We start from the raw sequence: 57,671 nt of genomic DNA, 5'->3' as shown, positions 1-57,671 counted from the left end.
TTTGCGTGTTGGATTCACACAAAACTGCACACCACCTGTTTCTCGATACAAGAAGTTGTATTCAAGTAAAACTTGAAGTTTATCTAGCGTAATATCATCTTGTTCTATAAGCAGGTTTTTGGAAATCAATAACTCGCCTTTTTCCTCTACGAGCAGAACATCGACACTGTTGTTTTCAGCAAAATGCAGTGACCACATTTGATCGTCATACGCTGTCACGCGCTCAAGGTTCAGCACTTCTCCTAGCTCAGAGAGAAGCATATTAATCTTTCCTGTATCCATGTTGTGTCCTGTCTAATTTATTATAACTAAGTGACATCGATATATTTATTTCAGCGAAGCCACTTGGGTATAACGGCTCATTTAAATAAGCGAATAAGGATAAAAGAGATTTTATGGCGAGATAGAAACCGACACTTTATTTCAACGTCTCATTTTTATTGCTATTAGCCGTTTTATTGAGAAGAAAAATTAAGGTTAAGCTGGAAAATAAAAGAGCGGCAATCGCCGCTCCAAAAATTAAATAGAAGTAGAAAATCACTTAATACCGTGAAGGCTATTTTCTGCATCCATAGCTAAAGGATTGAACGAGTCGTTACGAAGTTCTGCTATCGCGTATAGCATGCGCCCCATGCGACCATTTCCATCGGTAAAGCCATGGTACCCGATAACTCCGGCGAACAAATGTTTACCTAAGTCTTTATCTTCTACAGGGTTCTCTTTCAAAAAGCCTTCAATGTGCTGCTTTAACATGCCCTCACCGCCAATACTTGACGGCAAAGTGCCACCCGAAATATTTGGCCCTCGGTAATCACGCTCAACATTAGGCACCAATCGAGCGTGTAGCTCTTTTAGGTTTTCCATATTCAATAAATCTTTACCATTAGACGCGTATTCTTTCAGTAAAGACGTAATATTTTCGGCATCGTTTCCTTTAGAGTTAGAAGCATTAATGATCCACGCCGCAGCTCTTTCAACATTATTGGTTACGCCACTTTTGTTAAACGCACCCTCCGCCAGTCCTTCAGCGTATACACCTTGGCTTAGATCGGTGCTTGCTAGACCTTCGATATGACGTTGCGCCGATTTAAGATGCATCACCTCCATATCAAACACCGCTTGCATTTGATTAATGCTACCTGCCGGGTTTTTCTGCGCTGCAGATACACCACCGCCGTAGTCTTTTACTACACGTCCAGCAAGCGACTTCGCTGCACTTTCGCCAATCAGTGATGTGAGGTTTTTACCAGAATCGGTTTCTAACATTGCCTCTGTCATCGCTCGCTCTGCTAACTGGTTTAGCTCAGCAGAGTTCGACTGAACTGATTTACTGTCTAACTTCGCAAAGGCATTTAAGACATCTGATGCGGTTTTTATGCTTCCATCTTTGAAGAACATTTGTCCATGCTCAACAGAAGAAGCAGCTTGTAAACGCTGAGCTTGTCCTTGCTCATTATCAAATACGGCTTTTGTAAGGGCTTTCGCTACCGATTGTGGGCTACCTTCGCGAAACAGTTTTCCTGTCGCTTCAAAAAATCGCGCTACTGCACCATTCGTAGGATTGGCGCGAGTAAATTCTTGGGTCGCTGCGTTGATTTGGTATTCTTTGCCACCAATACTCAGCTTACCTTGGTTAAGTATCTCGTTACGAGCTTGCGGCATGGCAGCCTGCAACGCGCTAACACTTCCAAAACTGATCATGTTTTAAACCCTTAATGTGGAAAAATGAGTGGTATTCGTTTCCGGTACTTCGGTTGTTTTATTGGTTACTTCTTGTGTATTCGCACTTTTTAACCACTCGATGAAATTCGCAAATGACTCATCGAAAAAAGATGCAGTTAGCAGTTGCTGAGGCAGGTGTATGAAACCGATATATCCGGTCTCTTCCTCCCAGCATACCGCTGGAGAGCCTTGCGTTAAGGCATCTTTCATATGTTGATGCAAAATATCAGCACTCGGTTTATTACCTGAAATCAGCCCGATAAGCGTCACACGATCTTCTTGTGCACGAATTGTGATTGCTGTGTTTTGCTCAACGAGTAGATGGCAACAATCATCCTCATCAAAAACCAACGGCTCCAATTGGCAGCGGCTGGCAAAATCTGTCAGTAAAGAAGTTATAAATCCATTAGCCATTCGACTAAATAATCCTATTTTTGTTGTTTTAGATGCGCTGCTTAGTTGCAAGACTTATCAACTAAGCAGCTTTCTTAGGTGTATTCTTAAGGATTTATGGCAGTGAATATTTTAGAAATGGTCGGATTTTTTTTGTTTAAAGGCATTAAAATGAAAAAACTCAGCAAGTGCTGAGTTTTTGAGGTTCATTCATGAATCGTAATTTTACGCTCGCTGAGCTGCTTCACCATGGCTTGCTTTAATGCATGCAGCTGTCCATCAATACTAGCGTCGATGACCCCAACTTCTGTTTCCAAAATGCAACCTCCATTTTTCAAGCGCGCATCTGCTACCACGTCAACGTAACCGACTTCAGGGAAATCACTTAATACACCAGCCACCTTTTCCCTCACCTCAACAACCTGCTCTGGGTGGACATGTAAAATGACCTGCTTTTGGTTGCTCACCAGTTGCAACGCTTCTCGAACTACACTCACCGTGGTATCGACATCATCGAAGGTATCGATGATCTTACGTACTGCTTCTAACACCACACCTGTCATTTTTTCTTCGACTTGCTGATAGTAGTCATTACAACGTGCTAAGGTTTCAACCATCGTTTGCGCATTTTCAATCTTGGCTTGTGCAAGGCCATCTTGATAACCACGTTGTTTTTCGGTTTCGTAGGCTTGCTGGGCATTAGCAATGATGCTCTCAGCTTTGGAGTTCGCGGCTTCAACTAAGTGTTGCGAATCCAGATAACTGGCATAATCTTTCGCTTTCAGCACCTTTAAGCCAGGTGCCAGCTGCAAATTGTCTGTTTTTATTTCAACAAATGAAACCATTGAGGAATAACCTGTTTTGCGATTTTTTTTGTGAGTCGATACGCCAGATCTCGTTGATCCGCTTCCAACCAGTTAGCTGTTTCCGCGTTTTCGCTAAGTTGCTTTTCTAATTTGAATTGCCAACGAAGAACAACATCTTCCGGTGAGTTAATCAAAATAAACCTCATCCAAAAATATCCTAGCGCCCTCATGCTTGCTTCAACAGACCTTTCATCCAATAGTTCTGGTAACGAACGCTGCCAGCCTTGCGGCCAGCTGGATAACAGCATAGGCCCGTTTTGAATTAAGAACCGAGCGCCTTCCAAACCAAAAACGTTGTTCAGAACCTGTTTCGGGCGTTTTAAAACAACGCCTCGCATTGCCACACAGTGTAAAGCTCCGCCCACCATCAATACGAGTTGGTTCAACGCATCCGCTGGGAGCAACGCCAAGCTATGGCAAGGTTTGTTAAAAGCCGTCTCAGGAACGGGAGATAACGCCCACTCATTTATGCACCATTGGTTAAACATGGGGTTATCTCTCCAGCCTTCGATATTTAGTAACCAAGGCTGCTTTTGCTCTATCCAACTTCTATGGATGTACTGGCAAGGCGCATAGTTAAACTGGTGTTGTACCTGCGCGAGTGGTGTTTCTGGTTTAACCACGCTTCGTGTTCCTACGACACCATGTAAAAGTAGCGATATTTGAGCCGATGAGTGCCGCTACCAAGAACACCAAAATGGCGATAAGATTATTCGCCGTCTCTTTGGTGACCTGAACCGACAAAATGCTTTTAAATTGATTGTTTTGAGTAGCAACTCGAACCTCTGATGAGGGTACCATCACTACGCTGATTCGATCGTAGTTCAGCCCCTCAATGCTATTGTTCACTAATAATTTGATCTGCGGAACATATGAATCAAGCGCAATATCTGCTGCGTGTTTAATAAATACGGAGGCAGAAGCTGGAGTTGGGCGCTCTCCTGGACGCAGATCTTGATCTTCCAAAACAACATGAACACGTGCCACCAGCACGCCATCAATCTGAGATAAGGTTGACGAGAGCTCTTGAGATTTCGCGTACACCAAACGGGCTCGTTCTGCTAATGGTGACGAGATCAAATCGTCTTTAGGAAACACCTCTTTCAGTGTAGAAAACTGCTCTCTTGGATAACCTTTTCGCTTTAGCGCATCTACCGCGAAGGCGATTTGAGAACTGTCTACCATTAACTTGACGGTGTTGTCTTTGTCAGGTTCTTTTGTTGCAACGACACCTTCGGATAGTAAGATCGACAACATCTCATTCCCCTCTTTCTGAGTTACGTTGGTGTACAGCTCGGTCTGACACCCCACCAGAAACAACGTGAGCATGATGAAAACCGCTCTCATTTTATTCATCATCACTATTGTGCCTTCAATAAGGTTTCTACGTTTTGTGTGGTTTTACCCACGGTTTTCGCGATCAGCTCTTCTTGAAAAGTAATGCGTGTCAGCGCCCACTGCATTTGCAGTAATTGCGCCGGATCATCACCCACCATCTTCATGTTGTCTTGCAGGTTACTTTTCGCGTTATCGATAGTGTTTTTCAACTCGCTGATGTTTTCTAGCAAACCTCCCTCCAGGCCATTACTTGCCTCGGGAACCGACATGGCTTGCTCAAAACGTTCGCTTAAACCGTCTTCGACTTGCGCATCCTGCAACTTATCAATGTTGGTTTGCATCACCTCGGTGTACTGCGTGTTTATCATATGTACTCCTAAGATAAATCTAACTTGTGACTGTGAGTCATAATGTTTTTCACCATCGCATTTTTTTGGATCATGAAGCTAAGTTCATCACGAACCATGTCCAGTGTTGATGCCATACCAGGTAACGACTTCAACTCTGCCCAGCAATGCCATAAGGCTTGTTCTTTCTGGGCACCCAGTGGAAAATGCTGCGCTAGCATTGCTTTTAGTGCTGTTTTATCAGCAGGTGGTTCGGTAATAAGCTGTCCCGAAAAACTCCCTAGTAACTCCTGCTTCAACACCTTTAACAAATCAGATTGTGGCTGCTCGTTGCCTTTTGCACTCTTCGCCTCATGAAAGGCGTACCACATTGCCTCTCGTTTAACTTGAGGGTCGGAAAACGCTTCATTTAACGATGATAAGACACTTTGTTTACTGACAACCTCTGCGTCTTTTAATGATTCGTACCACGCTTTAATCTCCGCCAGTTTCGCTTCTGTTTTCTCTAGCGTCTCTTTTGGAGAAACATGTGAAACTTGCTCTTGCTTGTCACTTCGCTCCATGAGTGCTTTCATCTTGTCTTCATCGCTCCGCTCATAATGGCGCGACTCCGACTGACGCAAAGATTGGTGTTGAAGACTTAGGTTGCTTGAATCAATGATCATCCAAGATTCCTAATGTCCTGAGAAAAGCTCGCAGCAAATGCTTGGCTTTCTTCGCTTCCTTGTGACGCAAGTTCTACCCAGCTTTCCGCTTTGCTCAGTAAACCGGCTTTGGCCGAAGCAAGAGCCGCTAAGCTGATCAGATCTGGATAGGCATTACAAAGTGGTTCGAGTAATTGATGAGCCTCTTCATACAAGCCTTTATTCATGAGGCTCATTGCACGAATCATCGCAACGGTCTCTTCAGAACCTGAGCTTGCTTCAAGGCCATCTGCAATCGTGTTGGCTTCTTGATGACGATGCATACCTGTTGCCATCAGCGCGATTTCAGCCAGCAGTTGGCGCGTTTCTCGTTCCATGCTTTACACCTTCTGGAGAATCGACTGCATCACATCTTTAATCGCACGAGTCGTGGTCGCATTGATATTGTAAACAACAGACCATTTGTTGATCGCGTGCTGAAGCTCGGCAAGCTTTGATGGATCATCGGCATTGGTTTCTAGATTCTTGATGGCTGCCGTCACTTCTGTGTTGGCATCTTTCGCTTGTTGTTCTAACTTAGCTTTAACATCATCAAGGTTTACACTGTTACTAGCATCGTAAAATGACATAAGACTTCCTCGTATTTTTTAGTTAGCTTCGTATGATTCAACGACCGCATGGGCGGCAGTGTAAGCTTCATACTGTTTGAGTAGTAATTGGTACTGCTGTGGTGAGCACCCTAAATCCAACTGACGTTTCACCACCGCTTGTGCTTCTAAGAGCTTGCTCTTAATCTTGTGCACTTCCGCACCGTTTGTGTCGTTATTTAAAATTTGTTCAAGATTTGTCATTGTTCGTCTCGCCTTCATATCCAAGTTCTATTGTTATCACCCGCCCGCCTTTAACCAACTCAATACCAGCAGGTGTAACACTGGATATTCGGTAGCCCTGAGGCGTTCTTGCACCGACCATATAGCGAACGTTATCGGTTAGAATCACATATGGAACCTGGCCAAAGTTAACGCTACGAAACGGGAAATCGATGTTGGTGCCTTTACTCACCTTAGGTATGGATTTCAAAACTAAGTACGGTTTCTCACCATATTGTTCCCGGAAGTCTCGGGTCACACCGTAAAATCGAGTCGTTTCGATATCATCAAGCTCACCACGAACTTCAATGCGATCACCGCTGGTGACCAACTGGACTTTTTTCAGTAGCTCCGCATCCGTCAATAACGCTTTTAGCGTATCCATGTAGGCACCAGCTCGCTGCAGTTCAACCTTCCACGCAATAAGACCCGGCACGTCTCGCTCCAAAATTTGTTCAACTTGGTTCCAGCGGCTGGCATCATCGATATAGCCCGTCAGCAGCAGTGTGCCGGTCTCATCGCCATTTTCGACTTTCACTTGGTGATAGCCGAGGTTGCGCAAAATAAATCGAACCCCGCGACGGATTTCTTCCATCGTTCTTAAGTCACTTTTGTAATTGATGCCCAATACATCAATTCGACCAAGCAGATCGAGTTTCTGTGTTCGGTCTTCAACATAGCCCTCTAAGACTGCTTGGCGTGCGGCGGCATTCCATTCCACGCGAACGTCGCTAAGTTTGAGCTCGCCTAAGATGTTACGTACCAAAACAATGGGTTCTGCTTCTGTAACAATTTCATTGTTGTTTCCGTTAGCTTGGCTGTACCACATACCGGCAAAAATGACACTCGGGACAAAACTACAAAGCAAAGCGATGAGCGTTGTTTTTTTCCAGCTAGAGCGTTGCACAGCAACCACAGGTGTATTCTGTTGGCTAGATTCGTCGCTGACGTTACTCACAATTAACGCATCTTCCGCGTATCCCAGAGCGAACTTCACAACGCCGACCGAGACAACAGCATGGCGTGACAACTCGATACCATCACCTGCAACAGCGATGTCTTCACTGTTAATATTTGCCTCTTCGCAGCCTCGTAAAATGACCGAGTCTTGCTGGCAAACGAGGGTGAAATGGTTCGCTTCGACCCCAGCATCAGACAGTACAAGATCAGCAATAAAGTCGTCACTGCCAAGCACGAGAGCACCTTCAGGTAAGGTGACTTCTACTCCGGTATGCACGCCTGATAAAATACGAATTTTCCATTGCTGCATCGCGGTTAAGACTCCTCTGAAGGGCGCACACACTCACTTTGTGAGTCATCACATTCCAATACTTTCACCCGCCAACCCTTTTGCCCTGTTGGTAATCGGCACTGCGTTAATTGAGACGACTTTTGCTGTGACAATAAGTCTTGTTGATAGCGCTCGGCTTGAACCCTCGATGTGCAGCTATATACTTCCACTACCGATTTAAATTCAGCGCTATTGTTGGAGATGTTGTTAAGCTTGCCGATACTTGGTCGCAAGTCATATTCGTTGCCAATCAACACACTATCGCCAATACCATCCACAACAATTCGAGGTTCTAAAATAAACATTCGTACTGTGCGGCGCTTAGTATTGGTATTACTTCTAAACAGCGCGCCTAAATATGGGATGTCTCCTAGCAATGGCACTTTACGTAACTGATGGCTCACTTCATCTCGGTACACACCACCGATAAGTAAGCTTTGCCCTTGTTTAACCGTCGCTAAGGTGCTGATTTCAGTTTTACGAACGGAAGGAAGGTCATCGACGCCACCATCAGCGATCTTTGCACCGTCTTCGAGATGAAGGCTCAGGTTAATTTCAGGTCGTGCAGCAAATCTATCACCAACGATACGTGGGACAATTCTCAGTAACGTGCCATACGTGACCTCTTCCAGCGCTGCGGTTTCTTTACCAACCAGCTTGACGTAAAACGTGCTGCTGTTGTTCAGTACCGCTTCGACATTTTCCTGAGTTAACAATGTTGGTCTTGAAACCACTTGAGCACTGCCTTTGGATTCCAATAAACGAATTTGAGCCAGCAAGTAATTTAGGTTGGTTGAATCAAGCAAGGACTTAAAGTTCTGTCCACTGCCGAGCGTCACATCCCCCGAATTCACATCACCTGTTGTTTTGATATCGACAATGCGGTTGTTTCCGACAGACACTCCCGCTCGCCAATCCACGCCTAACTGACTTAAATCGTTGGCACTGATATCGACAATCGATAGCGCGACTTCAATTCTTGATTGCGGCTGGTCTAATTGCGCGACCAGTTTACGATAGAGCGGTAATCGTGCTTGAGTATCACGAACGATAATCGCATTAAGGCCCGGCTCTGCTTCAACTGTTGCGCCACCATGAACTGAGGCGGTTTTATTACTTTTTACAGGCTTATCTGAACTGGTAACTTCTTTGCTAGACGCACTTGTCACTTGAGTTTGAACACCAGACACGACCCGTTTTAACACCGATGCGATGCCAGGGACCGTAATTGTCTGATCGCGATATGCAATTTCTCTATCCGTTGCAGAAGCGTACTTCAAAGGAATTATCTCAACGAATAATTCGTCGGTTGAATTCGATTTCTGCAGCAAGCGCGTTTCCAATGCCTCCGCCGTTTGTACCACTAAGTCGACATAACGTGGAGGACCCGCAAGATAGACTAACCCTTTGCTCTCAGCAGCTCTCCAACCATAACGAGAATCCCAAACGCCGGTGGAAATTAACGTACTGCGTAGCTCTCTAGCCGTAAGTAATTCCAATTGAAGTAAACGTGAGCGAGTTTCTGTCGCCTTATAGACATGTAAGACGGCTCCATCGAAATACCACATCAAGTTGTACACTTGCGATAAGTAATCGAGGAATTCCGCCGGTTCTTCAGGGGTAAAACGCCCATTCACTCGATCGTTGACTTTGTCACTAACAGAAACCGAGACACGATAATTTGCACCGAAGTTATTCAACAACTCTTTTAATGAGTCATTATCTGCATAGTAGCGGAACGGTTGTTCGGGCCAGTGTAAGTCTGTTGCTTGCGCGTATCCCAAAGGAACAACACTCACTGCGCATAACAATGCCTTTGTTGCAGCACGCCTAATGTTGGGAAAGATTTTTAGCATCATGGTAACCACACTGTATGGTTGATTGTGTGGTTCACGCGTTCTTGTTCCAATAATGCAATGTAACGCTCACATAGATTGACGTGCTTAGAAAGCAAAGCAGAGAACCGTTCCACCGAACAGTCCTCAACCCGTACTTTACTTTGCAAAATCAATTGCTGATCATCATTGGTTGTCAGTACGCCGCCATCCTCACGAATGGTTTTTAATGAGAGCTGCATGCAACGTTGTAACGCTTGTTCTTGTTGATAATCTAGATGCTCTTTAAACTGGAAGGGTAACGTCGCTTCCCATAAAATCCATGACGCACGTTGCTTGATGGTCAGTGATAACTGGTCAACCTCGATGTTGTAAGAACCATTTTCTGAGGCAATAAAATCCCCTACCTTTAGCGCTTCCGCTAAAGATTTCATCATCTTATCTAACATTTAACGCCCTATTTAGATCTGGCTGAGGTGATTGCAAGCCTGGCCGCACTGACCACTTTGAGTATCAAAATAGTAGTGATCGATATCACCAACAGTTTGCATGTTCTTGAACCATTGCCATACTTTCGCAACCGCATTTTGGTCGTTGTAAACCACATCGCATGCATCCCAAACTTCGTTCAGCTCAGGGGCTTCAAGTCGCACTTCCGAACACCAATTTTTCCACTCAGAAATAAATTGTTCGGTTGTAGAGGTGTACTCCGCGAACCCTTTCAGCTCGTCTAAAGACGGTTGCCACTTCTCAATTAACGAACGATGACATTCAATCACTTGCAACTGTTGTTCGCTTAACGTCCCAAGTTGCTTTTTAAGTTGATGCTGCTGGCTTTTAATAAGATCGAGTTGCTGTTGAACAAAGACGGCACTGGTGTCTTCCCCTGATAGCTTCGACCAATATTCCTTCTGAATATCGAGTTGATTGATAAGTTGTTCAACTTTAATCGAAGCATGAAGAGCACTTTGATCGACTTGTCGGTTAATCCACTCGTTGAGTGATAAATGGAAACAAAGCATCAACGTTTTTGGGACAGCCAAATTAAAGCGAAAGCCCAGACGAGAGTTGATGTAGTCCAGCCTTTGTTCGAACGTTGTGATTGTGCTGCTATCACTGAGCTGCGATCCAATTTCCAAAAATAAACGCATGGCAAACCGGTCTATCGAAGCACCAAGTTTTTGATACGTTTTTACTAACTGGCTAGCGCACAGGCTATCGACGACATTTCTATCCAACAAGCGTTGAAGTAAAGATAACTGCTCATAATTTATGACGCCTTCACTCAACAATTGTCGGTGATTGACGTGCACAACATTGAGATCCTGCGTAGGTTTCGAGGCGCTTTCATAACGAGCTCCTCTTTGTAAAACAGTCACTTTCCGCTGTGTCACTATGCTGTCTGGAAAAAGCGAACGGCGTCGCCAATGCTGCTTTTTCATTTATGTTCGTCTCCGCACCCCTTTCGAACAATCCAGAAAGAAAGAGATGTAATAATTTTTAATCGTTCGTTGTTACACGATACATAATAGAATTTACACTGGTGAGTGACTTTCAAAATTAGTCAGAAAATTTTAGTCCCAAGTCATTTCATTTCGCGATAGCCACTTGATCGTCTCCCGAACGTACGCGGCTTGGGGTCGTTCCAAAACGACGACGGTAACTCTGCGTAAAGTAAGACTGGCTGGAAAACCCTGCCTCCATCGCCACATCTACGATGCTCATCTTGCTCGTCAACAGCAGTTTATGAGCATGCAGTAGTCGACGCTCACTGATCCAAGCTCTTGGAGAAATGCCATAGTGCTCATTAAAAAGCTCTTTAAAAGTGGTTAAGCTGGCACCAAACTCCTGCGCGTAGTCTGTCAACTTCCATTCTTTTAAGTAATGCTGTTCCATAAATCGACGTAACCGTTCCGACGTACGGTTTGTTTGTTGTGACAGCAACGCATACAGTGATTCTCCTCCTTTGCTGTGTAGCAAGAGAATGAGTAGTTCTTCGTATTTTAGGCACATAATGGCATCAGGGTACGCTTGTTGCTCAAGCGTCTGCATGCTGGAAAGCACTTGTTCAACGAGTATGTTCAAACCAAAAGTAAACAAACCAGAACAAACTTTGTCTACCTTAGGCAGCATCATCAAGAGATCACTGTGTTTTTGCAGCAACTGACTAACGAGTTCATTGTCGTAGGCAATAATCGACGCTTTGTATGCCCCATCTAGCGGAGAGTACTCTAACAAGTAATCTCCTTGGGATAGAAATACCCCATTTTCTGCAGCAACATCGATTGTGCAATCACCTGTTTGAACTCGAAGCTGACCATTGTGAACGACAACAATGTGAGACTGGTCTGAGTGAAATACTTCGTCAGATTTTTCATAGCAGGAAAAACTACGAATTTTTCGTGAACTCGAGTCGACCCTTTCTGAGTTTAGTTGGCCTGACACATCCATTTTCTACCCTTCATTATTTTGAGTTTCTCAGTGCAAATGTTGAGAAACTTTCAAAGCACTACTTTTATTGTTGTTATTTCTAAGTACTGCTGTATGAATTAAAGAAGCAAAGAAAAGAGCATAGAAGTTCTATCACTTACCATACCCCCCGAATAATTAGCGAATAACCCAAGCATTACCTTTACCTAAAGGTAAAAGTTTGACTTAGTAAATTTCTGCTGTCCGTCTTTATTATTTTTATCAGATAGCGTTTATCATTAGCCAAAACTTAAATATCATTTCGTTATTTAAGTTTGGTTGTTTTGTTATACATTAGAATACAATTAAATAGATTTCGGCATCGTTTCGAGAACAAAATTAAATTTCCAAAATCATAAAAATGTATGTTTTATAGCCTAAAACGCCAAGCCAACGTGTTCAAGGAGCGAGATATAATCATAAAAAATACTGTTTTTGCAACAAGTATGAGTCTAAAAAACAACTGACCCGATGACTTCAAAGTCATGTAATTAATGTTTATAAAAGACAACAAATCTTTCACAACAGGAAAGATATAGTCTTTATTTTTATAAATTAGAAAATTCTAATAAAAATGTAGTACTTAAAATTTTATCTGTTTATTTTTGGAACAAGAATCAAGTTTTCTTGTTTATTTCCCTCAAAAAATAAATAGTTCTTTTCTTTTTCCGCAACGAGATCACCGTTTGAATAAAGCTTTCCAATAATCTTCATTTTTCCTTCACCAGCTTGAATTGGTGCAATTAAAAACGAATACTGCACAGGCAACTGAACACCTTGGTAGCTCTGAGATGCCGATTTAAAGCATTGATTATCAATAATTTTACATATTTCCACTTCAAGAGAAGTAATCGAAGGTGGAAAGTAGCCGTCGACAGAAACCCAACCATAGACTGATGCCTGACTATGTGTATCAAAGCCATCCACCCCATTAACGGACACAGTCTGACTGCACCCACTCAGTATGAATAACCCAATAAAACCAGCCCATATAGAATTGTTCATTATGACCCCATAAACTTATTTTATATAATCTAGCTCATTTGAAATTCACACAATTCTTTATGTAAAAATATAAAAGATCAACTTATATTTATACTACAAGCGGACAATAAATCGCATTTTTCAACAACACGTAGTTAACATGGACTGTAATTTCAAAAGCAGTTTCTGCTCACTTTCATTCCTTCCTTAATTGAAGTTTATTAGAGAAAAATGATATTCATATATCTCACTGCCATCGAGATATGCATCTGAACACATTTAATTTTGCCTTTCTATTTCTCTCAACACATTTAAAAGCCAAAATATAATAACAACCGACTAATATTGATAAACATGAAGAGATACATCTAATATTTTCCTTGATAAAATTTCAAAAGGGACTATTCCTATGTCAGCACGCCAAACTATCGATGAGATTTTGCTAAAGTTTGCTCATCAAATAGGCTTGCCTGCACTGCATCTAACGGAAAATGAAGTAAGCTTAGCCTTTGATGATAATCTAAGGGTGCATATCATCTTTCATCCTGAATCGACAACTCTGCAGCTCGAAGCTGAGATTGTTGGCCTTCAAATTGTAAATTCCGATCTCTATCGCTCTTTCTTGGCCTTTAATTATCACTGGCCTGAGCACCAGTTATTTTTTAGTTTGGATAACCACCGACATGTCCTATGTTTAAACCGACTCATTAACATTAGGCGACTGGATTACGAATATTTTGAAACAGCTTTAGCAGAATTGCTGACGCACAGCGAGTCGTGGGAAGCGTTATTGTCTTCTCATGTAACCATTGATGAGGCACCACCGATGCCACAAACTTTAGACTTGAGAGTTTAGGTGTCTTTATGTCCAATGACATCCAATCCACATACACCAATTCATCGGTTCATGACGTTCAACAAGCGCAGCAAAGTGATGCAGTGCCGCAAGGAACGTTTCATGGCCGTAAAGTCACCCTACTCTCCTCATCAGAAAGCAGTATGACGCGAACAAGCTCTAAAAGAGAGCTTGGTGAATGTTTAAATCAATTTGCCAGTCTCGAATCTTGCAATCGCGTTTTGGACTTTGATCCGCAACTCAATATTGACAAGCAAAACGCCGCCGTAGAAAAGCTTATGGAACGAAAAGTGGCGATAATTCAACGTTCCTGATATCACAATATAAGTAGGTTAAACATCTAAGTTAACCTTCAGCCGACAAGCTCACGCTAATAAAAAACCCCGAAGATTCGGGGTTTTGATTCATACTGCTTTTTCTTTATTAATTACTTAGTTTCACTAGAAGAAGCCTAACGGGTCGATGCTGTAGCTAATCAGCAAGTTCTTAGTATTCTGGTAGTGATCCAGCATCATCTTGTGCGTTTCGCGCCCGATACCCGATTTTTTGTAACCACCGAACGCTGCGTGTGCAGGGTAAGCGTGGTAACAGTTAATCCAGATCCGGCCAGCTTCAATATTACGGCCCATACGATATGCAACGTTCGCATCACGTGTCCAAACACCTGCGCCTAAGCCATATTCAGTGTCGTTTGCGATTTCCAACGCTTCAGCCTCATCTTTGAATTTGGTGATAGCGATCACTGGGCCAAAGATTTCTTCTTGGAAGATTCGCATCTTGTTGTGGCCTTCCAACATGGTTGGCTGAATGTAGTACCCCTGGTTGATAGACTCTGGCTGTTCTGACACTCCACCACCAAAGACCACTTTTGCGCCTTCTTCACGGCCGATTTCCAGGTAACTTAAAATCTTATCAAACTGTTCTTGAGAAGCCTGAGCACCAACTTGAGTATCGGTATCGAGCGGATTACCTTGTTTAATCAGCTGTGCACGTTCCGTCAGTTTCTCTACAAACTTGTCATAAATCGCTTCATGAACCAGTACGCGAGATGGACAAGTACAAACTTCACCTTGGTTGAAGAAACCAAGTAACGTACCTTCGATACACTTATCAAGATACTCATCTTCGTAATCGAAGATATCTGAGAAGTAGATGTTTGGAGATTTACCACCTAACTCAACTGTCGATGGGATCAAGTTGTCTGCTGCACATTTCAGAATGTGGTTGCCAACTTGCGTAGACCCGGTAAAAGCGAGTTTCGCAATGCGGTTGCTGGTTGCTAATGCTTGACCCGCTTCAGAACCATATCCGTTTACAACGTTGATGACACCAGGAGGAAGAAGGTCACCGATTTTTTCCATCAGAACCAGAATGGATGTTGGGGTTTGCTCTGCTGGCTTCAATACCACACAGCAACCCGCCGCTAGTGCCGGTGCTAGTTTCCAAGCCGCCATCAACATTGGGAAGTTCCACGGAATAATTTGACCAACCACACCAATCGGTTCTGGGAAGTGGTAGCTTGCGGTGTGCTCATCCAGTTCTGCCGCACTGCCTTCTTGTGCGCGAATACAGCCAGCGAAGTAACGGAAGTGATCCACTACTAAAGGTAAATCTGCCGCCAAGGTTTCGCGAACTGGTTTGCCGTTTTCCCAAGTTTCTGCAACTGCAAGCTCTTCTAGATGCTGCTCAATACGGTCAGCAATTTTCAGCAAGATGTTCGAACGTTCTGTCACGCTGGTTTTGGCCCATTTTGCTCTGATGTTGTGTGCTGCATCCAATGCTAAGTTGATATCTGCCTCGTCAGAGCGAGCAACTTTACAATACGCTTGTCCGTTGATTGGTGAGATATTGTCAAAGTACTCACCACCCGTTGGTTTTACCCATTCCCCACCGATAAAGTTATCGTAATGCGATTTAAAGTTAACAATGGCATTTTCACTACCTGGCTGTGCATAGATCATAACTCTTCCTTTTGTTTCTCGTTCAATGTGTTATTGCAGTGTCGTATCGCACTGTTCACAAAGAGCATTACGCAAGTCACACGCCAACTACGCCACACTTGTTGTTAATTAAATGTAAAACTATGATTATCAAGCGATAACAAACCAAGTGAGCGATGTTTGAGCGGATGTATGGTGTGAACACCAATGTTCAAGTGTTCCAAAATGGCACACCCTCACTGTGACAAAATGGTACAGTCATGGAACTTCAACACATTAGCGATAACAATTGGCTTTCAACTTCATGGGTCAGAAGTGAACAAGCGGGTTTAAAACAGCGTCGACGCCCTGAAGATATTCGAGTAACGCCAGCAACGCTCCAAGATAGGCGTCACCAACTCAATTTTTTGCTAGAGGCAGTCACTCAATTTGCGCTCCCTCTGTTTAATCAGCTATTTGCTCATAGCGACAGTCGCTTAATTTTGACGGATTCAGATGGTGTCATCATCGGCAGTTGGGGACAGCCTAGATTTCGTGAAAAGTTAACGGAAATCTCGCTAAGCTCTGGTGCATGCTGGCAAGAAAAGGTCAAAGGCACCAACGCGATTGGTACAGCCTTGGTTGAAGCAAAGCCCGTTTCTGTTATTGGTGATCAGCACTTTATCCAACACCATCGTTTTATTAGCTGTTCGGCTAATCCTATTTTCGATCATCTTGGTAACCTCATTGGCGTATTAGATATTACGAGCGAGCAAAAGAGACATGACTTCTCAACGCAAGTACTAGTACAAAACATGGTCCAGCAAGTGGAGAATCAACTACTTAACTTGATTCCACAAGGGCATATTCGTGTGGATTTAGCGTGCGAAAAAGGTTTACTGAATAGTGGTTGGCAAGGAATTATCATTGCAAATGAAGACGGACAAGTTTTGGCTCACAATCAAGTAGCCTCTCAACTTTTTGCGCAAAAAAATATCATTGGGCAATCCTTAGACGACATTCTATCCACTCGGGGAAATGAGCACCCTTTCGTTTTCAAAACAAAACCGCTTGCCGATAAAGATAGCAAGGTCAAGTCTCGGGCTGTAGCGGCGTCCAATGATCTTCATTATGGCGACTCCGCTGTTGAGCACTGTTGGCAGCAAGCCAATCGCGTCATCGATAAAGACATCAGTTTGTTGATTCTCGGAGAGACTGGTGTTGGCAAAAACGAGTTTGTAAAAGCACTCCATAAAAACAGCCAGAGAAAAACGGGACCGTTAGTTTCCGTCAACTGTGGAGCGCTACCAAAAGATCTGGTTGAATCTGAATTGTTTGGCTACGCAGCCGGTGCCTTTACTGGCGCAAACAGCAAAGGCTATCAGGGAAAAATTCGCCAAGCGCACAAAGGGATTTTGTTTCTGGATGAAATCGCGGATTTACCCTTGGAAGCTCAAAGCCGCTTGCTCCATGTATTGCAAGATAAAACCGTGCTTCCCGTGGGTTCAAACCAAAGTATTCAAGTCGATACGCAAATCATTGCAGCCACGCATAAAGATCTGGAACATTTGGTCAGCGAAGGATTGTTCCGCCAAGATTTGTATTATCGCCTTAATGGCTTGATCATTGAGCTACCTCGCTTTGAGGAACGTGATGACAAACGACAACTGATTGAGAACATTCATCGGCGTCACGCCGAATCTGAACAACAGCTTTGCCCTCACCTCCTTTCTCTGATGCTGTCTTACTCATGGCCAGGAAATTTGCGTGAACTCGATAGTTTAATCAAAGTATCCGCCTTAATGGCGCAAGGTGAAGAAATATTGGAACTCACACACGTCCCAGCCCACCTAAGTAAGAAACTAAGCCAAGCTCAAGAAGGAGCAGCATCGGCTGAACCAACTTCAGAACTGCGTGCAACCGTCGAAGATAAGTTGCTCAAAACATATCAAGCCAACCAGGGGAACATTAGCAAAACGTCTCGTATGCTTGGTGTGAGCCGAAATACCATTTACAGAAAATTGAAAAGCCTTGGCATATTAAGTTAATTCTACGACCTCAGATATAAAAAGAGCACCGTTGCGGTGCTCTTTCTCTTTGAAACCTAGCTTACAGGCCGCCTTGTTGTTGTGCCTGTTTTACTAATGCCTGACGTTGAGTTTCCTTCTCAGAGATCACTTGATTGTCCTTGTGCATTTCCTGTTCCAATTCTGCTGGAATGAAAACAAAGTACTTGTTAAGAGTCATCTTAGAACCTCAATTTGCTGTGTTAATTACCTTCTTGGTCGACGTAAACAAAACCAGAAAAACATGTTTTACTGGATCCTTGTTGCTAGTTTCAAAAAATAAAGGATGTTCATATAATAAACATCCTCCATGTGGGCGCTAATTATAGGCGTAGTTTAAAGGCTTACCTAGCACTCTTTTTCACCTTTTGTGCAATCTGAGTTTCGATCGAAAAACGGGTTTAATTGCCCGTAGTTACTAAGGTATTGTTAAAAAGAGAAAAAAGCTTTTACTGTAACTGACGACAGGGATGAGCTTACGAGTGTAGGTTCACTTGCAATTGTGTATCGTAGAGTTCGAATACGATAATAATAACGCTACATGCCCTTAATCTGCGTAGTTAAAAACTTTGAAGTGATAGACAACCGAAGTCATATCTGTGCAACTCAGTTTAACGATTTGTCTACCAGTTCAATATTTCATCTTTTTTGAGAAATCTTTAGCCACTTTTTTGTGTGAAACGCCCCAAAAGAGCAGACAATTAAAAGTGTGGCATATGACCACAATTGTCTATCCCCACTTAGCTTCGGGAGGCGTTTATGAAAAGTAACAAACTTGGCCATGTGATGTCTTTCAGCAGGATGTTTTCCTTCATCGCATTCTTGACGGCCACATTCGCATGGATTCTCAGCATGTACGCCCTATTTACTGTTTCTTTAGTGGCTCTTGTGGTCAGTGCAATTCTCTACCTAAAAGACAGGTTTTATCAAAACAAGAAAACGACCACTGAAAAGAGCGCCTAGGCGCTCTTTTCTATTGAATGTCATTTCTGTGTGACTTGATATAGTTATCAATCCGTTCGAGTTCGTGAAAATAACCATACATACCAATACGATTAATTTCTGGTTCTATACAGTATTTTTCTTCTTTTACCATAGCTTCTACAAACATTCCGCTTGATGCAATTGTGAAAGGTGAACACGCTGAGTAACCATTATTTTCTGCAATATACTTCAATCGCCCAAATTCAAAAATTTGACCTGGAATAGCAACGATAAGGGACAAGACAATTGTTATAGTTATCACTTTAATCGGCACTTTGACTAACTGAGTCATTCGATCAAATAAAATATAGACCAATAATGTAGGGCACAAGAGTAAGCTTGCGATACTTAAAACATATGACGCATCAATGTAGACCACTTGAAAACCACTACTGAGCTGAAGCGGTAGAGATTCGAAAACGAAATGATGATAAAGGCGATAGATGGAGTAAGTAATCAGTAATATGAACATAAGCAACACGAAAGCTGTGTGAAATGGATGCTTCTGTTGTGTCATTTCTATTACCTTATAGTTGAGGAGACGGCAGAGAGCGGCTTAGCTTCACTCTTCGAAGAGAAATATTAAACTGCTAGCAAATGCATGCTCTCCCATTTCTGAGAAGTGCGTGACGAATCAACGTTTAATGTAACTTTTAAATCTACCAATATCTTACAGACACAAAAAAGGATGCCACTTGGGCATCCCTTTATATCTTTATATTTAGTCGGTTTACTTAAAACGATTACACGTCGTAAGTTGTAGACGCTGTGTCGCCGCCTGTACCAGTCCAGTTAGTGTGGAAGAATTCACCACGTGGACGGTCAATACGCTCATAAGTGTGAGCACCGAAGTAGTCACGTTGAGCTTGAAGCAGGTTCGCTGGTAGACGAGCTGTTGTGTAACCGTCTAGGAAAGATAGCGCAGAAATCGTACATGGCATTGGGATACCAGACTCTAGAGACTTCGCTGCTACTTTACGCCATGCTGCTAGGCTGCCTTGTAGGATGTTTTTGAAGTACTCATCAGAACCTAGGAATGCGATGTCTGGATTCGCTTCGTACGCATCACGGATGTTGCCTAGGAACGCAGAGCGGATGATACAACCACCACGCCACATTAGGGCTACGTTACCGTAGTTTAGGTCCCAACCGTTCTCGTTCGATGCTTCGCGCATTAGCATGAAGCCTTGAGCGTAAGAGATGATCTTAGAAGCTAGTAGCGCTTGACGTAGTGCATCAACCCACTCTTGCTTGTCGCCTTCAACTGGAGTGATTGTCTTACCGAATAGAGATTCAGCTTCAACACGTTGGTCTTTCAGTGCAGATAGACAACGAGAGAATACAGACTCAGAGATAAGTGTTAGTGGAATACCTAGGTCTAGTGCGTTAATACCAGTCCATTTACCAGTACCTTTTTGGCCTGCTGTGTCTAGGATCTTCTCAACGAGAGGCTCACCGTCTTCATCTTTGTAGCCAAGGATGTCAGCCGTGATTTCAACAAGGTAGCTGTCTAGTTCAGTCTTGTTCCAATCAGCGAATACTGCTTGCATCTCGTCAGCAGACATACCAAGACCGTCTTTCATGAACTGGTAAGCTTCTGTGATAAGCTGCATGTCACCGTATTCGATACCGTTGTGTACCATCTTAACGAAGTGACCAGCACCGTCGTTACCAACCCAGTCACAACATGGCTCACCAGCGTCAGTTTTCGCAGCGATACCTTGGAAGATAGGCTTAACCGCTTCCCATGCTTCAGCAGCACCGCCAGGCATGATAGATGGACCGAAGCGCGCACCTTCTTCACCACCAGATACACCAGTACCGATGAAGTGGATACCTTTTTCACGTAGTGCAGCAACACGACGGTTTGTATCTGGGTAGTTAGTGTTACCACCGTCAATAATGATGTCGCCTTTGTCTAGCAGAGGTACTAGCGCTTCGATGAACTTGTCTACAACGTCACCAGCGCGAACCATCAACATTACTTTACGCGGCGTTTCTAGCTTCTCTACTAGTTCTTCTAGAGAGTATGCACCGATGATGTTCGTGCCTTTTGCTGGACCTTCCAGGAACTCGTCTACTTTAGCAGCAGTACGGTTGTGAGCAACCACTTTAAAGCCGTGATCGTTCATGTTTAGGATAAGGTTTTGACCCATTACTGCTAGGCCAATTACACCGATATCACCTTTCATTGTTTCTCTCCAATTTTATTTCATCGACGAGCAGCGTCTTAAGCAATTTTTGCTGCCGCGTCTAAATCTAAATACCATTCCGTTAGGCCCGATTTCGCTTGAATCTTAGCCGCTGGGTATGGCAGTGCGTGTGCTGGTGAACTGTTAATTTCTTCAACAATGTCCGCTTTTCCTGCACCAAGCACTAAGTAACTAATGCGTTTCGCTGCTTCTAATACGCGTGCGGTTTTCGACACACGAAGTTGGCCCGATTCAGGATGCGACGCCACAAGAGATAGGTTCGCATCATCATAATTCGTTTGGCCAGGGAACAGAGAAGCTGTATGACCATCTGCACCAACGCCTAATAAGATCCAGTCAAACACAGGTGTGCCGTTTTCATTCGGGATTACCTCTGCCATCTCTTTTGCAAAGCGCTCGGCTTCTGCTTTAGGCTCATCTTCGCCACGGATGCGGTGAATGTTTTCTGCAGGAATATTTACTTGGCTAAACAACAACGTGTTCGCTTCACCGTAGTTGCTTTCTGCATCGTCAGGGGCAACACAACGTTCGTCACCCCACCAAAAGTGGAGGTTTTCCCATTGAATGGAGGTTGCGTAAGCCTCTGAAGCCAGTAGTTTAAACAGCATTTTAGGAGTGCTGCCGCCAGAAAGAGAGATGTGAACAGGTCTGCCCATTTCGCTAAACGCTTTCATATCGTTAGCTAGGCTTTCAACTACCTGTTCTGCTGTTTGGTAGATCTTATGGTTGATCATAGTTCACAGTAATCCGTATCTGTTAAGTTTTTACATGGGAAACGCCAAGCGCGGCCATCACGCTGTAACAAGTCATCTGACTCTTTAGGTCCCCAAGTGCCGCATGCGTACCCGAAGAGGGATTGTGGATCTTGCTTAAAATCTAAGATTGGCTGTACGTATTGCCAGCACGCTTCCACCGCATCACTACGTGCAAATAGCGTAGCATCACCATTCAAAGCATCAAGTAGAAGACGCTCGTATGCCGTTAGCATTTGCGTTTCTTGCAGGTCAGCGTAATGGAAGTTCATTTTCACTTCCTTCGCTTCAAAGCCTGCGCCTGGCTCTTTCAAGCCAAAGCTCATTTGAATGCCTTCGTCTGGTTGAATACGAATGATCAGCTTGTTTTCTGGTGCGTTTTGACCAAACACAGGATGCGGTGTTTGTTTAAAGTGGATAACCACCTCAGTAACGCGTGTTGGAAGACGCTTACCAGTACGCACGTAAAATGGCACGCCATTCCAACGCCAGTTGTTGATGTACGCTTTCAAACCGATGTAAGTCTCTGTACGAGAATCGTCTGCAACTCCCGGCTCTTCACGGTAGCCGCGTAGGCTTTGCCCACGGACTTCAGACGCCGTGTATTGGCCTAATACTAGGTCATTGCGCAGAGCGTTTTCGTCTAATGGCTTTAGGCATTGAAGCACTTTTACCACTTCATCACGCATCGAGTCTGCATTGATTTGCGCTGGTGGTTCCATACCTACCATTGCTAATACTTGTAGCAAGTGGTTTTGGAACATGTCGCGCACAGCGCCAGAGTTGTCGTAGTAACCACCACGCTCCTCTACGCCAAGGAATTCTGCGCCTGTGATTTCAACGTAATCAATGAAGTTACGGTTCCAAAGCGGCTCAAACATCGCATTAGAGAAACGAAGCACAAGTAGGTTTTGTACCGTTTCTTTACCTAAGTAATGGTCAATTCGGTAGATTTGATGCTCTTGGAAGTGCTCGTGAATTTCTTTGTCCAGAATACGCGCCGATTCAAGGTCATAACCGAATGGTTTCTCAATGATCAGGCGTTTCCAGCCATCTTCTTCACTGTTAAGACCATGTGCTGCAAGACTTGCAGGGATCACACTGTATAAACTTGGTGGGGTTGCTAAGTAAAAAAGCGTATTGCGTTGCTCGAATTGATATTCGTCCGCAAGTTGGTCTAAGCGAGAAGATAGCTTACCGTAATCTTGTGTGTCAGAAGTATTAATTGCTTGGTAGTGCAGATGGTTAATAAATGCATCAAGCGTTTCTGGCTCAGTCTTTTCCATTTCCTGAAGCGATTTTTTCAGCTTCGCGCGGTAAGACTCATCACTGTATTCAGTGCGACTTACACCCAGAATGGCAAAATTCTCTGGAAGCTGCTTGTTCGCGTAGAGGTGGTATAAAGCAGGAATGAGCTTACGGTACGTAAGGTCACCTGAAGCACCAAAAATAACGATGCTGCTGTTTTCTGGTATTACCATCATCTTTCCCTTAAAAACGAGGTACTTATTGTGTGCCCGGATACGGCTAGAGAATGAGCCAACCCTATCAATGGCACCTCAAAATAGAAAATTGGTCTTACCTATTACGTTGATAGGTAAAGTCTATGGGCCCAAAGAACCTCAAGAAGTTGCATTTCCGATTCTTGGAAACACGACGTATTGAGGTCATTTAAGTCACTTATGTCTCAAAAGTACACACTGTACTCGCTGGAGGAGAGTCCGACACGGGGCAATATTGTCTACGACTATTTGATTTACATCAACACTTGCCAGTGCAAACGTTTAAATAAGTTGCACAAAACGTCATAAGCGATTGTATTTTATTGATAAAAAAAGTTTCATCTGAACGCTCCAAAATTTAAGCAAAAACTCTAATATGGACAATAATTACTCATCCTTGCAATCCATTACAGTTTTATCGTGATCTGTGTTACTTACTTTTTATTTCATCACCCTATTGATAATGATACTCAATTAAAGATAATGAAATCACTATTAATGTGAAAGTAGAACGCCATGAAATCAAGCGCCATTAACCCACACCCCATAAACCGAATACAATCGGTGCTTGACTACATTCACACCAACTTAGACAGCACTCTGAGCGTAGATGAAATATCGAAAGCAAGTTGTTGGTCGCGCTGGCAACTGCAACGCGTATTTCAACAACACACTGGCGTATCCGTCGCTCACTACATCAGAGAGCTTAAACTTAGCCTTGCGGCTGAGCGCTTAATCCATACTTCTGACCGCTCGTTAGATATAGCGATAGAAATGGGATTTACATCTGAACACGCATTTAGCCGAGCGTTCAGGAATATGTTTTCAAAAAGCCCCCGTGAATATCGAAAAACGCAACAACTATCCGGGTTGAGACAACCTTTGACGCTGCGTAAGACACCAAAAGAAGAGAAAAAACATCAGCGCTTTATTGAAGTTCGAATAGAAACAAAACCGGCTTTTGAACTTGCTGGTCATCATGAACCTATTCACGGATTGTTTTCCGCTACGCCCAATTTCCAATCCAAAGTACCGTCACTTTGGTCACGTCTTTATTCATCTGAAAACCTTAACAATTCGGAAAGTAGTTACTTTGGCGTGATTGATGTGACTCAAGCGTATTCAAACAACCAACAACTTGAGTATTGGGCAGGTTATGAGTGCAGTCCAACAGCAAACGCACCAAGATCAACGAACTCTTCCAACTCGGGGTTAGACCTCTTGGCTGTTCCAGAGCAAACCTACGCCGTCATTACACACATAGGCAAAGCATCAGAGCTCGCCTCAACGCTGGAATGGTTTATTTTACATTGGCTACCCTACTCTAATTATCATGCTATCGATGGTTATGAGTTAGAGCTTTATCCAGAAGGTTATGATGTTGATAGCGAACAAGCACAAATGCAGTATTGGATTCCTGTCGAGCCAAACGACGCGCTATCTTTAAAACCTAAGAACAGAAGAATAAGTTCCAAAGATTAGTGTTTTGCACCAAATTGTTAACTTTTCCTATTTCTTTGAATATAGAATACAAATAACAATCATTATCAATAAATAGAAAAAGTAGTGGAATTTATAAATATGGAAAGTCCGATTCGATTTCATCGTTCAGCGGTTGCTATCGTCGTATCCGCATTGCTCGCTGGCCACGCCAATGCGACTGAGAGCGTATCCCAACACGAAACGATTACGGTGCTAGGAGAAACATACCGAAACACCGCAACTAAAACCGTTTTAGAACCGGAGGAAACACCGCAAGCGATCACGGTAATCACTAAAGATGACATGGACCTGCGCGGCGTAAACTCGGTGAGCGAAGCATTGCGTTACGCGCCTGGCGTAAATACAGAATTGCGTGGCGGTGCCGTTTCCCGACTTGACCTATTCAATATTCGTGGTTTTATTAACTACACCAACTTTTATGATGGTCTTCCTTTGCTGTACAACGGTTGGAACCTTCAACCGCAGGTCGATTCCGTTGCTCTTGAGCAAATCGAGGTTTTTAAAGGGCCAACGTCTGTTCTTTACGGCAATATTCCACCAGGAGGTATGGTCAATATTATCGCCAAGGCGCCTCAGTCAACACCCTCACACTCTGTCTCGATTAGTACTGGGACTAACAGCCTAAAAGAACTGACGTTCGACACCACAGGACAAATTGGTGATTCTAATGTTGATTACCGTATCGTCGGCCTGGCAAAACAGCGAGATGGTCAAGCCGATACGTCTGAAGACGAACGTTATGTACTCGCCCCATCTTTCAATTGGCAAGCGACAGAAAGCACATTAGTGAACGTGAATGTTTACTATCAAAATGATCCATCAGCAGGTATCTACACGACTGTGCCTGCATCTGGCTCAGTGATTAAAAACCCACTTGGCTCGATGTCACCAAGCACTTATTTGGGGGATGAGGACTGGAACACTTACGAACGCGAAGTTCTGATGATGGGTTACAAAGTCCAACACGACTTTAACAACAATTGGCAATTTCTACAGAATGCCCGCTACATGACCGCCGATGCCTATCAGGAAAACACATATAACGGTGCACTTGAAGCGGATAACCGTACCGTTGGTCGAAATGCCTATTTAACCGATGAAAAGTCCAAATCCTTTGTGATTGACAACCAACTATCTGGCTACGTTAAAACAGGAAATTTTGAACATAACTTATTGTTCGGGCTTGATTATCAGTATCTAGATTCAGATGTAAAATACAAAGACACGCTTGGGTATTCGCTAACTCAGGACATTTTTAATCCTGACCACAACAGCATTGATCGTAATGCACTGAATTTCCAATACAAACAAAACTTAGATATCAAAACGAAGCAGATTGGCGTTTATTTCCAAGATCAAGTTCGTTACGACCAACTTGTAATGATTGCAGGTCTTCGTTGGGATAAATACGATTCAAATACAGACGCCGTTAGCGATTATCTAGGAGCAGTATCCAACAGCAAGGAAGAGTTAGACGATACCAACGTATCTTTCCGAGTCGGTGGTTTGTATGAGCTAGACTTTGGTCTCTCGCCATATCTTACTTACTCGGAAAGTTTTGAGCCAATTGCGGGTGCCGACTCTTCTGGTAAAGCATTTGAGCCATCAACCGGTCATCAATGGGAGTTAGGCTTTAAATACGCCCCATTATCTGGTGATATCTCAGGTAACTTAGCACTCTTCCATATTACGAAGAAAAACGCGATCTTGACCGATCCGAATAATCCTTATGCACCGAACTATCAAGCGGGCGAAGTGGTATCACAAGGTATTGAACTTGAGGCAAAATGGCAAGCCACAGCACAAGCTGATTTCACTCTAGGCTATACATATACCGATATGGAGATTACCGAGGACAGTTATTACAACCAAGAAGGTAAAACGCCGGTTTGGGTACCTGAGCAAACGGCCTCTCTATGGGCAAATTACTTCTTTGAAGGAAATCTTTCAGGCCTTCGTACCAGTGCTGGCGTTCGCTATGTCGGAGAAGCACAAATTGATGCACAGAATAGTCAAAAAGTACCGGACTACACCTTGTTTGATTTGGCAGCAAGTTACGATTTCTCAACGGTATCTGAATCAATGAAAGGGGCTAGCGTCACGCTTTCTGCAAGCAATCTATTCGATAAAGAATACTATTCTTGTTACGACAAAAATAACTGTTGGTTTGGCGCTGAGCGCTCTATCGAAGCGAAGTTAGAATACAACTTCTAACCTCTTAGAGCGGAACAGCCGTAATTTGTAAAGCGATGGTTTCTACAATAAGCCATCGCTTTTTATTTTGCATAGAGCATCAATATAAACGCTACCGTGTCACTTTTTTATAGCACCTTTCCGGCCTACCTACCGACCCATAGTTTAAATCAGCCTCTAGTTCACCAGTGCTGATCAGATACTCCAAATAGCGCCTCGCCGTTGTTCGGCTCGCGCCGATCTTTTCGCCTGCCTCATCAGCGGTCAGCGCACTGCCATTTGGGAACAACTCTCTGATCTTGTCTAGGGTTACACCATCAATCCCTTTTGGTAATCGGTTCGGCAAGTTGTCTTGATTGGCATGAGACTGCAGCATTTTATCAACGAGGTTCTGATCCAAACTCTCCACGATGTCTAGTTGTTGGCGTTGGGACACATACTTTTTCAGTGCGGCATCTAAGCGTGGAAACATCACGGGTTTTAACAGGTAATCGACAACGCCACCCCTCATCGCCTGTTGTAATGTATCGACATCCCTTGCGGCTGTAATCAAAATGACATCACACGTTTGGTTACTTGCACGCAGTGTATTTAGTATCTCAAGCCCTGTGCCATCGGGAAGATAGACATCCATCAATAGTAAATCTGGCTTAAGAATGTCGAGTTGCATTTCTGCTTCCATTCTCGTGGTCGCAATTCCAACCACTTCCAAACCTGTCAGTTGGCTTAAGTATTTGTGGTGCAGCTCAGCAATAGCCAGATCATCTTCAATGATCATTACGCGAGTCGCCATACTCATAATTGTTCTTCCTTGGGTAAGTACACCGTTATTCTTGTCCCATAATTTGTATTGGGTATCATCTCAACATGGCCGTGATATCGAGTAGCAAGCTGATTGACAAGGTGTAACCCAACACCTCGATTTTGGCGAGATTTCGTCGAAACGCCTTTTGTAAATAATGTTTGTGGATCCATTGTTTTTGGGAGGCCACAGCCATGATCTATCACCTCAAGTATCACTTCATTTCCGTAATCGCTAACGGACACATCAATGTTTCTGCGTTCTGACGCAACATTTGATTCATCGCGAATTGAAGTTAACGTGGCATCGAAAGCGTTATCAATCAAATTACCCAAAATTGTGACTAGGTCTTCCGAATTTAGCCACTCAGGCAGGGGCTCCAGACGACTGCCTTCCTCAACCACCAGTTGTAAGCCTAACTCGCGAGCACGTTCAGTTTTTCCAAGCAACATACCTGCAATTAGCGGGTCTTTAACGGTATCTCTTAAAAACTCAATCATTGCCTGATAGTGTGCGGTTTCTTGTCCAATTAACTTTTGCACCGCATCAAGTTCACCCATTTGTACTAGCCCACTAATGGTGTTGAGCTTATTGCGATGCTCATGGGTCTGCGAACGTAACAAATCTGCATATTCCTTGGTTTGTGATAGCTGCTCGGTTAGATCATTGATTTCATCCCTTAAACGGAAACTCGATACCGCCCCCACGATTTTTCCATCAACATAAATTGGAGAGCGATTTGCAATCAGGCGCTTATGATTAAGGAATATCTCAATATCATGATCTTCCTGCCCGCTTTCTAACACTGTATATAGATCGCTATCACGCAGCGTGTCAGTCAAAGGTTTATTGAGCGCTGATTCTCTATCAATACCGAGAATCTGGCAGGCACTACGATTTATCGAGCGAAGTATCCCTTGGGCATCAATGCTTAACACGCCCTCTTTGATGGTGCTCATCGTCACTTCTAATTCGCCGTACAACCGCCCTATCTCTTCAGGCTCAAAGCCTAAAATGGCGCGCTGAAACTTTCTCGACGCATAATTGGATACAATGGCATTAGCGACGACAACTACGATGACCATTAAAATCAAAAAGGCCAAAAATGGTTCGATGCGGTCTTGCAGTCGGTCGAGCAAATAGCCAACCGAAACCACACCAATGATGTTCTCTTGCTCGTCAAAAATCGCAGCTTTACCACGAACTGAATAACCTAACGAGCCCTGTGCCGTCGAAACATAAGACAACCCCTGTTCTAGCGCTCGACGATTGTCGCCACCTCTCATTGGCTTGCCCAACCGCTCATCAACAGGGTGGATTAAGCGTACTCCCTTATGGTCGCCAATAACGATGAATGCAGCACCTATGGCTTCGGTTAATTCTCGAAAGCGAAGTTGGTATGGCTGGGGGTTTTGGGTTTCGATCATTTCACGAACAACCGCTGAGTCCGCTAAAAAACGGGCAACACCCAGTGCTTTTTCTCCCATTTCTTGCTCTTGATTGATTTTGAGATAAGTGAACCCCGCGGCGACAAGCAATAACAGCTCTATCAACCCCGATAGCGTCATGATAATGAGCATCCGCTTACGAAAGCTGATGGTTTTCCAACTCATTGATACATCCTTGTGATTCACTCTTGAGCGTAACGTTAACACTCAGTTAACAGCATGACGTTGTCGCGGTGATAAATCTGTGAGGAAGGCAAACAAACCGCAGAGTTTACGGTTAATTAATCGACGAGCTGAAACATAAAATTACAACCATTCACCAAATTTAGCATTCCTCTCTGATACTCAATTCCATACATAAATTGCCCTTAAAATCATGATCGCGATCACATCGATTTTAGCGGTTTTTGAGGCGTTTTTAGACTTTACAACGTATAATTTTTAATCAACGAAACCAATGAGAGTTTCGGTTTGAAAGCAGTGAAGCTGGAAGTCTATTAAAAGCTCAACATTGATGTCAGTGGTTTGGACAAAAATAAAACAAAACACAAATACTGACTATATGACAAACACTTAGACACCATCTGAAAACTGGAAAACTATAAACAGAGGTGCATTTATAGTTAGAAGGAACACCAAACATGGAACGCGATACCTTTGGAATATGCCTGAATAAGGCGATGCTGTCAGAGAATATGTATTCAACATTTACACACGTCAGGGCTTATGAAAAAAACGGAGGCGGTACTTCTGATCTCAAAGTCCTGTTATCGTTCCCTCAAATGAGTGGAAAAGATCTATTGAATACGATGCGAGGTTCTCGTCAGCTCGAGTGGAGAGCGGAGTTTCACTGTCCATATACGAAATAAATTTGTAACATCTCCCGCGCCCAGCACAAATATAACTGGGCGCATACTACTGCCCAATTTTCCCTCCTACTTAACACGCAGTTACGAATCCTTTATATTAGAGCTAATACTCTACGACAAAGCAGCCATTATGAAAAAAACAGGAAAGTTTTGGATACTGGGCTTACTTAGCAGCTCGATTTCCCTTGCCTGTCATGCGGCACCGATCACTTTTGATACCGCATGGCAGCTATTGCTAGAAAACAACTATTCTCTCAAAGCTCAACGCTCAAACGTCGAGAACTACCAATACCAAGAGAGTGCCACCAGCAATCTCAACTTACCTCAGGTTACTATTGGCGCGAATTACACGCGTTTAGATACCGATATCACGCTGTCGGGAAAACAGATCCTAGACAGCACAGGAGCACACATTAACGTACCTCCTGCTTTTCAGCCTATTTTTGGTGCCTTAGCTAATACCACTTCGACCATAACCGAGCGCGATATTTTCTCTTCGTCTATTCGTGCGATTTGGCCGATTTTTACTGGTGGTCGAATTTCTGCGGCTCAATCAGCTGCAGAAGGCAAAACGGATGAGGCGAAAAGCCAGCTTCTAATGGAACAACAAGCGCGTTTTGAAGATTTATCGAAGTACTACTTTTCTGTCGTACTGGCAAAGGAAGTACTCGCAACGCGGCAAGCGGTTGAAGCAGGGCTAAAAAAGCATCGAGATTTTGCCATTAAGCTTGAAGAGCAAGGACAAATCGCGCACGTTGAGCGCCTGCAAGCCGAGGCTTCTTTAGATAAAGCATCCGTAGAAACACGTAAAGCAGCCAGTGATTTGAGTATCGCTCAGGCTGCATTAGGTAAATTACTCGCGCAAGATGATGCCGTAGAGCCCGCTGAATCTTTGTTTATCAACGACAGTCTTCCCCCTCTTACTGCTTTTGTCGATCAAACGTTGCTTACCTATCCGGGGTTGGAGCTTCTGAGCGCTAAACACAAACAAGCCTCTAGCTTAATCAAAGCAGAAAAAGGGAAATACTACCCTGAAGTTTATCTTTACGGCGACTACAGCTTGTATGAAGACGATTCTCTCGCAAGCCAAATGAAGCCTGACTGGTTAGTTGGTGTTGGTGTCAGCATTCCACTGATTGAATCATCAGGGCGAAGCGAAAAAGTCAAAGCCGCTCAAAGCGTCGTCTCGCAGGTCGACTCATTAAAGTCCCAAGCCAAACAAGACTTATCGCTGTTAGTCCAAAAGACATACTTGGAGGCTCAGCAAGCCATTGATGAAGTACAAGGGCTCGCATCTAGCATTGAACTCGCTAACGAAAACCTGCGCTTGCGTGAAAAAGCATTTACTCAGGGTCTGTCGTCTTCTCTGGATGTTGTGGATGCACAACTTTATGTCGCGAGTATAGAAACACAACGTTCAGCGGCGCGTTTCCGCTATTTAATATCTTTAACCAAGCTACTCGCATTGAGCAGTGAAATGAACAGCTTCGAACAATATCAAAATACCGCTTATATCCCTGCTTCAACATCCAAAGAGGTGAAATAAATCATGGCAGCTAAATCACTAAAACCCGTTTTACTCTCACTTTGTGCTTTGGGTGTTGCCTCTTGGGTTGGGTATCAATTTTACCAAGCCTATCAACCGGAACCGATCCGCTTACAGGGATTAATTGAAGCCCAGCAATACAGTATTTCCTCAAAAGTTCCAGGGCGTATTGATGAGGTCATGGTACGTAAAGGCGACGATGTAGAGAAAGGTCAGCTTATTTTTACCCTTCATAGTCCTGAAATTGAAGCGAAGTTAGAACAAGCAAAAGCAGGTGAAAAAGCGGCGGACGCCTTAGCTCAAGAAGCTGAGAAAGGCGCACGTGAGCAACAAATCCAAGCAGCAAAAGATCAGTGGATGAAAGCCAAAGCCGCTGCGAATTTAATGGAAAAAACCTACAATCGTGTGAATAACCTTTATAACGATGGCGTGGTTGCAGAACAAAAACGCGATGAAGCTTTAACTCAATGGCAAGCAGCGAAATACACAGAAAGTGCTGCGTTTCAAATGTATGAAATGGCAAAAGAAGGCGCTAGAAGTGAAACCAAAGTGGCTGCGGCGGAAAAAGCGCGCATGGCATCAGGTGCCGTAGCCGAAGTAGAAGCGTACGCGAAAGATACTCAGATCTACAGCTGGTTCGACGGCGAAGTCTCTCAAGTTCTGCTTCAAAGTGGTGAATTAGCACCTCAGGGCTTCCCAGTAGTTACTGTAATAGATACAGAAGATGCCTGGGCGACACTGAATGTGCGTGAAGATTACCTTCAACACTTTAAAAAAGGAGCAACCTTTGATGCCTATTTGCCTGCCTTAAATAAAAATGTTGAGTTCAAAGTAACGCATGTTGCCGTTATGGGTGACTTTGCAACGTGGAGAGCAACCGATGCCTCTCAAGGTTTTGATCTTCGTACCTTTGAAGTAGAAGCTCGTCCAGCTCAACCCGAACCTGAACTGCGTATGGGAATGAGTGTTGTCGTTGAACTTTAATCACAACCACTAGGTTAATGCTATGACGATTAAGATTTCACAGCGGCATATCTTACGACGAGACAAGTGGTTGCTTTCGTGCCTTACTTGGATACCGATTTTGCTCGCGATGATGATTTGGGGAGTGTTCTCTGCGGGCATTGCCCGGGATCTGCCAATCGGTGTGGTTGATCTACAACATTCCCAACTTTCTCGAAAGCTCATTCAATCTTTGGATGCGTCGTCGAGTCTGGCTGTTAATTATCACTACACCAGTGCAAGCGAAGCAAAAAATGCGATGATTGAAGGCGATATCTACGCTTACGCGGTCATCCCATCTAAGTTCGACCAAGATATTCTCCAACACCGCCAACCTCAACTTTCTGTCTTTTACAACAGTCAGTACATTTTGGTAGCGAAATTGATCAACTCTGCCGTTACGCAAGCACAAGGCTATTTCGATGCTCAGGTTGAAGTAATGAGCAACTTGGCTAAGGGTAACACCACAACGTTAGCGGCGGCTGGGCAGGCTGTACCCGTGTCGACACAAATAACCGCATTATTTAACCGTAACAATAACTACGCACAATTTTTGGTAACGGCTATCGTGCCAGCCATTTGGCAAATATGTATTGTAGTAAGCACTATTTTGATTCTTGCCGCGCACTTTCGCATTTATGGTGGAAAGAATGGCTTTGCATTTTTGGGCGAAAAGCCATACGCCAGGCTCACTACCTTATTAAGTCGGTACATTCCGGTCTTTATGGCGCAAGGTGCGTTGTTCTTGTACTGGTTTTATTCCGTGCTTGATTGGCCAATGGAAGGCAGTTTTGTGGTTATGCTATTAGCACAATTGGCGACGGTTATCGCCTGTATCATTATGGGAGCGTTGTTCTTCTTCTTGTCGATGGATCCTGCACGTGCGATGAGTTTTGCTGGCGCATTTACGGCTCCAAGCTTCGCGTTCATGGGAATTACATTCCCAGTTTCTGACATGAACACGCTCGCTTATGCATGGCGTTCATTATTGCCGATTACCCATTACATTGAAGTACAAGTGAGTCAAGCAAGCTATGGAGCATCGGCCGCACAATCTTTAAGCTCGCTATGGCCTATGATTGGTTACGTTGTGCCCCTGCTCATTACCGCAGCCTTGATGGGTAAACATCGAACAGCTTCATCAACACGCCAAGCGAAGGAGGCGGTATGACATTGTGGCAACTGATTAAAGCGGAACTTAAGGCCGTTCTAACCAATCCAGTCGTTACGTTGACCGTGTTTGGTGGTGTCGTATTTTACTCGTTTTTATACCCTTTGCCTTATGCACAACAAACGCCTCGTGAACAACCAATCGCGATTGTTAATCTAGATGGTAGTCAGACGAGTTTAAAGCTGGAACGTATGGTTGATGCCACCCCACAAGTCAACGTAGTCACTCGACTTCATACGATTGCCGATGCAAAGCAAGCATTTTTACAACGAGAGATCACCGGTTTTTTAGTCATACCGGAACACTTTTACAAAGACCTAATGCTAGGTAAAAGCCCGACTCTGGCCTACGCTGCGGACGCCTCGTATTTTCTCGTGTACGGAACCGTGGTAGAAGGATTGGCCCAAGCGGGAGGCACATTAGGGGCCCAAGTGAAAGTCAGTAAAATGGTGATAGATGGTGTGCCCATGAGTATGGCTAGCCATAATTACTCAGCTATTAAGCTTAACATGAAACCGACGTTCAACCCAACCATGGGTTACATCGAATACGTAGTGCCGGCAGTATTTGTTCTGATTTTACAACAAACGTTGATCATGGCGGTTGGATTGCAAACGGGAACACAGCGTCATGGTCGTGGCTATTGGTCACAAGTATCAACGGGATCGCTGCTGCTTGTGAGAACGTTAGTATTTGTGGCAATTTATTATTTACTCGGCGCCTATTATTTTGGTTTTAGCTTCGAACGCTTAAACGTAAACCATATCGCCAACGCGGGCGAATTGCTGGCTATGTTGTTACCGTTCTTTTTAGGTTGTTGCGGACTAGGCTTCTGGCTAGGTTACTTATTACCTCGGCGTGAACTTGTCACCTTAGTCGTCCTAGTGAGCTCTATGCCGCTCATTTTCTTGGCTGGTTTTATTTGGCCGATTGAAGCCATACCTACTCCTTTACTATGGATTTCTGATTTAAGCCCAAGCACTTGGGCGATCAAAGCTTTCTTAGCGCTAAACCAAATGGGGGCAACCTGGCAACAAGTCGCTCTACATTGGACGGCACTTTGGGCACTCACTGTGCTTTGGGGTAGCGTTGCGTACTGGATTGCTAAGCAAAGTAACAAGCCTGTTGTAACAGAGAGCTTGGGGTGACAGCTGACATTTTCTATTACTATAAAAAAAGCCGGGTAACTAAACCCGGCTGAAAATCTGCGTCCTTGCAGCGGACATATGGTAAAAACACTTTTTGCTCTGGGCTTACCCATTGAGCGAGATTAGATTAAGCCAAAAAGTATGGATTCCATACTCTCATATAGAGGGTCATATCCTTCCAATAGACATTAGTCTTCGCTAGAAAGATAACGTTTTTCAGACACAAAAAAACAAGACTCACATTGAGTCTTGTTGTTGATAGGGATGAGCAAGATACATGTCGCCGCTAAGTCATATCGCGGATTATTTTCTCTCGGTATTCTGTAACGACCTTCATGATTGAATTTTTTACATCACCGACTTGCTTAGAGGGTTGGCACCATAGGCCAAAACCAAACTTAAAACCTTCCAATAATTCAGAAGCTTCCACTGGCTCTATATGATTATTAGAAAACTCCGAATGGGCAAACGTTCTGGGGAGAATCGCCCATCCTAAACCTGCTTCAACCATTTTCACGACTAGGGCCAATTGGTCGACCTCTTCATGGTTCGAACTTACGATGACTTTTTCGCCCATTCCCTCTTCAATAAGAGAACGCAGTACAAATTGTTTACTATTCCTCAAGGCTGTCAATACTCGATCTGGTGCCACAGAAGCGAGTTCACCGCCTTTCTGGACGAAAGGAACAAATTCAAAATGACCTAAAAACGTCGCATCCAGACTATGTATTGCTCGACTATCATGCACATTGACAATACCGAATTGATACTCACCATTCTGTAAACCCTCTTTAATTTCGTTGCGATTACGAACAAGAAAGTTAACTCGCATCATCGGAAAATCTGCTGCTAATTGAATACGAAGCAATACAAGAAAACGGTGTGGTATAGCGCTTGAATAGGCGATACTAACATTCTCTAACCCACCGTAAGCCAGACTTAATGCGACTTTATCGAAAGTACGTGCTTGTTCGATGGTTTGCTTAGCATAGTGGTAAAGAAGATGACCATCTTCTGTCGGTTCTACCGAGCGCCCCACTCGCTCAAACAGGTTGACCGCCAGTTGATCTTCAAGATTGGTAATCACCTGCCCTATTGTGGTTCGGTGCTTATTGAGTTTGACCGCCGCCTTACTAAACGAAAGCTGTTCATAAACGGTTACGAACGCGAGAAGTTGTTCAAAACTAAAATTCATAGGTTGTGCTTACTTTTTAGAGTTATCTAATTAAATTATCACAAGATAGTAGAATTGCTACTCGGTAACGGTAACAAGCTGCGTTTGAATTCCTTCTCGACGACATAAAAAAACCTACTAAAGTCAGTAGGTTTCTTCCATCTTAGTTGTACTCAACAACGCGAGCCAAATAGTTAAATTCACCCGAGTCACCATGATAATCGCGGTAAACATCCACACTAAAATACTTAGGTTGGTCAGCTTGAATGTGGTCAACGATCTTCTGTTCTAATGACGCTAGCGTTTCACCTGTTTGCGAATACACAAACTGCTTGTTCACTTTTTCCAATTTGCGTTGCTTTGCTTCTTTGTGTGAGACATAGTTGTTGATCTCTTCCCACTTACCCACGTACTCGACTGCTACGTAACTCGAGTTCTCATCAATCATGATAAAGGCTGCACCTTCTTCTTTAATGGCAGACAGTTGCTGCATGTCGCTGTCGACTTTTTGCTGGTCAAGGTGAGCACCACTTTGTGCAAATGCAGTCGCAGAAGCAGTGAGCATCATTAACGTTAGAACGGCTTTTTTCATTGTGTTGTTTTCCTGTATTAAGGGAGTTCAGTCACCCAAAGTTGTCCTTGGGTAGCTTTTTTGAATCCATATTCGTAAATCGTCAGCAAGTAATGTTGGTCGAACATGTCTTTCGTCACTTTGGCGTATCCGAAGTCTTGGTCGATGTAAGTAAACTGCATCTCAATATCGTTGATTTCACTGATGTATTTCATTCGATACAGATCACCACGAGTTTGCGCTAACGTAAGGCTTGAGACGCTTTTCGATACCAAGTCCAAACCTTTGTCTTTTAGTGGTCGGTACGGTGCTTTCAAAGCACCATTGCGAATCACATCCAGCTGAGGCACTTTTTCTAACCCCAGAGCCTCTGAGATTTGTTGATAGTCGAAGTTAGACGGATTAAAGAACACCTGCGCTGCGAGACCACCATCTACGTGTAACTCTTCAAGTGTCTCCCCATCATGTTCAACATCGATAAATTGTGGAGGGAAAACACCTGGGATCGATGCACTTGCGGCAAGCACTTTGTAGATCAATTCTGATTTGTCCGCTAAGTCGCTGTTCGCAATCGCGCCGATGTTCCAAATTACTAATTCACCTGAATCAAAATGGGTACTGCCGATAAAGAGGCGTTTACCATTGCGATGTTGCTGTGCCATCGCCTCAATCATTGGCTCAGGGTAAGCATCCGCAATGAAGTCATAAAGGTTCTCGCCATCAGTAAACGCATCCTTAAACAGTGTGTTTAAAAAGTTCTTTTTACCCAGAACGCTTTTGTCGTTGATGTTGAGCATGACCTCTTTCATCTTTGGCATTGCATCACCACCGATGAAAACAAATGGCGCAATTAACGCACCCGCGCTGATACCCGTAATGATGGCGTAGTCTTTCAGCTCACCCTTTTCCTGTAAGCCCATCAAAACGCCAGCACCGTACGCGCCGTTTACGCCTCCACCCGATAAGGCCAAAATATTGAGCTGTTCACCTTCTACTTTGATTGGTGTGGTTTGATTGTGTGCCGAATAAAGGAAATCAGGCGCTTCATTGGCCCACATTCGAAGCGGTTCTTTCGGTGTTGAATTTGCGATTTCAACGTCTTTATAGTTGCTTGGAGAAACGCGGACATCCAGCGTATGAGGTGAACTGCAAGCCGCTATCAAAAGCGAGAGTGCTATCGTTACACCAGAGGAAATTAAACGATTCATAGTCAGTCTCATTTAATGTTCTCTGGCGTATGACCAGAGACTCAGTTTGAAGTTAAATGGATCAAAATGAAGTCCGTTTCGTTGTGTGGAGGTACTATAGCTAAACGCCTCAAAACGCTGTAATCGCAGATGCAGGACGCTATCCATCAATGCAATAACGCACAGAGATCATAACGTCGTGCCTAGCTTCTAGTCGTCACTGTACGCATCCATCTGCGCCTTAGTACTAGGCGATTTTCACGACATTGAACTCATGAGTGGGTTCGACAAATTCATATTGGCCGTTGATCGTCTGCAGTTCCCATGTGCCATAGCCTTTGGTGATCTCTAATACGCCATAAACCGCATTGTGAGCATGACGAAATGCTGCGACAGGAGACATCTTCTTCACCAAACAAGAAGTGAAAATTGCAGAAATCAAATCCCCAACGCCCACGGGTTGCTGGTCAAAATCAATACTTGGACGCTGAGCTAAATAACACGCTTTCGGTGTCGCTAAGATCATACTGAAGGCATCATCTGTTAGCGCATGCAGGTGTTTCACCAATACCATCTTTGGTCCCAGCTCTAGGGCTTTTTTGCATGCAGTGACCGCATCATAAAGGGAGTCAATTTTCACGCCCGTTAGCTCACTCAGCTCAAACTGGTTTGGAACAATCACATCAGCGATGGGCAACAAACTATGGCTGATCGCTTCTTTGACGCCATCCTCTACAATGCAGCCTTTATCTGGATCACCCATCACTGGGTCGCACACGTAAAGTGCGCTGTGGTTACGCGATTTAACTAAACTGACGGCTTCAGCAACGGCGCGGCATTGCTCTGCGCTGCCTTGATAACCGGATAGTACCGCACCGCATTCACTGAGCTTTTCAATATTGTCCAAACCGCGCATTAATGAACGAATATCGTCAGAGCCGAATCGTTGTCCCGTCCAGCCTTGTTGGTATTGCGTATGATTTGAGAACTGAACCGTGTGAATTGGCCAGACTTCAAGCCCCATTCTCTGCATTGGGAAGACTGCAGAACTGTTTCCTGCGTGGCCATAAACCACATGAGATTGAATAGAAATAACGCTTTTCATAAGTCACTCTTAATAGGGAAGTTTGTTAGCTTGGCGACTAAATAAACACAATACCGCGCACTGTGCTTATTTGGTCGGAATAGCCTCGACAACGCCGAGGCTTATTCTTAATCAGGCTGGATTAATTAGCCTTGGAACTCAGCAAAGTACTCATCCAACACTTTGCGTGTTGCACGACCGATAAGCTCGTATTCGTGGTGAGTAAGGTTTGCTAATGAAACTCGAACTGATGCGTGCACTACATCGAAGCCTTGGCCTGGAAGTAGGATAACGCCGGTTTCATGTGCAAGGCGGAACAGGAAGTCTTTGCCCTTCTCGCTCGCTTTGAACCATTCAACGAAGGCTGTTCCGTACAATTTGCCGCCCAAAGTGTCGAGCTCAAGCAGTGTGTAGTAGTCCACACGATCTTTGTTTTCTTCAATTTCTACACCCATGTTTTTGTACAGAGTTTTGTAACGCTCGCGGATGATGCGTTTACATGCTTCTTTGTAGTTTTGTTCTGAGTCCATCAAGCAGTTCAATGAGAACAACGCCATTTGAACTTGTTGAGGAAGAGACAAACCTGCTGTGTGGTTAAGCGCTACGCTGCGGCTGTCTGCTACGATACGGTCAATAAACTTAATCTCACGAGGTTCCGGAGTCAGCGTTTTGTAACGATCGTCCAACTCAAGTTGACGCGCTTCAGGAAGGCTGCGCATTGCATCGTCAAACACGTTGTTGTGTTGAATCGCAATCGAGCCTAAACGCCAGCCTGTTGCACCGAAGTACTTAGAGAACGAGTAAACACAAAGCGTGTTGTATGGCAATTTCGCGAACAGTGAGACAAAGTCGTCCGCAAATGTGCCGTATACATCGTCAGTCACAATGAACAGGTCGCTACGTTCGTTGTTTACGAAGTTTGATAGGTTATCCAGAGTTTCGTCCGAGAACTTCACCGACGCTGGGTTTGCTGGGTTCACGACACAAAGCAGTTTGATGCCTGTATCTGCAAGTTTTTCGATTTCAGACATAGGCAGTTGCCATGTTGTCTCATCCAGACGTAGCTCAACGATTTCCAGTTCGTATTCACTAAGCTCTGGGATCTCTAGGTACGGCGTAAAGATTGGAGTGATTAGCGCAACCTTGTCACCTTTCTTTAATAGACCGTTGTTGAACATAGTTTGGAACGTTTTTACAAGACATAAATTTTGCACATTTCGCTGATACATTTTGGTTAAAAAATCAAATTCAATATATGCAAAAAAATTATTGCACATAAGAAGCTATTACTGTGCACTTTCATCTAATTTATACAAATGATTCATAGCAGAAAGGTTGCCACGATATAATTTCATAAACAGGAAATTGTTGGGCCCAATGACACAACCAAGGTAAGCATTTGATTTAAAAAGCAATAGTTAAATATACGACAGTGGTAGTTAATAGCTGAGGAAATTGGATGGCAGATGGTGTGAAGAGTAATAAAGATTCATACTGGGTAATAGGGTATCAGACTAAAATGGCCGCGACCGCAATCGATACTCTGTCATTCCTAAAACATTTTTGCCCCATTGTTACTTGGGGCTAGTACTAATCCATCTATTGTGAGTATGGCTTTGCCTTAATAAATCTTATTTGAACTCGCCTCTAAATGAGTGGGCTTATCGATGTAACTCAGCAACGCTCATAGTGAAAACTAAATCCGAATCTGCTTGGTTTGAGTAGCTGTGAGGGACATCCGTTTTAGCTATAGCGGACTGACCTTCATGCAGTTCTATGGCTTTCCCATCAATATTCAAAGTGAGTATTCCAGACTCAACATGAAAAAGTTCAAACGTGCCTTGTGGATGACCTGCTGATTCAAAAACTTCTGATGGTTTCATATTCCAGCGCCACAACTCAATCATATCTGGGCCGCTTGTTCCCGCCAGAAGTTTTGCGCTACCACCGTGCTCGCCAGTCCAAAGCGTTGGAATGTCCTCTTTATCAATGATGTTGACTGTTGGGTTACTCGCAACATTCACAATATCGGCAACCGAAATCCCAAGGGCAGCAGACAGTTTACACAACGTCGAAATGCTAGGGTTAGCTGCCCCTTTCTCTACTTCTACTAACATGCCTTTACTTATCCCTGCTCTTTTTGACAGGGCATCCAGTGACAACTTGAGCCTTTTTCGATGTTCCTTGATCCTTGCGGCTACCGCTTGATTAATGAAATCAGCATCAGTGCCACTATCGGTCGATATATTGACTTTTTTGGTCATTGTAATGTATCTTGCATGAAAATGAATCACTGAAGGAATTATCTAATGGTTGTTATAGTGCCGTCAATCGATGCTCGAATTTCCCAGATTGCACCAGAGTTCAAAGCATTGAGCATATCCGTTAAAGGAACGGAAGTTCAGAGCCAAGAGTATGCAAAACGGGTTCTGCAAGAAGCATGTACTTCCGTCATTGAGAACGACTATCCATGGGCAGAATCACACATCAATGCGTGGGGAGACGTTTTTCGTCAATTTGGCGCTAAACCAAATCGAACCCCTTGCTCGGCTGCTGCACTGCGAAAACGAGTATTGAAAGATGGAGGAATGCAGAGCATTGACCCTATTGTGGATATTTATAATGCCATCAGTATTCGATACGCCATACCCGTAGGTGGTGAAGATATGGACAGTTATCAAGGAACGCCAACACTCACTATCGCAGATGGCTCTGAATCCTTTGACACCATGAAAAATGGTGAGGCTTCAATTGAAAACCCTGATGTTGGGGAAGTAATTTGGCGCGATGAAGTAGGCGTTACTTGTCGTCGTTGGAACTGGAGGCAGGGTGTCAGAACCCGAATTGAATCTGACACACGTAACATGTGGTTTATTCTAGAAAGCTTGCCTGAAATGCCACTAGAACACTTGCAGGAGGCGGGGCAAGAAATGATTAAACACTTGCAAGTGATCATGCCTGATTCAGTGATAGAGCAATCGTTGGTGTTTGCTTCAAAATCCATTGAGGTTTGATGTGATAAATACTTTGTTAACGGGTGCCGTTGTTTCTGGAAGTTTGATTGTCGCAATCGGTAGCCAAAATGCGTTTCTATTAAAGTGCGGATTAAAAAAGCAATACGCACTGTCCGTTGCCACTATCTGCTTTCTTGGAGACATTCTACTGATCAGTACTGGTGTACTTGGTGTAGGGACACTGCTCTATAAAGCACCATTATGGAAAGACCTTTTGACTCTTGGCGGCGTAGTATTTCTTTTCTGGTATGGCTACCAATCTGCAAAATCAGCATGGAATGGTTCAAGTCACCTAGAGTTGGAAAATTCGGACATTGCCCAGAGTTGGTTAAAAGTCGTTTTAATGGCGATGGCTATCACTTTTTTAAATCCACATGTCTATCTGGATACGGTGGTGATCCTTGGTGGTGTGACTGCTCAAATGGAACCTGATGAAAAACTATTGTTTGTTATAGGGGCACTGATTGCATCAGGGATCTGGTTTTATGGATTAGTGTATTTGGCTAACAAGTTGATCCCACTTTTTAGTAAGCCAAGAACATGGAGAATTTTAGATTCTGCGATTTCATGCATCATGTTTGGTATTGCATTGAAGCTCGCAACACCTCTATTAAGCCAATACATATAGAACGTCTCGATAAAGCTGCATTTCCAATAACTAAACTGCTCCTGCCAGATTGGACACAGATTTTCCATACCAGAAGTTATTCGCATTTTGCTAATTTAAGTAAATGCTCTAAATCATTTCTGTCCAGCTTCGAGCTAGCTACCTCTGGCTAGTTCAACTCGCACCAAAGCTTGTTGCACTTCGATTACGTTTCCGATAGTCAGCTAGTTTTGATATGCAAAAGTAATGTGTGGCAAAACGCAAGACCTTACCCCATTTCTTTTTCTTCCTGTGCTAACTAAGTTCGTTCTAACCATGCTCGAATCTGTTTGATAACGGCTGGTATCTCACTTTCTCCTCGCTGGTTTTGAAAAGCGTGATCCAAACCAGCGAGTAACACAAACGACACGTTCGAACGCGACTGCATCAGTTGCTCTGCTTGTCGTTTCGCCTGATCAGGTGAAACGTTAATGTCTCGCTCCGACTGCAAAATGAGAATGTCGGCACTGACCCGTTCAAGTATCGTCCTTTGGTCTAACGTCAGCATCTCTTTCCACCAAGCAAAACCATGGGAGCTCATATTGATGTCCATTGTTTCAGCGCTTACCACGGCTTGCTGAAAACCCAAGAAACCATTTTTTGCATCTATCAAGGCTTCCGATGGCATAGTTTGCTCCATATTATAGAGAACATCATCAACGAAGAAGCGCCCACCAGCGTTCAAAGACACTAAGCTATCAACCGATGGAACTTGTGACGCGACCATGGCGGCAACTACGGCCCCTTCACTCCCGCCAAGTACAATAATGTGCTCATAATTACTCTCAAGTCTTTCGATCACTTGTCGGTAGTCTGCCGTGCGCTGTGTCGGTGAATCCTTTTGAATGTACGCTGTCGGGCAATCAGGGCTATCGCCATCGGGATTCCACCTGATCGCTTGGTTTAGCCCGTATTTCTCTACCGTGAGTAAATCAGCCTCTGGCGCCGTTTGAGAAAATAGGTTATTAATCGTCGTGCTGTGGGAGACGCTATTGCAATCAGAGCCTTGCATGATAACCAACAAGGTATTACTCGGATTTTCCGCCGTTTTGGTGAGGTAATAAATTAACGATGAGCCATCTTGCCGCTCGATACTATGGATAGTAGAAGACGCTTTGGCGACGCCAACAATAAGTAGCGGTATTACTAGAATTATCCGAATCAGGCCCATTTCAACCCCTTAAAATTAATATAAAAGTTAAAATATTCACCTTTTGAGCACCGCGAATCGGTAAAGTTCATTTTGCCTTTAAGATTCTGAATGGAGTGGTGACCTAAAGCTCAACCAGCGTTGTTGTCCAAGGACGTTCTGAAGCCAATCTCGGCAAACACGACTCTGCCCCTTTTCGTGTTAGCACGGAGACAGTCCTGTTACCAGAATTGTGTTTCAATAGTGCCTTGTAGTATCGAAAATACTTACCTCAAACTCTAGAGATTTATGTACTATACCACCTACTGGAAGCTTGATGGGTGGTATTGACGTGAACTTATCTCAAATTGATCTGAATTTGCTCTTTGTTTTAAAGCACTTGCTCGAAGAGAAGCATGTATCTAACACCGCTATGGCTTTAAATATGAGCCAGTCTGCGGTAAGTCGAGCACTGCAAAAAATGAGAGTTTTCTTTAATGACGAATTACTGGTGCGCAAGAAATACGGCTATGAACTGACTCCAAAAGCAGAGTCAGTAAGGCAAGACATCAATAATGTGATTACCAGTTTAGAAAAACTTGCCCATAGAGACTCGTTTGATCCGAGCACTGTATCAAGCACCGTTAAGGTTTACGGCCTTCTTCCTCAGATTAATACCTTAATGCCTAAGGTTATCGCTAAGATTCGGCAAGAGGCTCCAAACCTTAAGGTCAGTTTGGACTCAGCACCAAAACGTCATTTTGATGCGTTGGTGGCTGGAGATGTTCATTTCGCACTTTCCTCTCATCAACCGCCAAGCTCTGAGCAAAATATCTATCGAATGGTTGTTGCTAAGCGTACTTTCCGTTTGCTTATGAGCCGCTATCATCCACTGGCCGATTTAGAGCTAACTCCAGAGCGTTTGGCCGAATTTGACTTTGGACAAGTCTCTTTGCAGGGTGAGAAGCGATTGTCGTTTGAGCATAAATACCAAGAGCTAGGGTTAGCGAACAAAAAAAAGCGTTTATCAGCGCCAGTGCAACTGAATAACTTTAGTTCTGCTCCAAGTATCGCTGCGGAGACTGAGATTATATTTCATCTACCGACACCTTTTGCAGAGGCAGCTTGTCAAGACCCTCGCTTGATCGTTCGAGAAGTACCTGCCGAGCTACAGTTGGACTTTCAAGAAGTCTTCCTATATTGGCACAAACGCTTTAACGATGATCCTATGTGTGAATGGGTACGAGAGATCTTTAAACAGCTCTATGTTGGAACCGATACTTTAGCTTAAATGCTTATATCGGGTAATTCGTGGTTAACTATTCGTATATTGGATAGTGATATTCTCTTTTCTCGATAGTGATTAACTTGTCAGTGATTATGATAATCAGGTTTAATTGATAATAATTATTAAATGCAATTACATTTTAAGCCTATTCAATATGAAGCCTCTTTTCACATACTCTCTATTTTCTACATCAGTTGTTTCTGCTTGTATTACTGTACCTATGGTCGTTGTTGCAAATGACCAGTTACCTGAGACTGGTATCAATACAACAGCAATGGAAACCGTAGTGGTTACAGCCTCTGGTTACGAACAGAATGTCACAGAAGCGCCAGCAACAATAAGTGTTCTCACCCGAGAGCAACTTGAAAATCGCTCATATAAAGATTTGACTGATGCTTTAAGTGATATACCTGGGGTAACCGTTACAGGAGGTGGTGATGGCCAAGATATCTCAATTCGAGGTATGCCTGCTCAATATACGGCCATTCTTGTTGATGGCAGGAAGCAGTCTGGTCGAGAAACTCAAACTAATGGTAGTACGTTTACTGAACAAGACTGGCTTCCCCCGTTGAGTGCAATTGAACGTATTGAAGTTGTACGTGGCCCTATGTCAACCCTTTATGGGTCTGATGCTTTGGGAGGTGTTATTAATATTATTACGCGTAAAAATTATCAAGAGTGGCACGGAAGCTTGCGTGCAGAAACGACGCTTCAAGAAAATTCAAAATCTGGCAATAGCTATCAAGGGCAGCTTTACCTTGCTGGCCCTGTCATTGATGGTCTGTTGAGTACTTCTTTGACTGGACTGTATCAGGAAAGAAAAGAAGATGAAATTGAAGGTGGTTATGCAGGTAAGACACTCGACAACTATCGAGCTTCTTTGTACCTCACACCTACCTCGGATGACACTTTTACTCTGGAGTTCACTAATCATAACCAAGAGCGAGAGACCACTCTAGGTAAATCAGTGGAGCGAGAGTCTCAAGTTGCAGTACGAGAATATGAACGCCAATCTATTGGTTTTAGCCACGACGGAAACTACTCTTGGGGTACAAGTTCTTCATTTATCAGTAATGAAACAGTAAAAAATATCGGTGCAGATAAAGAAGTCGAGAATAGTCAAATTAATACGCAATGGGGTCTGCCTCTTAATGCTCACTACTTAACACTGGGCGCATCTTTCGAGCAAAAGGATCTGACTGATAATAAACTGTCATTGACCTCTAAAAACAAGCAATGGGCAGTATTTGCTGAGGACGAGTGGTATCTCACGGATACATTCGCTCTCACCCTTGGTTTACGTTACGACGACAATGAGATCTTTGACGGGCAATTTAGCCCAAGAGCTTACGGGGTCTGGTCTATTGACCCTAGTTGGACGCTAAAAGGTGGTGTGTCTACGGGTTATCGAGCACCTAGTTTGACACAAATGGACGAAGAGTGGGTTCAAGAGAGCTGTAGAGGACGTTGTTCTATTTACGGTAATCCAGACTTAACAGCAGAAACCTCCATCAATACAGAGATGGGACTGTATTACGTTAATGAGCGAGACCTTTCTGCAAACATTACTTTGTTTTACAGCGACTTCAAAGACAAGATCGAAAGTGAGTTTGTCGATCCGACTTGTACTGATAGCAGAAGTTGCGACCGCACTTACGTCAACATTGATGATGCGATCAGCTATGGTGCAGAAAGTTCCGTATCTAAGGGTATTACAGAGTCAATTACACTAAGTGCGACCTACTCGTATACTCGTAGTGAAAAGAACACTAATGACGATGATGATGGCTTGCCTCTCGTACAAGCACCTGAACATATCTTCTCACTTAATGGTGATTGGGCAGTGCGTGATGATGTTGCTTCATGGGCCCGAATAAACTATCAAGGCAAAGACAAAAACAACATCACTAGTGATAGCACAAGAACTTTGGCACCTTCTATTACTTACGTGGATCTCGGTGTGAACTGGCGTGTAACTAAGAGTGTGAAGTTAATGGCAGCGGTTTATAACTTGTTCGATGATCAAACCACAGAGGAAGAGTTTGGCTACATTGAAGATGGCCGACGCTACTGGTTAGCTGCTGAAGCGACTTTCTAATCTACTCACTTTTTAAGCGAATAACAAAACAATGAATACGAAAATTAAGTCTGCGATGACCTCTGTTCTACTTATGCCCTTTATCTGTTTGGCTGGGGAGTTCAATGTAGAGAAGGATATCTTGTTCAAAACTGTAGGTGAAAGAGAGATTAAACTCGATCTTTATGCTCCTTCGGTTGAATCAAATACTCAGTACCCGTTATTAGTCTGGGTACATGGTGGTGCATGGAAACGTGGGAGCAAAGACGCCATCCCAGAAAAGAACCCATTATTACTTCAGTCTGTGTTGAATGAAGGTTATGCGCTAGCTTCAGTTGATTATCGTTTAAGTGGAGAAGCGATCTTTCCTCAACCAGTACAAGACATTAATGATGCACTGAACTATTTGTACGACAATGCTGAAAAGCTCGGTATTAAAGCGGACAATGTTGTGATAATGGGACGCTCTGCTGGTGGGCACCTCGCTGGCTTTATTGGTGCGACTAACTCGGCATACCACCAAGTAGATTTCTATGAGCCACCAAAGTACAAGGTCTCAGCCGTAGTGAGCTTTTTTGGCCCTACCGATTTACTTGAGTTAAGTAATAAAGGTGGCAAGAAAACCAGCAAAAAATCGTCTGTATCCCGTTTCTTAGGAGATATTCCAAACAATATTCCAAAGCTTGCCAAGAAAGCATCAACGACGAGTTATGTGAATGAAAATACTCCACCATATATACAGTTACACGGCACCTTGGATAAGCGAGTGCCTCTATCTCAAAGTGAGATACTTAAGGCTAAGCTTGATGAGCATGGAGTTACCAACCAACTTTTCATTGAAGAAGGTGTAGGACACAGTGCACCTGTCTTTGATACCGAGAAGTACGTTACTCATGTTTTGGACTTCTTAAATAAACACTTTCCGAACTAACAGCTCTAGTCAATATAAGGCTTAAAAGTTCAAGGGGGAATACTGAGCCAACTGTGATTACAGTTGGCTTTTTCATGTATCTCTATTGGACATTTATCATTCTGATTAACGGGAGCGGCTGCTCATTTTCAGGCAGGGTTGAATAAATCTATGGCTACTTTGGGGTATGTATTCTAACGAACTTATGTCCAAAAGTGTGTCATACGCATCAAAAAGGTGCTCAGATCACATTTGTTAATCTATCATCAAGCCCAGTTGAAGTTGTTAGTCCAAAAGACTCAACCCATATTGTTTATCCTAACGGGTACCTAATCACTACTGGTAGACTGGTTGTTGCAAACTCTGGAGGCTCTGTAGTTAGTAAAGAAGAGCGAGGCATCGTTGTGGTTCGAGATTATGGTGGTAAAAAAACAAATGTAAATCAAAGAAGTGCCCCTTTAGCCGTTTGGATACCGAGTGCTATTGGTGGAGCAATCTTGGGTGGAATGGGAGTTGTAGCTTCGAACCCTAGTGCAGGCCTTAGACCCATGGTCATTGGAGCGTTCTCAGGGGCCCTTGGTGGTGCATTAGGCCCATTGATTGGGGCTGGTCAATTTGGAGGAGGTGCTCTAGGTGTCTCAGTAGGTGGAGCGTGTAGCAGTTGCCATATTTAATTTGGATGATGGCAGTAACATCATACATTACCCTGTACTTTACTCTGTTAAAAGGAAAGAAAGAACGATTTATATATGGGCTCATATCGATCACTCTAATTACTGTGAGCAGTATGTTTAACATCAGAGAGCCTCATCTTTTTGATGTTTTGTCGTCGGTCATTATCTATGTTCTTTCTAAGTGGGTTAAAACAGATCCTAAGTATTTTCTACTCACAGTCACTGCCATATATTGGCTCTACCCTTTAGTTTTGAGTGTTGCAACTCTTCAAAGCTCATGAGAAAGAGCGGATGCACCAATAAAATAATGCTGAATAAGTAAGCGTTGTGTAACTTACAAGGAGTCGCCAGGGTAGCGACTCTTTTTTGATGCTCGATGAAGTATGTCTCGCTTTAAGTCCGTTGATTCGATAGAGTGTTACCGTTCCAACCATCACCTTTTCAATTGAGCTCAAAAAATTCATCTATTCGTTAAGGAATACAAGCCACATAGATCTTTGGAGTATCGTAGTAAAGCTTCTGTATAAACTTTAATCTAGAGCATCACACATAGCGATCATTTGGGTACTTGGTCATATTTAGTTGAATTAGGTAGGTAACGGGAAAACTAACTACCTTTGTCGTTTGCTAAAATAATGCCTGTCATTTAATTTAATTTAGCCTTGAGTAGCGGGTTGAGTAAATAATTAAGAACCGTTTTCTTCCCTCCTAATACATCGACCTGGGCAATCATTCCTGGGCGAATTGGATACTGCTTGCCCTCCTTCTCGAGAAAGTTAGTCTCGGTCTTAACGAGAATTTGATAGAAATAAACTTTTCCTTGAGACGTCTCTTCCTCGATAGTATCGGGACTAATTTGAATAACCTCTCCTTCTAAGTCACCATAAATAGAGAAGTCATAGGCCGTAATTTTTACCTTTGCTGGCATACCGGGGGCAAGAAACGCGATATCCTCTGGTGCAATTTTAGCTTCGACTAACAACTGCTCATCAATAGGCAGCACATACATTATCGGCTCACCTGGCTGGACAACACCTCCTTTTGTCGTGATGACAATATCATTAACCATACCTTTTACTGGTGAAACTATTTCTGTTCTCAGTAATTGATCTTGCCGCTGTACCAAGGCTTCGTTAAGAACATTAAGCTCCGCTTTTTTCTGTGTCAATTCCGTGTAAGCGTCCTGCATATAGCTATTGTTTACTTCTACTATTTGACCTTTAAGATCTTCCAATTCTTTCTCTAAGCGTAACGCTTCCATTTTACTGACTGATGCCGATTTAACCATTGGCCTTAAGATAGCTAGTTGATCTTCTACAATCATTATTCTGCGTTTTAAGCCTGAAATCTTCTCTTTCTTACTATTTCGCCTAGTTTCGAACAGTGCTCGCTCAAAGGCTAAATCTTTGTTATCAATACGCGCCTGATCAGAGAAGGTCAATGAAGGCTTATTTTTGACTTCTGCTTCTAACCTAGTGATTGACGCGAGTAATGAAGAAACTTGACTCCGCCCTTCTCGATAAGCAGCTTGAAAGCGAGTTTTATCCATATGTATCAGAATATCGCCTTCGTTGACCAACTGCCCTTCTTTTACGAGTAAATTTTGTACAATACCGCCTTCAAGGCTCTGAATTTTCTGTAAACGACTAGAAGGGATAATTTTTCCTTCACCTCGGGTTACCTCGTCAATTTCTGAAAAAGCTGCCCAGAGGATAAAAACGGCAACAATCAGAGAACATAACCACAATGCAGGTCGAGCCGAAAGAATGCGCTCGCCTCCTATCAGTTTGCTGGACGAACCCATGCTTTCACCTTTGGTTGCTGAATGCCTAATATTTTATCAAAATCACCTTGCATCGCGACGCTACCATTGCTTAGAACGATACCTTGACTGCCAAGACTGAGCATGCTGCGTTTATGTGTAGACATCACTAAGGTTTTACCTTTTAGCCACGTACTCATAAACCTAATCACTTTTTCTTCATTACTTTGATCAAACGCTGATGTAGGTTCATCCAATAAAACAATTCTTGGGTTTTGCAGTATGAGGCGAGCTAATGCGACGGCTTGTCGTTGTCCTCCAGATAAACTTCGGTTTCCTAAAATTGGCATATCTAATCCGAGAGGATGCGCGCGAACAGCAGACCCCAAACCAATATTGTCGAGCACCTCAAAAATGACGTCGTCGGAATGTCTGTCACCACCGATAAGTAGATTCTCGCGCAAAGTACCGTAAAAAAGCGCAGAGTCTTGTGGTAGATAACCAATGTCTCGTTGTCGGTCACTAGGATCAAGCTGGGTCATAGAAATATCGTCAATCAACAAGTGACCACTATCAATATCTTCTAATCCAGCAAGTACACGTAAGAGGCTTGATTTTCCCGCACCGTTACCTCCTAGCAAAATCGTGTGGGTTCCTGCTTTAATTTTGAGCTTTTCTATAGAGAGTGCTTTTTGTCCTTCTTCTCCATACGTCAAACATACATTTTCTAACTGATAATCACCATTTAACTTAGACTTTTCTGCAAATTGGCGTCCACAAGGGCGCTCCACAGGAGCCTGCATAATTTGGTCGAGCCCTTCTAGAGCCACTTTCACATGTTGCCAGCGTACCAATACGCCTGTAATTTGGTTAACTGGTGCAATCGCACGAGACGTGAGCATGGTACAGGCTATCAAAGCACCAATGGTCATTTCGCTCGCACTAATCTGGTGGACCCCAACAACAACGACAAAAATGAATCCCAATTGCTGAACCATTGACGCACCATAGCTGAGTTTGTTAGACAAGCTTTTTAAATCAATGCTGTCAGCTGCTTGTTTTTTTGTCAGAAGCTCCCAAAGGAAAAGGTTGCGCGAAGTAGCGTTGGTAGCTTTGACTGTTTCAAGGTTCTCTATCACTTCAATCATAAGCCCATGTTTAATAGCTCCTTCTTTTAACCCCTCTCTAGATAACCGTGCTAATTTCCCCTGCATAAGTAGGCTGGGCAACAGCATAAATACTATAGCAAGCACTGGAACCCAAACCACAGCACCACCGAGATACCAGATCACTAACAAGAAAAGGAAAATGAAAGGGAAGTCACTGATAGTCGCCGCTGTCGATGAAGTAAAAAACTCGCGAATAGTTTCGAACTCTTTTAATTGACTTGAAAACGCTCCGACGGATTGAGGTTTGGCTTTTAAGCGCATGTGCAACACTTGACAAAACAAACGAGATGAGAGTTCAAGGTCAAGCTTTTTACCCGTCACATCTAGTAAATAGGCGCGTAAAATACGTAGTAGGAAGTCAAAAACGATTGCAATAACGACCCCAGACGTCAATATAAACAGGGTATCGAATGCATCACTAGGCACCACCCTATCGTATACTTGTAGCGCAAACAGTGAGGTCCCGATAGCCAGAATATTAGCGAACAAGGAAGCTATACCAACATCGATATAGGTTGGCCAACACTTTAAGAGTTGGGACTTCAACCAATGTTTTTCATAAGGCTCCGCATACCCCTCTGCACGGTCATCAGATTTATATGAAACGCTTGCAATAACAACGAAACCGGAATACCGACTTTCAATATCAACACGAGGAACAACTCTTTGTCCTTTTGTTATAGGACAATAGGTAGTGAATTGCTCATCGCTCACTTTAAGCAGAATAATACCATCATTGTCTTCGGTTAGCAGAAGGGCTGGCAAGTGTTGATTATTCAGCTTTCCTAATGACTTTTCCAAGATTACGGAAGAAATTCCGTGGGAATCTAAAGCCCTATTAATCAGCTCAATTGAAAATTTCCCGTCTTTCAATGGTAGACCTTCACCAATGACATTGTAGCGAATTGGCTTGCCAATCAATGCACAATAATTAACGAGCGCCTCTCTAAGTGGGTCTTTACTCTGCGTCTGATTCAATATTCACCCCCATAACTTTCTGGAGCAAAATAAGAATCCAACACGCCTAACTCAGCTCGAATTCGGTATGGAATTCTTAGTAGCTCTATAGAAACATTCAAATGTTGATTAGCTAACTCAAAACGTTCGCGCTCGACGTTCAACAATTCTTGAACAGTGGTTAGACCAGCCCGAAATTGGTCTTGATACGCTAATACCAAATTCGTTGCTGCATCAAGCTGATTGATAATGGCGCCTTCTTGTTTTTCGAGCGTCGCCATCGTTTCGCGCTGTATTCCCATGTTTCGTGCCATATCGAGTTGGGTAAATTGCACATCCCATTTCGCAGCTTCGGCTCGCAAATGTTCAACATCATCTAAGTCAAAGCTCGCAGGGCCTTGCTTTAGACTGGCTCTAACATTGACAGCGATAGCAGAATCTTCCAGTAAATCACCTCCCACTTTTCTACGCTGAGAGTAGGCATCAAGCACAAGTTTCGGCAATTGTTCTGCTTTAGCTTGACTCGCATCATTTTTTGCAACTTCCACTTTCTCGACAGCTTGCATATATTGTGGTGATTGTTTAATGAGTGTCGATTCATCTTCCTTTCTCGGTAGTACGTTCTGTTGAATTTGAGAAAAGTTCGGCAGTGTAGGTAAGCGATTGACTGGCCTTTGGATCAGTAATTCCAAACGAAGCTTTGCCTGACGCTCATCGCTCAAAGCTTGTTGCCACTGTTGCTCACTATAGTATATAGCTTGACGGACTCGATTGACCTCAGAACGATCACTGTATCCACCGCCGCTACGCACATTGGCCATTTTCTCTATATTCTCAAGATGGCTCTGGTGGTCAAGTATCAGTCTCTTTCGCTGTAATTCCATTTTGCTATCAAAGTAAGCTTCAATGATTTCTAACCCTACCTCGGATCGAACCTGCCTTAAGTAATGCATCTTTTCTCGCGCTCGGGCATTCATGCTACTCACTTCACTATCCAAAGCCCCCCAATCATAAAGGGTGTAACTGGCATTTATGTTGTAAGCGAGATCCCCTTTTACACCATCGGCAGGTCCCGCGGACACATCCAGTGTTGGCCAATAACCTCCTTCACTCAGGTCAACTCTCATATCGGCTTGCTCTACTTCTGCTTCAATCGCCCTAACTCTCGGGTTCAAAGATAAACCTTGAATAACCAGTTGCCGTAGAGAAGGGGCCTCTATTGAAGAGGCCGACCAACTACTACTACTACAGGCTAAACTCATCAATAACAACGACGCTCTGATAGTAGATTTAGTAACCGACATTACTCTCCTCTTCGCTCGTTAATGGTGGCGTAATTGAACCTGCATTACTAAACATGACTCCATCTATCACGATGCTACCTGAGTCACTGCTCGCTAATGGCTCAACTTGCCCATCAGATGACTCCATTAAGGTGAGGTCAGAACTCTCTTCAGCGGTATACGAGAGCATTGCTTCCATCATAGTCGTGACTGACTCAGGAACGCCTTCTCCCGTTGCCTTTACAAAGACATTTAGTTGAGTTCGTTCCACCGTTCCATCGGGGTATGCCACTTCATAAGTGAATGAGTCATTGAGGATTCCACCAAAGACGGCTAAATTGCTATCCGGTGTATAGCTGTAATTACCCTGCGCATCAACATTTAGAGATCCGTATTGCCCTACTAGAGTGGTATTGGTAGCAATAGTTTCGAAATTCAATCCGTCGCCAGAAACAGACAGACTATAATCTGTACCAAACTGAACATCATTATCAAATAAGTTCCCTTCCGCAACAGAAACCTCATCCACCGTATATTGATCCATATAGTGCGTAATAGATGTCAAGTTAGCGCCCAAGGAACCCGCAACTCCCACAGGAACGTTGACTGTTAATGTAACTTCATAACTGCCTTCCGCCAGTCCATCAAATATCACCTGCCCACTATTCCCACTGACTAACGACAATAATGCATCATCAGAGAAGCTTTCTACTTCAGTCATCACGCCCCCTACATCTTGTGCCAGTGTCAATGTAACGTTACTGCCAAGACCAAGTAATTCATTGCTATCTAAAGTAAATCGCAAATCCTGAGTGGTGTTCGCTGCCACCTCGACACTGTATGTATCAGACTGGGAGCCGCCTAATGATACAAGCCAACTAACATTTAGCGCGTCAGTTATCTCTGGTTCAACAACTGAAACGTAATCATAGTGAAGGCCCGCAATAGCCGTATCTGAAGCAGTTCCTTGACCTGAAAGGTTGAAGGTTAGCTCTGCACTCGAACTGCTAAATCCATCTGAGATGGTATAAGTGAAACTATCACTATCACCTAAGCCAGCACGTGCTCCGTTAGCCACATAAGTGTAATTTCCGTCTTCATAAACGGTAAGCTCACCATACTGACCACTCAGTACGACACCCGATGTGCTGCTTCCAAGAACTGTAACTATATCACCGTCGCTATTAGTCACTTGGGTTACCACACCACCATTCGTGAGCGAGTCAGCTACTTCACCAGCATTCCCCCCCTGGATCACGTTGCCACTAACCGTTGTACTGCCTTCAAACTGATACTCAGTGAGGGTAGACGTCACATCAGTTCGTTGTAGTAGTGTTAAGGTATTACTTAATAAAGTGTCCGCAACTATATCCAACACCTCATCCACAACACTAGCTAAACCAATGGCATTCAATCCGGTCGTTAAGGTGTCGACTAAATCACCCGCGCCAATACTGTCAGCACTGGCCAGTAATGGTTCAAGAATAAATGTGCGCACTGCACTTCCAACTCCCAATCCACCTGCAGAACCCAAAACGTTACCATTTAAAGCGGATTCAATTGCGTCTAGGAGCACTTCTTGATTTTCTGCGCCCAAAACCACACCACCTGAGCCCAATTCCGTTAGAGATACATTATTATCACCACTCGTATCAAACAGATTTGCCAGCTCACTTTCATCGTTACGAACTACAACCGAATATTCGCCAGCCGGTAACCCCGAGAAGTTAGCCACGAGAGTATCATCACCAGTCACCCCTAAAACAGTCAGTCCTGCAACGTCACCTACAAGAGGATTGTCTGGTGACATTGCTTGTCTAACGACTTGACCCTGGGCATCAACAACCTCAACAACATACGCATCTGCAACGGCCACTAAAGCTTCTTGGTTCACTTCTACAACAACTTCTCCATTGAAGCCGCTGCCTACAATAATAGGAGTGCTTGAAATACTGCTTGCGTTATTCGTCGTGCTTATACTTGATAGTGTTGTATCGCTCGATGCACCTTCTAACAGCCCAAGAACTTGCGTATCGCTGTCTGTCACAGGCTCACTTACTTGGCTGGTTTGTACACCTAATGCCATATCTACTGAATCTGATTGAGCGGATGCAGCAGTAAAATCTGTCCCAGAGATCGCAATCGTCAGCGTTGCTGTATCCGATGTTTCGCCATCCGATAAAGTGTAGGTAAAGATTTCATTTTGCCCGACAGAGGCTCTATCACCATTGGCAACATAGCGATAGCTACCATCAGATTCAATATCCAATGTGCCAAATTGTCCTTCTATAGTAGTAACACCTGACGCATTGACGATAAGGCTCTCACCAGTTGAGCTCTCAACTTCCGTGATCAAAGATCCTGCTATAACGGCGTCTGCTCCCTCTCCATTGCTATTACCCGTAATAACATTGCCTTGCGCCTCAGTTTCTCCGTTATAAATGTACTCAGTGACTGTCGTCGTAATATCGGTGCCTTGTAACACTGTTAACGTATTACTGAGTAATGCATCAGCAACAGCGCTCAGCACGATATCTAAACTACCTGTCAAGCCAAGCCCGTCTAGACCTAAAGTCAAAACGTCTACAAGTTCACCCGCCCCAATTTCGGTCGTGGTGTCCAGCGCAGACTCCAGAATTCCTCGCACTGGAGGGCCTAGAACTACTCCGAGAGTTCCTTCAACAGTATTTAAAACAGAATCCTGGTTATCTGGCCCCAATACTACTCCAGCATTACCAAGCTCGGTTAGATTAACATCACCATTGCCATCGCTATCGAGCAATTCTTCCAACTTACTCTCATCATTGCGTACAACGACCGTATAATCTCCTGCCGCTAGTCCATCCACAGTGAATGAAACAGTTTCATCACCTGTAACATTAAACACATCTAAACCACCAACATCAGCCAATTGAGAATTAGCACTAACACTTGCATACACTAGCTCATTGTTTGAATTGTACACCTCAACTTTGTATGCATCGGCCACAGCAACCAAGCTCTTTTGCGAGACCTCAATCGCTACTTCACCAACATGATCTACAGACACTGTAAACGCAGAGCTTGCGTCTGTGCCTCCAGTGCTTTCTGCCACCCCAACCACTTGGACATCTTGAGTCGTTTGAGCAGGAGATACTGTTACGGTAGGATCTCCCATATCTAGAGAGCTAGTATCTTCGACTGCATCAATCGATTGAATTACAATATCTTGAGCAAGGCTACTTTCACTATTCCCGGCTTCATCAGTGACGGTGGCTATAACTGAATGTGTTCCTAAAGATAGAGTAGCATTTGAAAGATCAAGCACCCAGTTACCACTACCGTCTATAGTTAGCTCTGGGTCGGTACCTTCGGTATATATTGTTCCTGACACATTAACAGTAAGTAGTGTAGCTTCACTAGTGTTGATGGTACCGGTCAACACTAACGTTGTATCACTTGTGATAAAATCACCACCAGTACCAGAGTCAGTGGTGATGCTATCAAAGCTAACTATCGGTTCACCAATTACACCACCACTGACAGATGTATCTAAAATGGTGGTATCAGTAACTGTGCCAGTGTTCCCCACTGCATCTGTCACTTCCATGAAGACTGTAATCAAACCATCACTCAAACCGGATAAGTTAAGGTTATTGACGGTAACTACGCCCGAGCCGTCTACGGTAATATTCGTTGTAGGAATAGAGATATTGGTATTACCGTCACTGACTAGAATCGAATCTATGGTTGCTCCAACCTCTACTTGTCCCGATAAAGATACTGAAACCGATTCAGTCTCACTTAACAACTCATCACCACCGTCATTAAACGCGATCGAATTACTCCCATCACCATTACTTGGTCCGGTAGTGTCGATAACTAATGTACCAGAGGCTACCCCCTGGTTCCCCGCCTCATCGGTTGCTGTTACCGTAACGGTGTAGCTGTTGTCAGCTAGCGACGCTAACGTATTGTCCGCCAAGGTCCAGGTGCCATCACCGTTATTGGTTGCTGGATAATCAACCCCATTAA

52 protein-coding genes and 1 pseudogene (1 of these 53 running past the window's edge) are annotated in these 57,671 nt (G+C 43.7%); 17 read left to right on the top strand and 36 right to left on the bottom strand.

Features of this window, described 5'->3' with window-relative positions:
* The 17 genes from R7Q46_RS17655 to R7Q46_RS17575 all read right to left on the bottom strand — a co-directional run.
* Positions 1 to 282, bottom strand: partial view of a type III secretion system chaperone gene (locus R7Q46_RS17655; RefSeq protein ID WP_033906168.1) — the 5' portion only. Its footprint begins 165 nt before the window's first position; the window shows 282 of its 447 coding nt (coding positions 1-282); it begins with the start codon at positions 280 to 282; its stop codon lies beyond the left edge, outside the window.
* A gap of 255 nt (positions 283 to 537) precedes the next feature.
* On the bottom strand, positions 538 to 1,701 hold the full coding sequence (locus tag R7Q46_RS17650; RefSeq protein WP_005377207.1) for a VopS family T3SS effector adenosine monophosphate-protein transferase: 1,164 nt from the start codon (positions 1,699 to 1,701) through the stop codon (positions 538 to 540).
* A 3-nt stretch (positions 1,702 to 1,704) separates the two neighbouring features.
* Complete coding sequence (locus tag R7Q46_RS17645) at positions 1,705 to 2,136, bottom strand: type III secretion system chaperone (protein ID WP_005377206.1); 432 nt, start codon at positions 2,134 to 2,136, stop codon at positions 1,705 to 1,707.
* 185 nt (positions 2,137 to 2,321) lie between these two features.
* Complete coding sequence (locus R7Q46_RS17640; protein ID WP_318077662.1) at positions 2,322 to 2,960, bottom strand: HrpE/YscL family type III secretion apparatus protein; 639 nt, start codon at positions 2,958 to 2,960, stop codon at positions 2,322 to 2,324.
* Positions 2,939 to 3,604, bottom strand: a complete 666-nt coding sequence (gene vscK / locus R7Q46_RS17635) for a SctK family type III secretion system sorting platform protein VscK (protein WP_005387147.1) — start codon at positions 3,602 to 3,604, stop codon at positions 2,939 to 2,941. The genes R7Q46_RS17640 and vscK overlap by 22 nt, the downstream gene beginning before the upstream one ends.
* Positions 3,597 to 4,343: a type III secretion system inner membrane ring lipoprotein SctJ gene (gene sctJ, locus R7Q46_RS17630; RefSeq protein WP_086012989.1), complete on the bottom strand. Its 747-nt coding sequence runs from the start codon at positions 4,341 to 4,343 to the stop codon at positions 3,597 to 3,599. The genes vscK and sctJ overlap by 8 nt, the downstream gene beginning before the upstream one ends.
* Positions 4,343 to 4,687 carry a type III secretion system inner rod subunit SctI gene (gene sctI, locus R7Q46_RS17625; RefSeq protein ID WP_005387149.1) on the bottom strand — a complete coding sequence of 115 codons (345 nt, stop codon included), beginning with the start codon at positions 4,685 to 4,687 and terminating at the stop codon, positions 4,343 to 4,345. The genes sctJ and sctI overlap by 1 nt, the downstream gene beginning before the upstream one ends.
* An 8-nt stretch (positions 4,688 to 4,695) precedes the next feature.
* Positions 4,696 to 5,331 carry a YopR family T3SS polymerization control protein gene (locus R7Q46_RS17620; RefSeq protein ID WP_318077661.1) on the bottom strand — a complete coding sequence of 212 codons (636 nt, stop codon included), beginning with the start codon at positions 5,329 to 5,331 and terminating at the stop codon, positions 4,696 to 4,698.
* Complete coding sequence (locus tag R7Q46_RS17615; RefSeq protein ID WP_005377200.1) at positions 5,328 to 5,687, bottom strand: YscG family type III secretion system chaperone; 360 nt, start codon at positions 5,685 to 5,687, stop codon at positions 5,328 to 5,330. Before R7Q46_RS17615 ends, R7Q46_RS17620 begins: the two co-directional genes overlap by 4 nt.
* A 3-nt stretch (positions 5,688 to 5,690) precedes the next feature.
* A complete protein-coding gene (gene sctF / locus R7Q46_RS17610; RefSeq protein ID WP_005377199.1) occupies positions 5,691 to 5,939 on the bottom strand; it encodes a type III secretion system needle filament subunit SctF in 249 nt (82 codons plus the stop codon).
* 18 nt (positions 5,940 to 5,957) lie between these two features.
* Positions 5,958 to 6,161: an EscE/YscE/SsaE family type III secretion system needle protein co-chaperone gene (locus tag R7Q46_RS17605; RefSeq protein ID WP_005377198.1), complete on the bottom strand. Its 204-nt coding sequence runs from the start codon at positions 6,159 to 6,161 to the stop codon at positions 5,958 to 5,960.
* On the bottom strand, positions 6,148 to 7,449 hold the full coding sequence (gene sctD, locus R7Q46_RS17600; protein ID WP_005377197.1) for a type III secretion system inner membrane ring subunit SctD: 1,302 nt from the start codon (positions 7,447 to 7,449) through the stop codon (positions 6,148 to 6,150). Before sctD ends, R7Q46_RS17605 begins: the two co-directional genes overlap by 14 nt.
* Positions 7,450 to 7,454: 5 nt before the next feature.
* Positions 7,455 to 9,329, bottom strand: a complete 1,875-nt coding sequence (gene sctC / locus R7Q46_RS17595) for a type III secretion system outer membrane ring subunit SctC (RefSeq protein ID WP_404765035.1) — start codon at positions 9,327 to 9,329, stop codon at positions 7,455 to 7,457.
* The gene (locus R7Q46_RS17590; RefSeq protein WP_085569994.1) at positions 9,326 to 9,754 is read right to left on the bottom strand and encodes a YscB family type III secretion system chaperone; all 429 of its coding nucleotides are present in this window, start codon (positions 9,752 to 9,754) and stop codon (positions 9,326 to 9,328) included. Before R7Q46_RS17590 ends, sctC begins: the two co-directional genes overlap by 4 nt.
* 12 nt (positions 9,755 to 9,766) lie before the next feature.
* A complete protein-coding gene (locus R7Q46_RS17585; protein WP_025768113.1) occupies positions 9,767 to 10,747 on the bottom strand; it encodes a T3SS regulon anti-activator ExsD domain-containing protein in 981 nt (326 codons plus the stop codon).
* Between the two features lie 148 nt (positions 10,748 to 10,895).
* Positions 10,896 to 11,756: an AraC family transcriptional regulator gene (locus tag R7Q46_RS17580; RefSeq protein ID WP_005377191.1), complete on the bottom strand. Its 861-nt coding sequence runs from the start codon at positions 11,754 to 11,756 to the stop codon at positions 10,896 to 10,898.
* A 609-nt stretch (positions 11,757 to 12,365) separates the two neighbouring features.
* On the bottom strand, positions 12,366 to 12,779 hold the full coding sequence (locus R7Q46_RS17575) for a YscW family type III secretion system pilotin (protein WP_262647561.1): 414 nt from the start codon (positions 12,777 to 12,779) through the stop codon (positions 12,366 to 12,368).
* A 388-nt stretch (positions 12,780 to 13,167) separates the two neighbouring features.
* On the opposite strand from R7Q46_RS17575, the gene exsC reads away from it, so the two are divergent.
* Together exsC and exsE2 are read left to right on the top strand one after the other, a co-directional pair.
* Complete coding sequence (gene exsC, locus R7Q46_RS17570; RefSeq protein WP_005377174.1) at positions 13,168 to 13,614, top strand: type III secretion system regulatory chaperone ExsC; 447 nt, start codon at positions 13,168 to 13,170, stop codon at positions 13,612 to 13,614.
* A gap of 8 nt (positions 13,615 to 13,622) precedes the next feature.
* Positions 13,623 to 13,928, top strand: coding sequence for a T3SS regulon translocated regulator ExsE2 (gene exsE2, locus R7Q46_RS17565; protein WP_005377171.1), 306 nt, complete (start codon positions 13,623 to 13,625; stop codon positions 13,926 to 13,928).
* Positions 13,929 to 14,054: 126 nt separating this feature from the next.
* Here the strand turns inward: exsE2 and R7Q46_RS17560 are convergent, their stop codons facing one another.
* Positions 14,055 to 15,575 carry an aldehyde dehydrogenase family protein gene (locus tag R7Q46_RS17560; protein WP_213871882.1) on the bottom strand — a complete coding sequence of 507 codons (1,521 nt, stop codon included), beginning with the start codon at positions 15,573 to 15,575 and terminating at the stop codon, positions 14,055 to 14,057.
* 239 nt (positions 15,576 to 15,814) lie between these two features.
* On the opposite strand from R7Q46_RS17560, the gene R7Q46_RS17555 reads away from it, so the two are divergent.
* On the top strand, positions 15,815 to 17,581 hold the full coding sequence (locus R7Q46_RS17555) for a sigma-54-dependent Fis family transcriptional regulator (RefSeq protein ID WP_213868242.1): 1,767 nt from the start codon (positions 15,815 to 15,817) through the stop codon (positions 17,579 to 17,581).
* Between the two features lie 61 nt (positions 17,582 to 17,642).
* Here the strand turns inward: R7Q46_RS17555 and R7Q46_RS17550 are convergent, their stop codons facing one another.
* Positions 17,643 to 17,780 carry a hypothetical protein gene (locus R7Q46_RS17550; RefSeq protein WP_005377165.1) on the bottom strand — a complete coding sequence of 46 codons (138 nt, stop codon included), beginning with the start codon at positions 17,778 to 17,780 and terminating at the stop codon, positions 17,643 to 17,645.
* 578 nt (positions 17,781 to 18,358) lie between these two features.
* On the opposite strand from R7Q46_RS17550, the gene R7Q46_RS17545 reads away from it, so the two are divergent.
* On the top strand, positions 18,359 to 18,562 hold the full coding sequence (locus R7Q46_RS17545; RefSeq protein ID WP_005377162.1) for a hypothetical protein: 204 nt from the start codon (positions 18,359 to 18,361) through the stop codon (positions 18,560 to 18,562).
* A 10-nt stretch (positions 18,563 to 18,572) separates the two neighbouring features.
* Here the strand turns inward: R7Q46_RS17545 and R7Q46_RS17540 are convergent, their stop codons facing one another.
* The 4 genes from R7Q46_RS17540 to zwf form a co-directional block, all read right to left on the bottom strand.
* A complete protein-coding gene (locus R7Q46_RS17540; RefSeq protein WP_318077660.1) occupies positions 18,573 to 19,100 on the bottom strand; it encodes a hypothetical protein in 528 nt (175 codons plus the stop codon).
* Positions 19,101 to 19,326: 226 nt separating this feature from the next.
* The gene (gnd, locus tag R7Q46_RS17535) at positions 19,327 to 20,775 is read right to left on the bottom strand and encodes a decarboxylating NADP(+)-dependent phosphogluconate dehydrogenase (RefSeq protein ID WP_005377160.1); all 1,449 of its coding nucleotides are present in this window, start codon (positions 20,773 to 20,775) and stop codon (positions 19,327 to 19,329) included.
* Positions 20,776 to 20,813: 38 nt separating this feature from the next.
* Positions 20,814 to 21,530: a 6-phosphogluconolactonase gene (pgl, locus tag R7Q46_RS17530; protein ID WP_005387158.1), complete on the bottom strand. Its 717-nt coding sequence runs from the start codon at positions 21,528 to 21,530 to the stop codon at positions 20,814 to 20,816.
* Complete coding sequence (zwf, locus tag R7Q46_RS17525; RefSeq protein ID WP_017634563.1) at positions 21,527 to 23,029, bottom strand: glucose-6-phosphate dehydrogenase; 1,503 nt, start codon at positions 23,027 to 23,029, stop codon at positions 21,527 to 21,529. The genes pgl and zwf overlap by 4 nt, the downstream gene beginning before the upstream one ends.
* Positions 23,030 to 23,566: 537 nt before the next feature.
* Between zwf and R7Q46_RS17520 the strand changes: the two genes are divergently transcribed.
* Positions 23,567 to 24,532 carry a helix-turn-helix domain-containing protein gene (locus tag R7Q46_RS17520; RefSeq protein WP_170893418.1) on the top strand — a complete coding sequence of 322 codons (966 nt, stop codon included), beginning with the start codon at positions 23,567 to 23,569 and terminating at the stop codon, positions 24,530 to 24,532.
* Between the two features lie 99 nt (positions 24,533 to 24,631).
* On the top strand, positions 24,632 to 26,767 hold the full coding sequence (locus R7Q46_RS17515; protein WP_005377151.1) for a TonB-dependent siderophore receptor: 2,136 nt from the start codon (positions 24,632 to 24,634) through the stop codon (positions 26,765 to 26,767).
* A 91-nt stretch (positions 26,768 to 26,858) separates the two neighbouring features.
* Here the strand turns inward: R7Q46_RS17515 and R7Q46_RS17510 are convergent, their stop codons facing one another.
* Entirely contained in the window at positions 26,859 to 27,545 is a 687-nt protein-coding gene (locus R7Q46_RS17510) for a response regulator (protein ID WP_005377133.1), read from the bottom strand.
* Positions 27,542 to 29,161 carry a sensor histidine kinase gene (locus R7Q46_RS17505; RefSeq protein WP_213868239.1) on the bottom strand — a complete coding sequence of 540 codons (1,620 nt, stop codon included), beginning with the start codon at positions 29,159 to 29,161 and terminating at the stop codon, positions 27,542 to 27,544. Before R7Q46_RS17505 ends, R7Q46_RS17510 begins: the two co-directional genes overlap by 4 nt.
* Before the next feature lie 476 nt (positions 29,162 to 29,637).
* Between R7Q46_RS17505 and R7Q46_RS17500 the strand changes: the two genes are divergently transcribed.
* The 5 genes from R7Q46_RS17500 to R7Q46_RS17480 all read left to right on the top strand — a co-directional run bounded on the left by R7Q46_RS17500 (position 29,638) and on the right by R7Q46_RS17480 (position 34,732).
* The gene (locus tag R7Q46_RS17500; RefSeq protein WP_005377125.1) at positions 29,638 to 29,865 is read left to right on the top strand and encodes a hypothetical protein; all 228 of its coding nucleotides are present in this window, start codon (positions 29,638 to 29,640) and stop codon (positions 29,863 to 29,865) included.
* A 130-nt stretch (positions 29,866 to 29,995) separates the two neighbouring features.
* Complete coding sequence (locus tag R7Q46_RS17495) at positions 29,996 to 31,411, top strand: TolC family protein (RefSeq protein WP_005387166.1); 1,416 nt, start codon at positions 29,996 to 29,998, stop codon at positions 31,409 to 31,411.
* A gap of 3 nt (positions 31,412 to 31,414) precedes the next feature.
* The gene (locus R7Q46_RS17490; RefSeq protein WP_005377122.1) at positions 31,415 to 32,395 is read left to right on the top strand and encodes an HlyD family secretion protein; all 981 of its coding nucleotides are present in this window, start codon (positions 31,415 to 31,417) and stop codon (positions 32,393 to 32,395) included.
* Between the two features lie 22 nt (positions 32,396 to 32,417).
* Positions 32,418 to 33,584: an ABC transporter permease gene (locus R7Q46_RS17485; protein WP_213871885.1), complete on the top strand. Its 1,167-nt coding sequence runs from the start codon at positions 32,418 to 32,420 to the stop codon at positions 33,582 to 33,584.
* Entirely contained in the window at positions 33,581 to 34,732 is a 1,152-nt protein-coding gene (locus tag R7Q46_RS17480; protein ID WP_213871886.1) for an ABC transporter permease, read from the top strand. Before R7Q46_RS17485 ends, R7Q46_RS17480 begins: the two co-directional genes overlap by 4 nt.
* A 286-nt stretch (positions 34,733 to 35,018) precedes the next feature.
* Here the strand turns inward: R7Q46_RS17480 and R7Q46_RS17475 are convergent, their stop codons facing one another.
* From R7Q46_RS17475 to R7Q46_RS17450, 6 genes and pseudogenes are all read right to left on the bottom strand, one after another.
* Positions 35,019 to 35,927: a LysR family transcriptional regulator gene (locus R7Q46_RS17475; RefSeq protein ID WP_017821360.1), complete on the bottom strand. Its 909-nt coding sequence runs from the start codon at positions 35,925 to 35,927 to the stop codon at positions 35,019 to 35,021.
* Between the two features lie 142 nt (positions 35,928 to 36,069).
* A complete protein-coding gene (locus R7Q46_RS17470) occupies positions 36,070 to 36,498 on the bottom strand; it encodes a hypothetical protein (RefSeq protein ID WP_032801931.1) in 429 nt (142 codons plus the stop codon).
* A 17-nt stretch (positions 36,499 to 36,515) separates the two neighbouring features.
* Positions 36,516 to 37,685 (bottom strand): patatin-like phospholipase family protein, encoded by a 1,170-nt coding sequence (locus R7Q46_RS17465; RefSeq protein WP_213871887.1) that lies wholly within the window; start codon positions 37,683 to 37,685, stop codon positions 36,516 to 36,518.
* A 226-nt stretch (positions 37,686 to 37,911) separates the two neighbouring features.
* Positions 37,912 to 38,769, bottom strand: coding sequence for a pyridoxal kinase PdxY (pdxY, locus tag R7Q46_RS17460; RefSeq protein ID WP_213871888.1), 858 nt, complete (start codon positions 38,767 to 38,769; stop codon positions 37,912 to 37,914).
* A gap of 125 nt (positions 38,770 to 38,894) precedes the next feature.
* Positions 38,895 to 39,938 (bottom strand): annotated as a pseudogene (locus R7Q46_RS17455) (bifunctional aspartate transaminase/aspartate 4-decarboxylase); the annotation flags it as partial.
* 471 nt (positions 39,939 to 40,409) lie between these two features.
* Positions 40,410 to 41,012, bottom strand: coding sequence for a helix-turn-helix domain-containing protein (locus tag R7Q46_RS17450; RefSeq protein ID WP_025768446.1), 603 nt, complete (start codon positions 41,010 to 41,012; stop codon positions 40,410 to 40,412).
* 45 nt (positions 41,013 to 41,057) lie between these two features.
* Between R7Q46_RS17450 and R7Q46_RS17445 the strand changes: the two genes are divergently transcribed.
* Positions 41,058 to 41,762, top strand: coding sequence for a B3/4 domain-containing protein (locus tag R7Q46_RS17445; RefSeq protein ID WP_025768445.1), 705 nt, complete (start codon positions 41,058 to 41,060; stop codon positions 41,760 to 41,762).
* Between the two features lies 1 nt (position 41,763).
* Positions 41,764 to 42,390: a LysE/ArgO family amino acid transporter gene (locus R7Q46_RS17440; RefSeq protein WP_025768444.1), complete on the top strand. Its 627-nt coding sequence runs from the start codon at positions 41,764 to 41,766 to the stop codon at positions 42,388 to 42,390.
* 277 nt (positions 42,391 to 42,667) lie between these two features.
* Here R7Q46_RS17440 and R7Q46_RS17435 read toward each other — a convergent pair whose 3' ends face one another.
* A complete protein-coding gene (locus tag R7Q46_RS17435) occupies positions 42,668 to 43,579 on the bottom strand; it encodes an alpha/beta hydrolase (RefSeq protein ID WP_176311000.1) in 912 nt (303 codons plus the stop codon).
* A gap of 295 nt (positions 43,580 to 43,874) precedes the next feature.
* On the opposite strand from R7Q46_RS17435, the gene R7Q46_RS17430 reads away from it, so the two are divergent.
* The 4 genes from R7Q46_RS17430 (at position 43,875) to R7Q46_RS17415 (ending at position 48,486) form a co-directional block, all read left to right on the top strand.
* On the top strand, positions 43,875 to 44,828 hold the full coding sequence (locus R7Q46_RS17430; protein ID WP_017819843.1) for a LysR family transcriptional regulator: 954 nt from the start codon (positions 43,875 to 43,877) through the stop codon (positions 44,826 to 44,828).
* A 151-nt stretch (positions 44,829 to 44,979) separates the two neighbouring features.
* Positions 44,980 to 46,923, top strand: coding sequence for a TonB-dependent receptor domain-containing protein (locus R7Q46_RS17425; protein WP_262603061.1), 1,944 nt, complete (start codon positions 44,980 to 44,982; stop codon positions 46,921 to 46,923).
* Between the two features lie 31 nt (positions 46,924 to 46,954).
* Complete coding sequence (locus R7Q46_RS17420) at positions 46,955 to 47,833, top strand: alpha/beta hydrolase (protein ID WP_180208720.1); 879 nt, start codon at positions 46,955 to 46,957, stop codon at positions 47,831 to 47,833.
* A 194-nt stretch (positions 47,834 to 48,027) separates the two neighbouring features.
* Positions 48,028 to 48,486, top strand: coding sequence for a hypothetical protein (locus R7Q46_RS17415; protein ID WP_033906198.1), 459 nt, complete (start codon positions 48,028 to 48,030; stop codon positions 48,484 to 48,486).
* Positions 48,487 to 49,132: 646 nt separating this feature from the next.
* On the opposite strand, the gene R7Q46_RS17410 is transcribed toward R7Q46_RS17415, so the two are convergent.
* The 4 genes from R7Q46_RS17410 to R7Q46_RS17395 form a co-directional block, all read right to left on the bottom strand.
* On the bottom strand, positions 49,133 to 50,290 hold the full coding sequence (locus R7Q46_RS17410) for an HlyD family efflux transporter periplasmic adaptor subunit (RefSeq protein ID WP_154204499.1): 1,158 nt from the start codon (positions 50,288 to 50,290) through the stop codon (positions 49,133 to 49,135).
* On the bottom strand, positions 50,269 to 52,395 hold the full coding sequence (locus tag R7Q46_RS17405; RefSeq protein ID WP_017633495.1) for a type I secretion system permease/ATPase: 2,127 nt from the start codon (positions 52,393 to 52,395) through the stop codon (positions 50,269 to 50,271). Before R7Q46_RS17405 ends, R7Q46_RS17410 begins: the two co-directional genes overlap by 22 nt.
* On the bottom strand, positions 52,392 to 53,678 hold the full coding sequence (locus R7Q46_RS17400; protein ID WP_206954701.1) for a TolC family protein: 1,287 nt from the start codon (positions 53,676 to 53,678) through the stop codon (positions 52,392 to 52,394). The genes R7Q46_RS17405 and R7Q46_RS17400 overlap by 4 nt, the downstream gene beginning before the upstream one ends.
* Positions 53,665 to 57,671: BapA/Bap/LapF family large adhesin (locus tag R7Q46_RS17395; RefSeq protein ID WP_318077658.1), on the bottom strand; the 4,007-nt coding region annotated here is incomplete at its 5' end. The genes R7Q46_RS17395 and R7Q46_RS17400, both read right to left, overlap by 14 nt.

The sequence above is a fragment of the Vibrio sp. 811 genome (assembly GCF_033339195.1).
Note: the sequence above shows the minus strand (reverse complement) of the source record. Positions and strands in the feature narration are given on the sequence as shown.

Coding starts and splice junctions, on each gene's coding strand:
- R7Q46_RS17645 (WP_005377206.1), bottom strand. CDS start 2,136: ATGGCTAATGGATTTATAACTTCTTTACTGACAGATTTTGCCAGCCGC.
- R7Q46_RS17490 (WP_005377122.1), top strand. CDS start 31,415: ATGGCAGCTAAATCACTAAAACCCGTTTTACTCTCACTTTGTGCTTTG.
- R7Q46_RS17470 (WP_032801931.1), bottom strand. CDS start 36,498: ATGAAAAAAGCCGTTCTAACGTTAATGATGCTCACTGCTTCTGCGACT.
- R7Q46_RS17505 (WP_213868239.1), bottom strand. CDS start 29,161: ATGAGTTGGAAAACCATCAGCTTTCGTAAGCGGATGCTCATTATCATG.
- gnd (WP_005377160.1), bottom strand. CDS start 20,775: ATGAAAGGTGATATCGGTGTAATTGGCCTAGCAGTAATGGGTCAAAAC.
- R7Q46_RS17615 (WP_005377200.1), bottom strand. CDS start 5,687: ATGGAACGAGAAACGCGCCAACTGCTGGCTGAAATCGCGCTGATGGCA.
- R7Q46_RS17435 (WP_176311000.1), bottom strand. CDS start 43,579: ATGGGCCTGATTCGGATAATTCTAGTAATACCGCTACTTATTGTTGGC.
- R7Q46_RS17400 (WP_206954701.1), bottom strand. CDS start 53,678: ATGTCGGTTACTAAATCTACTATCAGAGCGTCGTTGTTATTGATGAGT.
- R7Q46_RS17545 (WP_005377162.1), top strand. CDS start 18,359: ATGAAAAGTAACAAACTTGGCCATGTGATGTCTTTCAGCAGGATGTTT.
- R7Q46_RS17640 (WP_318077662.1), bottom strand. CDS start 2,960: ATGGTTTCATTTGTTGAAATAAAAACAGACAATTTGCAGCTGGCACCT.
- sctI (WP_005387149.1), bottom strand. CDS start 4,687: ATGATAAACACGCAGTACACCGAGGTGATGCAAACCAACATTGATAAG.
- R7Q46_RS17575 (WP_262647561.1), bottom strand. CDS start 12,779: ATGAACAATTCTATATGGGCTGGTTTTATTGGGTTATTCATACTGAGT.
- R7Q46_RS17510 (WP_005377133.1), bottom strand. CDS start 27,545: ATGAGTATGGCGACTCGCGTAATGATCATTGAAGATGATCTGGCTATT.
- R7Q46_RS17555 (WP_213868242.1), top strand. CDS start 15,815: ATGGAACTTCAACACATTAGCGATAACAATTGGCTTTCAACTTCATGG.
- R7Q46_RS17450 (WP_025768446.1), bottom strand. CDS start 41,012: ATGACCAAAAAAGTCAATATATCGACCGATAGTGGCACTGATGCTGAT.
- zwf (WP_017634563.1), bottom strand. CDS start 23,029: ATGGTAATACCAGAAAACAGCAGCATCGTTATTTTTGGTGCTTCAGGT.
- R7Q46_RS17445 (WP_025768445.1), top strand. CDS start 41,058: ATGGTTGTTATAGTGCCGTCAATCGATGCTCGAATTTCCCAGATTGCA.
- R7Q46_RS17550 (WP_005377165.1), bottom strand. CDS start 17,780: ATGACTCTTAACAAGTACTTTGTTTTCATTCCAGCAGAATTGGAACAG.
- exsC (WP_005377174.1), top strand. CDS start 13,168: ATGTCAGCACGCCAAACTATCGATGAGATTTTGCTAAAGTTTGCTCAT.
- R7Q46_RS17420 (WP_180208720.1), top strand. CDS start 46,955: ATGAATACGAAAATTAAGTCTGCGATGACCTCTGTTCTACTTATGCCC.
- R7Q46_RS17515 (WP_005377151.1), top strand. CDS start 24,632: ATGGAAAGTCCGATTCGATTTCATCGTTCAGCGGTTGCTATCGTCGTA.
- R7Q46_RS17480 (WP_213871886.1), top strand. CDS start 33,581: ATGACATTGTGGCAACTGATTAAAGCGGAACTTAAGGCCGTTCTAACC.
- R7Q46_RS17495 (WP_005387166.1), top strand. CDS start 29,996: ATGAAAAAAACAGGAAAGTTTTGGATACTGGGCTTACTTAGCAGCTCG.
- R7Q46_RS17520 (WP_170893418.1), top strand. CDS start 23,567: ATGAAATCAAGCGCCATTAACCCACACCCCATAAACCGAATACAATCG.
- R7Q46_RS17430 (WP_017819843.1), top strand. CDS start 43,875: ATGGGTGGTATTGACGTGAACTTATCTCAAATTGATCTGAATTTGCTC.
- sctD (WP_005377197.1), bottom strand. CDS start 7,449: ATGCAGCAATGGAAAATTCGTATTTTATCAGGCGTGCATACCGGAGTA.
- exsE2 (WP_005377171.1), top strand. CDS start 13,623: ATGTCCAATGACATCCAATCCACATACACCAATTCATCGGTTCATGAC.
- R7Q46_RS17585 (WP_025768113.1), bottom strand. CDS start 10,747: ATGAAAAAGCAGCATTGGCGACGCCGTTCGCTTTTTCCAGACAGCATA.
- R7Q46_RS17540 (WP_318077660.1), bottom strand. CDS start 19,100: ATGACACAACAGAAGCATCCATTTCACACAGCTTTCGTGTTGCTTATG.
- R7Q46_RS17410 (WP_154204499.1), bottom strand. CDS start 50,290: ATGGGTTCGTCCAGCAAACTGATAGGAGGCGAGCGCATTCTTTCGGCT.
- R7Q46_RS17620 (WP_318077661.1), bottom strand. CDS start 5,331: ATGATCATTGATTCAAGCAACCTAAGTCTTCAACACCAATCTTTGCGT.
- R7Q46_RS17425 (WP_262603061.1), top strand. CDS start 44,980: ATGAAGCCTCTTTTCACATACTCTCTATTTTCTACATCAGTTGTTTCT.
- R7Q46_RS17605 (WP_005377198.1), bottom strand. CDS start 6,161: ATGACAAATCTTGAACAAATTTTAAATAACGACACAAACGGTGCGGAA.
- pgl (WP_005387158.1), bottom strand. CDS start 21,530: ATGATCAACCATAAGATCTACCAAACAGCAGAACAGGTAGTTGAAAGC.
- R7Q46_RS17590 (WP_085569994.1), bottom strand. CDS start 9,754: ATGTTAGATAAGATGATGAAATCTTTAGCGGAAGCGCTAAAGGTAGGG.
- R7Q46_RS17560 (WP_213871882.1), bottom strand. CDS start 15,575: ATGATCTATGCACAGCCAGGTAGTGAAAATGCCATTGTTAACTTTAAA.
- R7Q46_RS17485 (WP_213871885.1), top strand. CDS start 32,418: ATGACGATTAAGATTTCACAGCGGCATATCTTACGACGAGACAAGTGG.
- R7Q46_RS17650 (WP_005377207.1), bottom strand. CDS start 1,701: ATGATCAGTTTTGGAAGTGTTAGCGCGTTGCAGGCTGCCATGCCGCAA.
- R7Q46_RS17475 (WP_017821360.1), bottom strand. CDS start 35,927: ATGAATTTTAGTTTTGAACAACTTCTCGCGTTCGTAACCGTTTATGAA.
- sctC (WP_404765035.1), bottom strand. CDS start 9,329: ATGATGCTAAAAATCTTTCCCAACATTAGGCGTGCTGCAACAAAGGCA.
- sctF (WP_005377199.1), bottom strand. CDS start 5,939: ATGTCATTTTACGATGCTAGTAACAGTGTAAACCTTGATGATGTTAAA.
- pdxY (WP_213871888.1), bottom strand. CDS start 38,769: ATGAAAAGCGTTATTTCTATTCAATCTCATGTGGTTTATGGCCACGCA.
- R7Q46_RS17465 (WP_213871887.1), bottom strand. CDS start 37,685: ATGAATCGTTTAATTTCCTCTGGTGTAACGATAGCACTCTCGCTTTTG.
- R7Q46_RS17500 (WP_005377125.1), top strand. CDS start 29,638: ATGGAACGCGATACCTTTGGAATATGCCTGAATAAGGCGATGCTGTCA.
- R7Q46_RS17580 (WP_005377191.1), bottom strand. CDS start 11,756: ATGGATGTGTCAGGCCAACTAAACTCAGAAAGGGTCGACTCGAGTTCA.